Annotated in this window: 42 protein-coding genes, 1 tRNA gene and 1 pseudogene; 17 read left to right on the plus strand and 27 right to left on the minus strand. The window is 67.0% G+C overall.

Annotated features, from left to right (window positions below; genetic code table 11):
- Window positions 1–269: 269 nt before the first annotated feature.
- From ACM9NP_RS10920 to ACM9NP_RS10930, 3 genes are all read right to left on the minus strand, one after another.
- A complete protein-coding gene (locus tag ACM9NP_RS10920; protein ID WP_415646537.1) occupies window positions 270–452 on the minus strand; it encodes a DUF6104 family protein in 183 nt (60 codons plus the stop codon).
- A 250-nt stretch (window positions 453–702) separates the two neighbouring features.
- Window positions 703–4425 carry a multifunctional oxoglutarate decarboxylase/oxoglutarate dehydrogenase thiamine pyrophosphate-binding subunit/dihydrolipoyllysine-residue succinyltransferase subunit gene (locus tag ACM9NP_RS10925; protein WP_415646538.1) on the minus strand — a complete coding sequence of 1241 codons (3723 nt, stop codon included), beginning with the start codon at window positions 4423–4425 and terminating at the stop codon, window positions 703–705.
- Between the two features lie 311 nt (window positions 4426–4736).
- A complete protein-coding gene (locus ACM9NP_RS10930) occupies window positions 4737–5078 on the minus strand; it encodes an STAS domain-containing protein (RefSeq protein WP_415646539.1) in 342 nt (113 codons plus the stop codon).
- Window positions 5079–5388: 310 nt separating this feature from the next.
- Between ACM9NP_RS10930 and ACM9NP_RS10935 the strand changes: the two genes are divergently transcribed.
- The 4 genes from ACM9NP_RS10935 (at window position 5389) to ACM9NP_RS10950 (ending at window position 10117) form a co-directional block, all read left to right on the plus strand.
- Window positions 5389–6099, plus strand: coding sequence for a response regulator transcription factor (locus ACM9NP_RS10935; RefSeq protein WP_415646540.1), 711 nt, complete (start codon window positions 5389–5391; stop codon window positions 6097–6099).
- Complete coding sequence (locus tag ACM9NP_RS10940; protein ID WP_415646541.1) at window positions 6096–7601, plus strand: sensor histidine kinase; 1506 nt, start codon at window positions 6096–6098, stop codon at window positions 7599–7601. Before ACM9NP_RS10935 ends, ACM9NP_RS10940 begins: the two co-directional genes overlap by 4 nt.
- A 678-nt stretch (window positions 7602–8279) precedes the next feature.
- The gene (locus tag ACM9NP_RS10945) at window positions 8280–9290 is read left to right on the plus strand and encodes a S1C family serine protease (RefSeq protein WP_415646542.1); all 1011 of its coding nucleotides are present in this window, start codon (window positions 8280–8282) and stop codon (window positions 9288–9290) included.
- Between the two features lie 185 nt (window positions 9291–9475).
- Window positions 9476–10117, plus strand: coding sequence for a hypothetical protein (locus tag ACM9NP_RS10950; RefSeq protein WP_415646543.1), 642 nt, complete (start codon window positions 9476–9478; stop codon window positions 10115–10117).
- A gap of 15 nt (window positions 10118–10132) precedes the next feature.
- On the opposite strand, the gene ACM9NP_RS10955 is transcribed toward ACM9NP_RS10950, so the two are convergent.
- From ACM9NP_RS10955 to ACM9NP_RS10970, 4 genes are all read right to left on the minus strand, one after another.
- On the minus strand, window positions 10133–12100 hold the full coding sequence (locus ACM9NP_RS10955; RefSeq protein WP_415646544.1) for an MBL fold metallo-hydrolase: 1968 nt from the start codon (window positions 12098–12100) through the stop codon (window positions 10133–10135).
- Window positions 12097–14538: a hypothetical protein gene (locus ACM9NP_RS10960; RefSeq protein WP_415646545.1), complete on the minus strand. Its 2442-nt coding sequence runs from the start codon at window positions 14536–14538 to the stop codon at window positions 12097–12099. The genes ACM9NP_RS10955 and ACM9NP_RS10960 overlap by 4 nt, the downstream gene beginning before the upstream one ends.
- A gap of 93 nt (window positions 14539–14631) precedes the next feature.
- Window positions 14632–15252, minus strand: a complete 621-nt coding sequence (locus ACM9NP_RS10965; protein ID WP_415646546.1) for a hypothetical protein — start codon at window positions 15250–15252, stop codon at window positions 14632–14634.
- Between the two features lie 10 nt (window positions 15253–15262).
- The gene (locus ACM9NP_RS10970; RefSeq protein ID WP_415646547.1) at window positions 15263–16147 is read right to left on the minus strand and encodes a hypothetical protein; all 885 of its coding nucleotides are present in this window, start codon (window positions 16145–16147) and stop codon (window positions 15263–15265) included.
- A gap of 72 nt (window positions 16148–16219) precedes the next feature.
- Between ACM9NP_RS10970 and ACM9NP_RS10975 the strand changes: the two genes are divergently transcribed.
- Window positions 16220–16828: a GNAT family N-acetyltransferase gene (locus tag ACM9NP_RS10975; protein WP_415646548.1), complete on the plus strand. Its 609-nt coding sequence runs from the start codon at window positions 16220–16222 to the stop codon at window positions 16826–16828.
- 15 nt (window positions 16829–16843) lie between these two features.
- Window positions 16844–17546, plus strand: a pseudogene (locus tag ACM9NP_RS10980) (bleomycin resistance protein).
- Window positions 17547–17631: 85 nt separating this feature from the next.
- Here the strand turns inward: ACM9NP_RS10980 and ACM9NP_RS10985 are convergent.
- The 3 genes from ACM9NP_RS10985 to ACM9NP_RS10995 form a co-directional block, all read right to left on the minus strand.
- Complete coding sequence (locus ACM9NP_RS10985) at window positions 17632–18207, minus strand: hypothetical protein (protein ID WP_415646549.1); 576 nt, start codon at window positions 18205–18207, stop codon at window positions 17632–17634.
- A gap of 214 nt (window positions 18208–18421) precedes the next feature.
- Window positions 18422–19609 (minus strand): Gfo/Idh/MocA family protein, encoded by a 1188-nt coding sequence (locus tag ACM9NP_RS10990; protein ID WP_415646550.1) that lies wholly within the window; start codon window positions 19607–19609, stop codon window positions 18422–18424.
- Between the two features lie 34 nt (window positions 19610–19643).
- On the minus strand, window positions 19644–20347 hold a 704-nt coding region (locus tag ACM9NP_RS10995; RefSeq protein ID WP_415646551.1), incomplete at its 5' end, for a restriction endonuclease.
- 304 nt (window positions 20348–20651) lie between these two features.
- Between ACM9NP_RS10995 and rsmI the strand changes: the two genes are divergently transcribed.
- Window positions 20652–21515 carry a 16S rRNA (cytidine(1402)-2'-O)-methyltransferase gene (gene rsmI / locus ACM9NP_RS11000; RefSeq protein WP_415646552.1) on the plus strand — a complete coding sequence of 288 codons (864 nt, stop codon included), beginning with the start codon at window positions 20652–20654 and terminating at the stop codon, window positions 21513–21515.
- Window positions 21516–21575: 60 nt separating this feature from the next.
- Here the strand turns inward: rsmI and ACM9NP_RS11005 are convergent, their stop codons facing one another.
- Window positions 21576–22652: an ABC transporter permease gene (locus ACM9NP_RS11005; protein ID WP_415646553.1), complete on the minus strand. Its 1077-nt coding sequence runs from the start codon at window positions 22650–22652 to the stop codon at window positions 21576–21578.
- Window positions 22652–23557 (minus strand): ABC transporter ATP-binding protein, encoded by a 906-nt coding sequence (locus ACM9NP_RS11010; RefSeq protein WP_415646554.1) that lies wholly within the window; start codon window positions 23555–23557, stop codon window positions 22652–22654. The genes ACM9NP_RS11005 and ACM9NP_RS11010 overlap by 1 nt, the downstream gene beginning before the upstream one ends.
- A gap of 120 nt (window positions 23558–23677) precedes the next feature.
- On the opposite strand from ACM9NP_RS11010, the gene glpK reads away from it, so the two are divergent.
- Window positions 23678–25153: a glycerol kinase GlpK gene (gene glpK / locus ACM9NP_RS11015; protein WP_415646555.1), complete on the plus strand. Its 1476-nt coding sequence runs from the start codon at window positions 23678–23680 to the stop codon at window positions 25151–25153.
- 155 nt (window positions 25154–25308) lie between these two features.
- On the opposite strand, the gene ACM9NP_RS11020 is transcribed toward glpK, so the two are convergent.
- Both ACM9NP_RS11020 and ACM9NP_RS11025 read right to left on the minus strand, forming a co-directional pair.
- Window positions 25309–26838 carry a protein kinase domain-containing protein gene (locus tag ACM9NP_RS11020; RefSeq protein ID WP_415646556.1) on the minus strand — a complete coding sequence of 510 codons (1530 nt, stop codon included), beginning with the start codon at window positions 26836–26838 and terminating at the stop codon, window positions 25309–25311.
- Window positions 26839–27134: 296 nt separating this feature from the next.
- Window positions 27135–27464 carry a hypothetical protein gene (locus ACM9NP_RS11025; protein ID WP_415646557.1) on the minus strand — a complete coding sequence of 110 codons (330 nt, stop codon included), beginning with the start codon at window positions 27462–27464 and terminating at the stop codon, window positions 27135–27137.
- A gap of 314 nt (window positions 27465–27778) precedes the next feature.
- On the opposite strand from ACM9NP_RS11025, the gene ACM9NP_RS11030 reads away from it, so the two are divergent.
- The gene (locus ACM9NP_RS11030; protein WP_415646558.1) at window positions 27779–28648 is read left to right on the plus strand and encodes a helix-turn-helix domain-containing protein; all 870 of its coding nucleotides are present in this window, start codon (window positions 27779–27781) and stop codon (window positions 28646–28648) included.
- A 230-nt stretch (window positions 28649–28878) separates the two neighbouring features.
- Here the strand turns inward: ACM9NP_RS11030 and ACM9NP_RS11035 are convergent, their stop codons facing one another.
- Both ACM9NP_RS11035 and ACM9NP_RS11040 read right to left on the minus strand, forming a co-directional pair.
- Window positions 28879–29061, minus strand: a complete 183-nt coding sequence (locus ACM9NP_RS11035) for a DUF397 domain-containing protein (RefSeq protein ID WP_415646559.1) — start codon at window positions 29059–29061, stop codon at window positions 28879–28881.
- Between the two features lie 316 nt (window positions 29062–29377).
- Entirely contained in the window at window positions 29378–30283 is a 906-nt protein-coding gene (locus ACM9NP_RS11040) for a cation diffusion facilitator family transporter (RefSeq protein WP_415646560.1), read from the minus strand.
- Between the two features lie 397 nt (window positions 30284–30680).
- Here ACM9NP_RS11040 and ACM9NP_RS11045 point away from each other — a divergent pair, with 397 nt between their 5' ends.
- Window positions 30681–31199, plus strand: coding sequence for a hypothetical protein (locus ACM9NP_RS11045; protein ID WP_415646561.1), 519 nt, complete (start codon window positions 30681–30683; stop codon window positions 31197–31199).
- Window positions 31200–31455: 256 nt separating this feature from the next.
- On the opposite strand, the gene ACM9NP_RS11050 is transcribed toward ACM9NP_RS11045, so the two are convergent.
- From ACM9NP_RS11050 to phoU, 6 genes are all read right to left on the minus strand, one after another.
- Window positions 31456–31836 carry a phage holin family protein gene (locus ACM9NP_RS11050; protein ID WP_415646562.1) on the minus strand — a complete coding sequence of 127 codons (381 nt, stop codon included), beginning with the start codon at window positions 31834–31836 and terminating at the stop codon, window positions 31456–31458.
- Between the two features lie 248 nt (window positions 31837–32084).
- Window positions 32085–32903, minus strand: a complete 819-nt coding sequence (pstB, locus tag ACM9NP_RS11055; RefSeq protein ID WP_415646580.1) for a phosphate ABC transporter ATP-binding protein PstB — start codon at window positions 32901–32903, stop codon at window positions 32085–32087.
- A gap of 70 nt (window positions 32904–32973) precedes the next feature.
- A complete protein-coding gene (pstA, locus tag ACM9NP_RS11060) occupies window positions 32974–33882 on the minus strand; it encodes a phosphate ABC transporter permease PstA (protein ID WP_415646563.1) in 909 nt (302 codons plus the stop codon).
- 2 nt (window positions 33883–33884) lie between these two features.
- Entirely contained in the window at window positions 33885–34868 is a 984-nt protein-coding gene (pstC, locus tag ACM9NP_RS11065; RefSeq protein ID WP_415646564.1) for a phosphate ABC transporter permease subunit PstC, read from the minus strand.
- A gap of 74 nt (window positions 34869–34942) precedes the next feature.
- A complete protein-coding gene (gene pstS / locus ACM9NP_RS11070) occupies window positions 34943–36001 on the minus strand; it encodes a phosphate ABC transporter substrate-binding protein PstS (RefSeq protein ID WP_415646565.1) in 1059 nt (352 codons plus the stop codon).
- 805 nt (window positions 36002–36806) lie between these two features.
- Window positions 36807–37451 (minus strand): phosphate signaling complex protein PhoU, encoded by a 645-nt coding sequence (gene phoU, locus ACM9NP_RS11075; protein WP_415646566.1) that lies wholly within the window; start codon window positions 37449–37451, stop codon window positions 36807–36809.
- A gap of 168 nt (window positions 37452–37619) precedes the next feature.
- On the opposite strand from phoU, the gene ACM9NP_RS11080 reads away from it, so the two are divergent.
- Both ACM9NP_RS11080 and ACM9NP_RS11085 read left to right on the plus strand, forming a co-directional pair.
- A tRNA-Lys gene (locus tag ACM9NP_RS11080) sits at window positions 37620–37695 on the plus strand.
- 263 nt (window positions 37696–37958) lie between these two features.
- On the plus strand, window positions 37959–38516 hold the full coding sequence (locus tag ACM9NP_RS11085) for a TIGR03086 family metal-binding protein (protein ID WP_415646567.1): 558 nt from the start codon (window positions 37959–37961) through the stop codon (window positions 38514–38516).
- A 397-nt stretch (window positions 38517–38913) separates the two neighbouring features.
- Here ACM9NP_RS11085 and ACM9NP_RS11090 read toward each other — a convergent pair whose 3' ends face one another.
- Entirely contained in the window at window positions 38914–41688 is a 2775-nt protein-coding gene (locus ACM9NP_RS11090; protein ID WP_415646568.1) for an AfsR/SARP family transcriptional regulator, read from the minus strand.
- Between the two features lie 137 nt (window positions 41689–41825).
- Between ACM9NP_RS11090 and ACM9NP_RS11095 the strand changes: the two genes are divergently transcribed.
- Genes ACM9NP_RS11095 through ACM9NP_RS11105 form a run of 3 tightly spaced genes read left to right on the plus strand, consistent with a single transcriptional unit; the run spans window position 41826 to window position 43877 of the window.
- The gene (locus ACM9NP_RS11095; RefSeq protein WP_415646569.1) at window positions 41826–42344 is read left to right on the plus strand and encodes a hypothetical protein; all 519 of its coding nucleotides are present in this window, start codon (window positions 41826–41828) and stop codon (window positions 42342–42344) included.
- Entirely contained in the window at window positions 42337–42981 is a 645-nt protein-coding gene (locus ACM9NP_RS11100; protein ID WP_415646570.1) for a hypothetical protein, read from the plus strand. Before ACM9NP_RS11095 ends, ACM9NP_RS11100 begins: the two co-directional genes overlap by 8 nt.
- The gene (locus ACM9NP_RS11105) at window positions 42978–43877 is read left to right on the plus strand and encodes a hypothetical protein (protein ID WP_415646571.1); all 900 of its coding nucleotides are present in this window, start codon (window positions 42978–42980) and stop codon (window positions 43875–43877) included. The genes ACM9NP_RS11100 and ACM9NP_RS11105 overlap by 4 nt, the downstream gene beginning before the upstream one ends.
- Before the next feature lie 746 nt (window positions 43878–44623).
- Here ACM9NP_RS11105 and ACM9NP_RS11110 read toward each other — a convergent pair.
- A complete protein-coding gene (locus ACM9NP_RS11110) occupies window positions 44624–45826 on the minus strand; it encodes a cytochrome P450 (RefSeq protein ID WP_415646572.1) in 1203 nt (400 codons plus the stop codon).
- A 254-nt stretch (window positions 45827–46080) separates the two neighbouring features.
- On the opposite strand from ACM9NP_RS11110, the gene ACM9NP_RS11115 reads away from it, so the two are divergent.
- On the plus strand, window positions 46081–46788 hold the full coding sequence (locus tag ACM9NP_RS11115; RefSeq protein WP_415646573.1) for a helix-turn-helix domain-containing protein: 708 nt from the start codon (window positions 46081–46083) through the stop codon (window positions 46786–46788).
- Between the two features lie 290 nt (window positions 46789–47078).
- On the opposite strand, the gene ACM9NP_RS11120 is transcribed toward ACM9NP_RS11115, so the two are convergent.
- From ACM9NP_RS11120 to ACM9NP_RS11130, 3 genes are all read right to left on the minus strand, one after another.
- Window positions 47079–47690 (minus strand): LPXTG cell wall anchor domain-containing protein, encoded by a 612-nt coding sequence (locus ACM9NP_RS11120; protein WP_415646574.1) that lies wholly within the window; start codon window positions 47688–47690, stop codon window positions 47079–47081.
- 395 nt (window positions 47691–48085) lie between these two features.
- On the minus strand, window positions 48086–48256 hold the full coding sequence (locus ACM9NP_RS11125) for a DUF397 domain-containing protein (RefSeq protein ID WP_415646575.1): 171 nt from the start codon (window positions 48254–48256) through the stop codon (window positions 48086–48088).
- A complete protein-coding gene (locus ACM9NP_RS11130) occupies window positions 48243–49079 on the minus strand; it encodes a helix-turn-helix domain-containing protein (RefSeq protein ID WP_415646576.1) in 837 nt (278 codons plus the stop codon). The genes ACM9NP_RS11125 and ACM9NP_RS11130 overlap by 14 nt, the downstream gene beginning before the upstream one ends.
- Window positions 49080–49480: 401 nt before the next feature.
- Between ACM9NP_RS11130 and ACM9NP_RS11135 the strand changes: the two genes are divergently transcribed.
- Window positions 49481–49768, plus strand: a complete 288-nt coding sequence (locus ACM9NP_RS11135; protein WP_415646577.1) for a hypothetical protein — start codon at window positions 49481–49483, stop codon at window positions 49766–49768.
- Window positions 49769–50084: the final 316 nt, after the last annotated feature.

Below are 50084 nucleotides of genomic sequence, written 5' to 3' on the forward strand. Positions count from 1 at the left end.
AACCGACGCGAGTCGGTTCNNCCCGACAGTCGTGCTCGACGTCGGCCGGCTCGACTCAGGTTCGAGACCGGCCGGCTCGACTCAGGTTCGAGACGGGCCTGACCCGATCGCTCACGTTCGAGACCGGCCGGCTCGACTCAGGTTCGATACCAGCCCGCTAGATCACTCACATTCGAGACCAGCGGACCGGACCGGTCGCGGTCGACACCAACCTCACGTTCGAAACCGGATGACCTCGCCCAGCGGCGGGGTCATCCGTGTTGGTGCCGCTATTCGTCCTCGTCGTCATCGTCGAGGCGCGCCATCCAGGTCGCGAGGCGTTCGATCGCGGTCTCGAACTCGGGGTTGTCGTCGACGAACTCCCGCAGCCGGGCCGCGACCCATTCCAGGGTCACCTCCTCCTCGCCGCGCCGCTTCTCAAGCTCTTCGATCCCTCGATCGGTGTAGTACATCTCGTTCCGTTCCTCGTCGTACTGGACTTTGCCTCACCACCCACCCCACCGTCCATTCCGCTTGGTTGGTTAAACGTCTCGCTTGGTTGGGCAAATGTTCAAAACAGGCGTGTTTTCGCAATTTGGCCAACCAAGCGGAACTTTTGGCCAACCAAGCGGAGGCTTGGGAGCCGGTGTGGGTGGTGTGAGAACGGGGCTGTGCGGGGGAGAGTCCTCCCCGCACAGCCCCGCGTCGATCAGGTGTGGTCGGCTAGCCGCGCGGCGGCATCGCCACGTCGATCAGCGCCTGCTGCTCGACGTCGTGGATCTTCTGCGAACCGACCGACGGCGCGGCGGCGGCCGGGCGGGACAGACGACGCAGGCTCACGCCGTCCAGGTGCTCCAACAGGTTGAGCGCGATGTGCGACCAGGCGCCCTGGTTCGCGGGCTCCTCCTGAACCCAGGCGTACTCGTTCGCGCCCGGGAACTGCGCGAGCGTCGAGCGAATCTCCTCGACCGGCATCGGGTACAGCTCCTCGACGCGGATCAGGGCCGTGTCGGTGATGCCGTGCTTCTCCCGGGCCTTCGCCAAGTCGTAGTAGATCTTGCCCGAACACAGCAGGACCCGCTTGACCGACTTCGCGTCGAGCGTCGAACCGAGCGCCGGGTCGTTGAGGACCGGCTGGAACTGGGCGGAGGTGAAGTCCTCCACCGAGGAGACGCACTTCTTGTTGCGGATCAACGACTTCGGAGTGAAGACGATGAGCGGCTTCTTCTTCGGCGACAGCGCCTGTCGGCGCAGCAGGTGGAAGTAGTTCGCCGGTGTCGACGCGTTGGCGACGCGCATGTTGTCCTCGGCGCACAGTTGCAGGAAGCGCTCAAGCCGGCCCGAGGTGTGGTCGGGGCCCGCGCCCTCGTGACCGTGCGGCAGCAGCAGGACGACGCCGGAGCGCTGGCCCCACTTCGCCTCGCCGGACGAGATGAACTCGTCCACGATCGACTGGGCGCCGTTGACGAAGTCGCCGAACTGGGCCTCCCAGCACACGAGCGCGTCGGGGTTCTCGACGGAGTATCCGTACTCGAAGCCCATCGCCGCGAACTCGCTGAGCAGCGAGTCGTAGACCCAGAAGCGCGCGTCACCGGCCACCATGGACTGCACCGGCACGAACTCGGCGGCCGTGGCGTGGTCGACGATGACGGAGTGCCGCTGCACGAAGGTGCCCCGGCGCGAGTCCTGCCCGGCGAGCCGGACCGACACGCCCTGGTTGAGCAGCGAACCGAACGCGAGGATCTCCCCGAACGCCCAGTCGATGTCGCCCTCGGTCGCCATCTGGGCGCGACGTTGAAGGACCTGACCGACGCGCTTGTGCGGGGTGAACCCGGGCGGCTGGTCAACGTGCGCCTCGCCGATGGCGCGCACCGTCTCGGCGGAGATGGCCGTGTCGACCTTGACCTCCGGCTCGACGCTGCGGTTGCGCAACGGTTGGCTGACACCGGAGACCGTCTTCTTGGTCGCCTTGAAGACCGCCTCCAGCTGAGACTGGTAGTCCTTCAGGGCGTCCTCGGCGTCGGCGAGCGAGATGTCGCCGCGGCTGATGAGGGCCTCGGTGTACAGCTTGCGGACCGAGCGCTTCGCGTCGATGATCTGGTACATCAGCGGGTTCGTCATCGACGGGTCGTCGGACTCGTTGTGGCCGCGACGGCGGTAGCACACCATGTCGATGACGACGTCCTTGTTGAACGCCTGCCGGTACTCGAACGCGAGCTTCGCGACGCGGACGACGGCTTCCGGGTCGTCTCCGTTGACGTGGAAGATCGGCGCCTGGATCATCCGGGCGACGTCGGTGGAGTACAGCGATGAGCGCGAGTACTCGGGCGCCGTCGTGAACCCGACCTGGTTGTTGACGATGATGTGGACGGTGCCACCGGTGCGGTACCCGCGCAGCTGCGACAGGTTCAGCGTCTCGGCGACGACGCCCTGACCGGCGAACGCCGCGTCACCGTGGACGAGCACCGGCAGGACCGTGTACCCCTCCAGTCCGAGGTCGAGGCGGTCCTGCTTGGCCCGGACGATGCCTTCCAGCACCGGGTCGACCGCTTCGAGGTGGCTCGGGTTCGCCGCCACGGACACGGTGGTGGCGTATTCGCCGTCGGGCGTGGTGAACTTGCCGGTCATGCCGAGGTGGTACTTGACGTCGCCGGAGCCCTGGACGGTCTTCGGGTCCATCGAGCCCTCGAACTCGGAGAAGATCTTCTCCGGGGGCTTGCCGACGATGTTGGCGAGCACGTTCAACCGTCCACGGTGGGACATGCCGATGACGACTTCGTCGAGCGTGTTGCGCGCCGCCTCCGACAGGACCTCGTCGAGCAGTGGGATGAGCGTCTCGCCGCCTTCGAGGGAGAACCGCTTCTGGCCGACGAACTTCGTGCCGAGGAAGGTCTCGAAGGCCTCGGACACGTTGAGGCGACCGAGGATGTGCTTCTGCTGGTCGGTCTCGAGCTTCTCGTAGGGACGCTCGACGCGTTCCTGGATCCAGGCGCGCTCTTCGGGCTCCTGGATGTGCATGTACTCGATGCCGACGCGGCGACAGTAGGACTCGCGCAGCACGCCGAGGATGTCGCGCAGGCGCATCTTCGTCTTGCCCGCGAAACCGCCGACTGGGAAGACCCGGTCGAGGTCCCACAGCGTCAGACCGTGCTCGAGGATGTCGAGGTCGGGGTGGCGACGGATCTCGAACTCCAGCGGGTCGGTGTCGGCCATGAGGTGGCCGCGCACGCGGTAGGCGTGGATGAGTTCGATGACGCGGGCGGTCTTGTCGATCTGCCCTTCGGAGGTGTGCGCGACGTCGCGGACCCAGCGGACGGGCTCGTACGGGATCCGCAGCGAGCGGAAGATGCCGTCGTAGAAGCCGTCCTCGCCGAGCATCAGCTGGTGCATGCGCTTGAGGAACTCGCCGGACTGCGCGCCCTGGATGATCCGATGGTCGTAAGTGGACGTCACGGTGATCGTCTTCGAGACGCCGAGCTCGGTGATCGTCTCGTCCGAGGCGCCCGCGTACTGGGCGGGGTACTCCATCGCGCCGACACCGATGATGGTGCCCTGTCCGGCCATGAGTCGGGGGACGGAGTGGACGGTTCCGATTCCACCGGGGTTGGTGAGCGTGATCGTGGTGCCCGCGTAGTCGTCCATCGTCAGCTTGTTGTTGCGAGCCTTGCGAACGACGTCCTCATACGCTTGCCAGAACTCGCGGAAGTCCATGTCCTGGCAGTTCTTGATGCTCGGCACGACGAGGGTGCGGGTGCCGTCGTCCTTCTGGAGGTCGATCGCGAGACCGAGGTTGATGGACCCCGGGGTCACCAGGTTCGGCTTGCCGTCCACAATGGCGTAGGAGTTGTTCATCTCCGGTGTGGACAAAACGGCCTTGACGAGCGCGTACCCGATCAGGTGGGTGAAGCTGACCTTGCCGCCGTGACCACGCTTCAGGTGGTTGTTCATGACGATGCGGTTGTCCGACAGCAGCTTGGCCGGGACTTGGCGGACGCTCGTCGCGGTCGGGACCTCCAGCGAGATGTCCATGTTCTGGGCGACGCGCGCGGCGACGCCACGCAGCGGCTGGCGCTTGGCGTCCTTGGCGACAGGGGTGTCGGCCTTCGGCTCGGGCTTGGCGGCCTTCGGCGCCGGGGCGGGCTTCGAAGCGGCGGGCTTGGGCGCCGCCGGCTTCGACGCGGGGGCCGGGGCGGCGGTCTGCGTCGCCGACGGTTGCGGCGCGTTCTGCGAGGTTGCCGTCGAGATGGAACCGGACTTGGTGGAGCTCTCGGTGCCGTGCGACGGCTCGTAATCGGCGAAGAAGTCGTGCCAGGTCTCCTCGACACTGGACGGATCAGTCAGGTAGCGCTGATACATGTCCTCGACGATCCACTCGTTGGGACCGAATTCGGTCAGTGGATTCACGCCGGAATTGCTGTTTGACGTGGTGCGGTCTTGAGTCGACACGGCCTTTGATCGCCTCTTCTGATGGGACCTGATGGACGAAATTTTCCCGACCGCAAAGCCTACCCCACGGGTGGTTTCGACTACGCCTCTCACCGGCCGCGACGGCCTTCGTCACCGCCTCGCCGCGAGACCATCCACAACTGATCGACCGTGTTCGACGGCCAGCTCGTCCGCCGTCGCAACGACTGCGCCGGTCACGGTCCCGGCGGCGGGAGACGCCGTGTGGACCGTCACGTCCTTCGACTGTCGGACGAATCACGCATGACAATGGGCACCGGGGATCCGGTGCCCATTGTCGGAAGTGATTCGAATCAGTTGCCGGTCACGACGAAGGCGTTGGTTTGTTCCTCAAGCAGTTCTTGCGCCCCCACGACGGTGAACAACCTGGTGATGAACTTGGTCGGGTTTGTGACGGCGACGGGTACGCCCATCTCGCGGGCAATGCGATACGCCACCACGAGGGTGCCAATTCCGGTGGAATCGAGCACCGTGACCTTGGCGACGTCGACCTTGATGTACTTGAGGTCGGCATCGCGAAGGACCTGACTCACGGTCTCTCGGATTTTTGGTGCGGTGGCGTAATCCACCTCGCCGTTCAGGTCGAGGACAGTGCCTCCGTCAGCGGTCGTGCGAATTTCGATCGACAGCGTCATCTGCGCCCTCATTGAGGTCGGTAGTCGGTGCCCCTGGTCGGAGCCTGTGACCCGCGCATGAGCCTGGAACAGGACCCTGGGCGGGAGGTAATAGCCTATCCGATCGGTGTGTCACACCGGTAGTACGACAAACGTGGACTTTTTGCGAAACCGTTATCAACGCCACTGAACAGGCACGTTAGCGCCAGCCGAACGCCTGATCACGACCATCACGACCGGCTTATTCCGCCCCGTGGGCGTGTCAGGTATCCCAGCAACCTCTCAGCTGATGTTCAGTTGCGGCCCAGTGGTGCAGGAGCAAGATGGGATCATGACAGCAGTGGGAGAGCACCGGGAAGCCGAGGCGACGCTGCTCGTCGTCGAAGACGATCCGAACATCTGCGAGCTGCTCGCGACGAGCCTGCGGTACGCGGGCTTCACGGTTCACCAGGCGACCGGCGGCGAGGAGGCGGTCAAGTCCGTCGCCCGTCATCGCCCCGACCTCGTCGTCCTGGACGTCATGCTCCCGGACTTCGACGGGTTCGAGGTCGCCCGGCGCGTTCGTTCCGGCTCCGACCGCACTCCGATCCTGTACCTCACCGCCCGCGACGCGCTCGAGGACAAGGTGCGGGGTCTCACTCTCGGCGGCGACGACTACGTGACGAAGCCGTTCAGCCTGGAAGAGGTCATCGCGCGCATCCGTGCCGTGCTGCGCCGCAGTCGCGGCGACATTCCGCCGCCGCCCCGGCTCAAGTACGCCGACCTGGAGCTCGACGAGGAGACCCACGAGGTCTGGCGCGCCGGGACACCGGTCCAGCTGTCGCCGACGGAGTTCAAGCTGCTTCGATACTTCATGGTCAACGCGGGTCGCGTCCTGTCGAAGGCGCAGATCCTCGACCACGTGTGGCGCTACGACTTCAGGGGCGACGACGGCATCGTCGAGTCCTATGTGTCGTATCTACGGCGAAAGATCGACAAGACGGAACCGCGCCTCATCCAGACGTTGCGCGGCATCGGTTACGTGCTGCGGTCCCCATCGTGACCGGCACGCTCTCCGAACGACTGCGCCGACGCTGGGAGCGCACGCCACTGCGCGTCCGGCTCGTCACGAGCGTCCTCGTGCTCGTCACCGGCGCACTCGTGCTCACCAGCGTCGCCAACGTCAAATCGCTCGAGGAGTACCTCACCAACCGCGTCGACGAGGACCTGGGGGATCGCTTCGGAAGCTATGGCGAGCGCGAGATCCGGTCGATCTTCGCGCAAGGCCCCGGCGTCAGCGACTACGCGTTCTTCCTGCGCGAATCGGACGGCCACCTCACCTCGTGGACGACCGCCAACGTCGAGCAGCTGCCGAAGTTGACGCCCGAGTTGCTGCGCCAGCACTCCGGCGAACCGTTCACCGAGGAGTCGGTCGACGGCACGATCCGCTGGCGCATCCTGTCCCGCGTCACCGACGACGGATTCGGCAACGGCGAGGTCATCACCGCGCTCGCCACCCCGATGTCGCAGGTCGAGACGACGGTCGCCCGACTCATCTGGATCGATCTGCTCGTCGGCGCCGGCGTGCTCGCGGGACTCACCGCCATCGGTGTCGCCCTCGTGCGCGCGAGCCTGTCTCCGTTGAAGGAGATCGAACTCACCGCCGCCGCGATCGCTGCCGGCGATCTGTCGAAACGGGCGCCCCGGCGGGACACCCGAACCGAGGTGGGACGACTCGGCGAGGCGTTCAACACGATGCTCGGTCGGATCGAATCGGCCCTGGCCGCGCGCGCCGCCTCGGAGGTCCGCGCGCTGGCGTCGGAGGACCGCATGCGTCGCTTCGTCGCCGACGCCAGCCACGAACTGCGGACCCCGTTGACGACGGTGCGCGGTTTCGCCGAGCTGTACCGGCACCGGGGTGACGTCGCGCCCGACGAGGCCGCCACGATCATGCGCCGGATCGAGGACGAGGCCACCCGGATGGGGCTTCTCGTCGAGGACCTGTTGCTGCTGGCACGCCTCGATCAGGAGCGCCCGGTGGCCGATCGCCAGGTCGACCTGCTCAGCGTCGCCGTCGACACCGTGACGGCGACACTCGTGACGGCCGCCGATCACCACATCGATCTGCGCACCGAGGGCGGCCCGTTCCTGGTGCGCGGCGACGACCTGCGACTGCGTCAGGTTCTCAGCAACCTCATCGGCAACGCCGTCCAGCACACGCCCGCCGGGACGACGATCCAGGTCACCCTGCGCCGTCAAGGCTGTGACGTCGCGATGGTCGTCGCCGACAACGGTCCCGGGATGACCTCCGAACAGACCGAACGCGTCTTCGAGCGCTTCTACCGCGCCGACAAGGCCCGCTCGCGGGCCGCGGGCGGAACGGGTCTCGGCCTGGCGATCGTGTCGGCGCTCGTCGCCGCGCACAACGGCACCGTCGAGGTCTCCGCCGAACCGGGTCACGGCGCCGTGTTCACCGTGACGCTCGCCCTCGACCCGGACGTCCTCGTGGAGGACGGCGCCGACGACGAGGACGACGAGGACGATCGGGACGAGACGCCCGCCTGAGACGGCCCCGGCACAGCCTCCGGTCTCGCCGACACGACTCCAAGCGAGCTTGGAGGCGATTTCCAGCTGTGACGCAGTCACAACGGCCATGCTGTGATCATGGAACGACACGAAGAACCGGGCAGAGAAGCGGACGGGCCGGTGAAGCCGCCGCACTACACGAGCGCATCGACGGGCGGACGGTCCGAACCGACGGAGGGGAACGACCCCGCTGGGGATCCACAGGCCGTCATCCCCGGTTCGACCCCCGACGACGACACGACCCCACCCTCGACGACGCCACCGGGCCCGTTCCCGCCGCGCCCCGGTTACGCCGGTCCGAATCCGCCGGGACCGGGCGCCCCGCCACCGGGAATGCCGGGTCGATCGGGACATTCGGGGGCCTTCGGTCCATCGGAGACAGAGGGGCGGCCCGGCCCCGCGGGGCAAGCGGGCCAACCGGAGTCGCACGGCCGACCGAGCCACGCCGCACCGTACGGTCAACCCGGCTCGGCACCCGTCACCGGACCGTCGCACGCCGGGCCGCCGTACCCGCCTCCGACTGCGTCCGGTCCGCCCACGCGGATCGACCCGCACGGAGCCGCGGGCCCGCCGTCGTCAGGCCAGGTCCCACCGTTCGGGACCGCGCCACACGTGCCAGGCACGCCGACACCCTCACCGAGGTCCCGTTCCTGGCGGTTGCCGACGGCCATCGCGGGCGCCGGGCTCGTCGTCGCGCTCGCCGCGGGAGCCGCGGGCGGCATCGTCGGCTTCAACCTCGCGGACGGTGGAGGCGGGTCGTCGCAGCTCACCGAGAACGGTCAGACGCTGTCCGACGTCGCCGCCGCGGTTCGGCCGTCCGTCGTGTCGATCGCGACGGAGACGACAGAGGGCTCCGGCGTCGTGTACGACGACGAGGGGCACATCATCACGAACAACCACGTCGCCGCGTCGGCTCGCGGCGGCAGCCTTCAGGTGTCCTTCTCCGACGGGACGAGCGCGCGCGGCGAGGTCGTCGGCGCCGATCCGTCCGGTGACCTCGCCGTCATCAAGGTCGACGTGCCGGGTTTGACGCCGATCTCCATCGGCGATTCCAGCGACCTCGCGGTCGGCGACACTGTGCTGGCGATCGGTTCGCCGCTCGGGTTGGCCGGGTCCGTCAGTTCCGGCATCGTGTCCGCTTTGGACAGGACGATTCAGGCCGGTGACGGCAGTCCGTCCGGCCAGGTCACGACCTTGAACGGTCTCATTCAGACGGACGCCGCCATCAACCCCGGCAACTCGGGTGGCGCTCTTGTCAACGGCGGCGGCGAGTTGGTGGGCATCAACACGGCGGCGGCGACGGCCGACGGCTCGGAGGGGAGCGTTGGACTCGGGTTCGCCATTCCGTCATCGACGGTGTTGAGCACCGTGGACCAGCTGATCGGCGGAGGCGAGGTCGAGCGCGCCTTCTTCGGCGTGAGCGTGACCGACGTGTCGGGCGGCGAAGGCGCGCTCGTCACCGGCGTTCAGGAGGACAGCCCCGCCGATGAAGCGGGGATCGAGCAGGGCGACGTCATTCTGGAACTCGACGGTGAGCAGGTCGCGGCGGCGGCGGACCTGGTGTCGACCGTCCAATCGCATCGACCGGGCGAGACGATGGCGGTGACGTTCAGCCGCAACGGCGGCGAACCGACCACCGTCGACGTCGAGCTCGCCGCCACCGGCTGACGGCGGCGAGGAGGGTGGGCGGCGCGCCCCGTCCGCCCTCGATGGAGCGGACGTCGAACAGTCGACGGCGTGGACGGATCGACTGCATTCCGGTGACGGACGGTGAGGTCGACGGCTCCGCTTGTTACCGAACGGTTTGCCCTTCGGGTCTTGTTTGTGGCGTTGAATACACATAGGCTCACAATATGGATGTCTCCACTACATACCGTGACGCCGATGAGGCCGTCGACGCGATTCACGCCGCCTGTCCCGAGGTCGAGGAACTGACGGCGATGTGCGAGCTGTTCAACGTGCCGGTCTACTACGACTGGGTCGCCGATCGGGTCTTCATCGTCCGCGTCTACGACGCCGAACAGCCCGAGTCGGTGCGGATCGACGAGACCTCGGGCGTCGGGCTCGCCGAGGTTCCCGACGTCGTCGAGTTCATCGCGGAGGACCTCGACTACTGCGCCGACGACGACGGCGCGGACTCGACGCGGGTCCGTCGCTGGGTCGCCCAGCTGTCCGAAGTGTATTCGAACAGTGTGAACATCGACATGCGTCAGCAGCGCATGTGGGCGGACGGCGAGCTCAAGGAGGGCACGGTCGCCTTCGACGATCGCATCGCGAGCTTCATCGACTTCCGACTCACTCAGGAGATGAAGCACCTGCGGGACCGCATCGTCGTGATGGAGACCATGCGCGCCCGCAACATCCGCGCGCGCCTCGACGCCCGCGACAATCGCCCCGGAGCCAAGCTCGAAGTCGGGAAGCTGTTGCTGCTCAAGCAACGCGAGGTTCACGACGTGCTCGTCGCGGACGACCGCCGGTTCAATCTCCTCGACTGACGCCGACGCCGGGCGTCAGTTCGCCTGCCACACCTCGTCGGCTGTGACGGTGTGCTGGCCGCGTAGTTCGAGGCGGCGCGCGAACTGACGTTGTCCACTCGGTCTGCCGTGGACGAGCATGACGTTGTCGGGCCGTGCGGCGGCCGCGATCTCCACGAGTTCGTCCTCCGACGCGTGAGCGCCGAGCCGATACGAGGTCACGTCCGCCATGACGGTCACCGGATCCGGGTTGTCCGGCAGTTCGAAGACTCCACCGCCGTGCTCCGCGAGCGTCAGCAGCCGTGAGCCCGGTGTGTCGGGGTCCTGGTATCCGACCACCATCAGGCCCGACTCGGGCTCCGCGAGGATGTCCCGCGCCCACGACACCGCCGGTCCGGCCGTCAACATGCCGGAGGTGGCGATGACGACGCATGGTCGGCGGTCGGCGATCTCCTGCCGGGTCCGGCCCGGTTCGACGGCGCGGACGTTGCCGGCGAGGATGCTCAACCGGTCGCCGTCCGGACCGGGGTGACGTTGATACGCGTGGCTCAGGTCGCGAGCGAGCCCGTCGACGAGGACCTCCGCCTCGGGCAGGTACTGCTTGCAGATGAGCGCGAGTTCCTGGGCCCTGCCGAGCGCGAACGCGGGTATCAGGATGCGGCCGCCCCGGCCGAGAATCCGGTCGGCGTCGGCGACCAATTGATCCACTATGGTGGATCGAGGTGGTTGTTTGCCCGAACCCGCGTACGTCGATTCGAGCAGCATCAGTTCGGCTCCGACCCCGGACGGCGGCAGTTCGAAACCTCCCACGCTGTGCTGCCCGGACAGCGACACGTCACCGGAGATGACGATCCGATGCGGACCGGCCGTGATGATGACGCCGGTCGCGCCGACGATGTGGCCGGCCGGGAACAGTTCGATCTCCATCGCGCCGACCCGTCGTCGACGTCGTAGCGGCTGATCCGCGAGCGCGTTGACGGCCGCCCCGACGTCGGAGTGCCGGTACGGCGGCAAGGGTCCTCCCGCCCACGACTCGTCGGCGTCGGCGCGGCGGGCGAGGACCTTCGCCGAGTCCGCCCACATCGTCCCCAGTAGATCGCAGGTCGGCGGGGACGCGATGATCGGGATCCGCCCGAACCGGGCGATGAGCGCCGGAACCCAACCGGCGTGGTCGTTGTGGGCGTGCGTCACGATGATCGCGTCCGGCGCGGGGCCGTTGTGCAGACGGTCGATGTCGGACGGCGCGAGTGAGGCTTCATCCACACCGGAGGGACGGGTGCCGGCGTCCACGACGATTCGAGTGCCGCCCGCGCTGACGAGCACGCACGACCCCCCGATCTCGGTACCACCGCCGAGCACCTCGACCGTCGGCGTGAGATCCCGGGACAACGCGGGGGCGGGGGTCGTCGCCGGGGCGGGATGAACCGCCTGATCGCGCTCGTTCTGGACGCGTTCGAGCCGCGCGTACGCGACGTCCAGGTGCCGCCGCAACTGCGCCAGCTCCGCGTCGAGGTTCTCGATCGTCGCCTTCAGCTCAGTGTTCTCGGTGCGCAGCGTCGTCAACTGCTGTTCGTGCCGGTCCCGAATGGCGCGCAACTCCGCGATGCGTTGCTCGTACCGGTTGGTGCGCTTCTGGTCCGCGTCGGGTCGGTTGGCGCGGCGGCGCGCGCGATGCTGGCGCCGCTGGTGTTTGCGGAGCTGGTCGAGCTGCCGTCCGACGTCCGCCACCGCCGCGGCGGAGGCCTCCGGGGCGTCACCTATCAGGGCGCGCGCGGTCGCGTCGGTGAGGACGTCGCCGATACGGCGGCGCAGCAGCGCCCGCAGCCCCGTCGAACCGGACAGCAGGGGCAACAGGCTGCGCATGCCCTCGGTCGTGGACACGAGATGGTCCGTGTCGACGTCGTGATCGAGCCGACGGGCCGCGACGTCCGCCGCGTATCGCAGGACCGTCTCGATGTCGGCGGGAAGGCCCGGTTCCGACTCGTCGTCGCTCGTCGCGTTCATCGCGATGCCTTGGCGTGCAACTTGTTCCGGCGGAGGGCCACCTCGAGCGTCGGTTCGGGGCCGGTGTCCGCCTCCGCGAGCACCGCCATGTCGACCGCCCTGAGCACGGCCGTCGTCATCGCCGGGTGCGCGAGCCGGTCGGCCTCCGACCTCAGGTGCTCCGCCTCCGCGAGCGCGAACTCGCGAACCGCCGCCAGCTGACCGTGCAGCCAGGCGCTCGTCCGGTCGCCACGCGCCGTCTGCTCCACCGTGTCCGTCGCGTCCAGGTAGTCGTCGGCGAGATCGAGCACCTCGTCGAAGAAGTCGACGAGACTCTGCCGTGCCTTCGCGACGATCTTCGTCCGCGAACCGAGTTGATCGGTGGCGGTGTCGTCGACGGCGCGACCGGCGCCGACCCGTCGACACTCCTCCGCGAGGAGCCGCACCCGTTCGGTGTCACCGTGTTCGGCGACGGAACGCAGCAAGGGGTACAGGCGACCCTCCGGCCCGAGCCAGTGCCGGTAGACCTTCGTCGCCTTGTCGTACTTGAAGGTGCGGGTCGGGGCCGCGTCGAGGATGTCGCCCGCGTGCAGGACGACGTCGTCGAGCCGACGGCGGTGGGCGTCGATCTGGCGCAGGCCGCCGTCGTACATGGACGTGTTGTGCTGGGCCCATTCCTGGAGCAGCCCGGAGAACCGGCGCAGGGCCTGACCGGGAAGTCGATCGTGATCGAGATCCAAAATGGATGAAGCGCCGTTGGTCGGGTCGAGGAGCGCCATCGGCAGCGCGGCGCATACGACGGGCAGCGACCGCTCGTCCGATTCCGCCGTCAGGTCCGCGAACGCCCGGGCCAGTGTCCCGTCGGCGACGCGGGCGTAGCGGGCTGCGGCGAGCATCGAGCGTTCCCGCGACGACAGGCCGTCCTCCACTCTCGGCTCGGGGGCGTGCGTCGGTTGCGGATCCGCCTCGGTCTCGGAATCACCCACCGGGTGCGGTTCGGACGTCGCCGACCGTTGCGGACGCTGGCGGGGGCCGGCGATCGCGGTGATCTGCGCTCCCGTCTCGCCGCGCAGCATCGCGTCCAAATCAGACAGATCGAGTTCGGCGGTCGTCGCCTCGCGCTGAGACGGGACCGACGGCGCCGTCGGTCCGGCCGACGCGAGCCGGGGTGTCACCGTCGACGCCGGTCGCGTCCGCGATTCGCGGCGGAGCTCGGCGAGGCGGTCCGCGGCGTCGCCGCACGTCACCGGGACGCCCCCGAGACGTTTCGTCAGCGTCGGGTCCGCCAGGGCCAGCGTCAGAGCCTGATCGATGTCGGCGCGGGTGGCCGCGACGGGCCGGTTCACCACGATCGACAGCAGCTCGCTCATGACCCGCATCTGTTGGGTCAGAATGCCGAGCTCGCGGAGTTCCTCGGGGCCGGGGGCGATGCCGGCGACCAGGTTCTCGTTGAGCTGTCGGGTCACGGCGATGGCGGCCGCCCAGGTGGCGACGTCGGGTGAGGCGGGAGCCGTTCGAGCCGTGGACGACCACGCCTCCCCGTTCGTCGATGCCCCGGCGCGTCGTTCACCGGCCTTCCCGAAGACAACTGGTCGGATCGGGGCGGTGCGCTCGACCGTCGTCGGCTCCGTCGTCGGCGGGTCGCGTCGAATGCTGACACGCTCGCGATCCCGGCGAGTGTGGTTGAGCTCGGCGAGGCGGACTTTCGAATCCTCCGCGAGCAGGCCGCGCACCTCCACTGCCGTCACGGGGAGTTTGCGATCCGCCCTGGCCGCCGCGTAGCGGGCGACCGCGTTGGTGGAAGTGAGTCGCCCGATCGCGATCTCCGGCAGTGCCGGGAACCTCTCGCGTAGCGCGGCGTACCGTTCGGCGACGTCCGGCCGGATCGCGGCCAGGTACGACGCGGCCAGCGGCGCGTGCGTGTACTGGGCGCCGACGCAGGCGATGAGGGCGAGCTCCTCGTACTCCTCGTCACCCCAGCGATACCAGGCGTACAACCCCCGGTAGACACCCGCGCTGTGCGTGATCAGCTGCATGGCCAGGTCGGCCTGCGTCAGGCGCAACGCCGTCAGCTGAGCCTTGTGGACGATCGTTTCGTCGAAGAGCTCGGCCGCCGGACGGCACAGCGCGCGTAGGAGCGCGCTCTCGGCGGGCTTCTTGTCGGCGCTCATCAGCGCCAGCACCTGGTCGGCCGCCCGCAGGCTCACCTTCGCCGACGGGATGTTGTGCGCGTTCAGCACCTGCCGTCGGGCTTGGCCCTCCATGCGGGTCAACAGCGTTCGGACGGTCTCCGGTTTCGTCTCCGCGAGTAGCGCCGTCGCCACGGCGTTGGCGTCGAGCGCGTTGATGAGGGTCTGCCCGTCCGGCCAACCCGGGGGTGGCGTGATCGGAGCGGTGTTGCGTACCCGGCCCGAATGGCGCCGCGCAGCGCGGTTGGCGCGCGATTCTGGCGGACGCATCGCTGGACTTCCTTCCGGGGACGAATGGGTTGCGCCAGTCTATGCAACCGGAGGCCCGGACGCCATCGCGTGAGCGCGCCGACCGCCGAGCCGTCAGAGCAGGCTCAGCCAGGCCGCTCCGCACGCGAGCCCGATCACTCCGCAGATCACCGCTCCGAGCTTCGCGTCCCTCCGTAGCGGGAGACGACGCCCCGACCGGGACGGCCGCAGGCGCGCGGTGCCCGCCGGGCCGACGAGGATCAGTCCCGACAGGAAGGCCAGGACGGGAATCAGGACGAAGACGGGCGCGGTGGCGGTCGGCATCCCCATCCGCGTCAGGACGATCCCCTGCGGCAGGGCGGCGGCCACCGCGCACAGCGCGTAGACGGCGCCGTTTCGAACGCGCGGTCGGGAATCCGGGAGCAGCGCCGGTCTGCGTGCGCGGTGGTCGGCGCGCACGAGGGCGTTGTCGGCGTCGTCGGCGGCGACTCCAGCCGCGCGCAGTTCGTCGGCCGGGTCGGCGGGCTCCGATTCGTCGGTCGCGTCGGCTCCGAGTCGCGGCGCGGGCAACTTCAGCCGGCTCGCCGCGTGCATGAGGTCCGCCTGTTGCTGCAACAACCTCGCCTCCATCTCGGCGACGGCGATCGCGTGCTCGTCTTGACGAGAGGTCGCGTCGGGGCCGGATATGGCCTCGTCCAGCCTCGCCAGCAGGCGCTCGTAATCAGCGATCCCCATCGTCACATCCTTAAGGGATAGTCCATTGGGCTGCGTCCGCGATCAGTCGTTCGCAAACGCGGGAGATCACCGCCGGATCGGTGGGGGCGTCCAGCGTCACCGGTAGTGGGACACCCGCGACGCGGGTGGTGCGGCCGACCGTGACGTAGGTCGTCTGCGGCAGTGGCGAAGCCGGGCCATGGTCCCGCCATCCCGCCAGAACCAGGTGCAGTCTCGCGGCGGCGGCACGCGGCGCCAGCCGCGCGATCCGGTACCGCACCGCCTCATCCGTCTTCCCGAAGGCGCCGATGAGCACGCGCTCGGGAAGGTCCGCGGCGCGTCGACCGGACCGTTCCGCTTGCGCCACATGTGATTCGGCCTCATCGAGAACGTCGCCGACCTCGGCCGACGCGCGTGCGGTCGGTCCCAGGATCCCGGCGTCGACGAGCGGCGCCAAGGAGGACAGGGCCGCGCTCCCGTCGGTGACGATCGACCAGACGCCGAGCGTTTGGGACGGCCGCGCGGCGAGCAGCCGGATCAGCACGTCGGCGATCAAACCTTGGACCGCGGGATGATCGGCGCCGCGATCCACGGCCAGATGGCCGGTTCCCAGCAGATTGACCACGACCGGGAACGAGAGATCCTGGGCGGCGACGCATTCCCCGATGCGAACCGCCACCGCGGCCCCCGTGTCGGCTTCGCCGAGCGGGGTTTCATCGACAGCGCGTGAGAGCGCCTGTCCTAACCAGCCGGGGGTCACCACCGTGCCCGCCTGTGCGAGTTGGCTGATGAGCGCCCGATGCCGGTCGATGACGCCGTGACCGGGCCCGTCGCCGAGGACGCGGGCGCGTTCGAGGCGCCGCAACGCCTCTCGATGCGCCGTCACGGCCGCCTGGAACAGTTTGCGTACCCCCATGGCGGTTCCCTTCGCCGTCACCGTCAATGCCGTCGTGCCGCGACGATATCGGATCTCCTATTGTGAGGCGCTATGCGGTACGTCCCCTACGATCCCGCGCCCGCCTCCCGCCCACCCCGTGCGGCGATGGCCGTTCGGGTCGCGACGGAACTGTCCGAACTGGTCGCGTGCGCCAAGCTGGCGGCCGAGTACAACGACGAGGACCACCGAACGTCGCTGGTCAACTTGCAACGGCACGTCGGCCGACCCCGCAACGCCGTCCACATCGCCGTCAACATGGACGACGAGGTCCTCGGATACGGGCGCACGACCTGGATCTTCGTCCCTTCCGGCGCGCCCGCGAACGTCTCCCCGATGGGCTACTACCTGGGGGGACTCATCGTCGCGTCGCAACACCGTCGTCGCGGGGTGGGGGCTCGGCTGACCGCCGAGCGAATGCGGTTCATCGCTCGCCACAGTGCCGACGCCTGGTATCTGGTCAACCAGCACAACTCCGCCTCGATCGCGCTGCACGACGCGTACGGCTTCCACGAGACCACACGAGACTTCGTGTTCCCCGGCGTCGTGCTCGACGAACCGGGGGGCATCCTCGGTCACGCCCGCCTGCGTGACGACGCGGCCCACTGCCAGGGCTGCCCCGACCGAACGTCGGCATCCGACCGATTGACCGCTAGAACTTGAGTGCGCTCGCCCCGCATGGTCGAGAACACGATCCCGATCCTGCCGTGCCGCGACCTCGCGTCCGTATTGGACTTCTATACGGCGCTCGGATTCACCGTCACCTTCCAACAGCGCAGCCCGAATCCGTATGGAGTGGTGGAACGAGGCGGCATCCACCTGCACTTCTTCGGCATGAAGGGTTACGACCCGAAGAGCTCGTACAGCACCTGTTACGTCCAGACGACCGACGTCGACGGACTGCACACCGAGTTTCGGGCGGCGCTGCGAGCCGCGTACGGCCGGATTCCGTTGCGGGGACTGCCACGAATCGGTCCATTGAAGACGACGTCGCACGGGACGCGGCAGTTCCTCATGTCGGATCCGGGAGGCAACTGCGTCCGTGTCGGTCAACGCGTCTCGGAGGTTGTGGGGCATCGCCGCGCCCCAACGGCATTGTCGCGCGAGCGCTGCATCACGCCGAGCTCTTCGCCGACTCCCGGGACGATCCGACGTCGGCCGCGGCCGTTCTCGACCGGGCGCTGCGATCGAGCGACGAGCTCGCCCGGCGGACCTCCTGCGCCTGCTCGCGTTGCGGGCCGACGTCGCGTTCCGCCTCGAGGACGACGCGACGGCGAGAAGCCTTCTCGGCGAGGCGGACGCGATCCGGTTGAACTCCGAGGAGCGTGCGATCGTCCATATGGATCTAGATCGGCTCGCGGAGCTGCGTGACCGACTGTGATGCCCGCACACGATGATGGCGCCCGCGGAAGGCGGGCGCCATCGTTCGATCGTGGCCGGCCATGGCAGGAAGCCGGCCGCAGTCGTTACTGGGTCGCGTAGGGGTTGCCACCAGACAGGTCCGTGCCGAGGCCGGGGGTGTTGCCGACGGCGTCGTCGCCGTACTCGATGGTCTCGAAGACGCCGTCGCCGTCGGTGTCGGTGAGGATCGAGTCGGGGTTGCCGTCTTCGTCGGCGTCGGTGACGAGGGTGTCGACGAGTCCGTCGGCGTTGGTGTCGGCGGCGAAGGTGTCGAATTCGCCGTCTCCGTCGACGTCGGTGGCGACCGCGTCGACGATTCCGTCGGCGTTGGTGTCTTCGAGGACCTGGTCGACGTCCCCGTCGCCGTCCAGGTCGCTTTCGATGAGGTCGATGTATCCGTCGCCGTCGGTGTCGGTGAGTTCGGAGTCAAGGACGCCGTCGCCGTCGGAGTCGGCGTAGATCTCGGCCACGCCGTCGCCGTCGGTGTCGGTGACGATCGCGTCGGCGTTTCCGTCGTGGTCGGTGTCGACGAGGGTGTCGTCACCGGCCGACATCGTCGCGTCGTCGATGCCATCACCATTCAGGTCGTACGTCGTGTCGTCGTCGTACGTGGTGTCGGTCGGGTCGTCGAAATCGCTCACAGCGTTCGCCTTTCTCATGGTGACCGGCCCGGCCGGTCGTCTTCTTTACATTTATGAATCTATGGGCCCCGTGGCGCGCATAAATCCCCGGTTCGTGCCACCTGTACGGCGGGGGCTGGTGCCGTGTCGGTTGACGCGGCCAGGACGGTGGGAGTCGTCCCGCCGCGTCGGCGGCGTCGTAGCTTGAGGCTATTGCCTCCGTTGTCGGAGCCTGTCACCGGCTGCCGGGTTGGCCGTCCTCGAAATACGCCGCCAACTGCGGATCGACCGGAGCCACGGAGCGCGGGGCGCCGTCCGCGCGCAGCGACTCGGTCGCGGCCACGCCCGCCGCGACGGCCTCCCGTGCCGCGACGGGGGAGGTGTCGGTGCGGCCACCGTCGCGGACGAACCGGACGAACTCGTCGATGAGCGCGCTGTCGGCGCCACCGTGCCCACCCGTCGCGGGCGGGATCTCGACGGTGAGGTCGGCCGTCGCGTCGTAGCCGCGCCGCCCCGAGTTCCACACCTTCACGGCCGCGTCGCCCCCGGTGTCGCCGAAGTTCTCGATCCGGCCAGCCGTCCCGATGACGGTGTAATTGCGCCAGTAGTCCGGCGTGTAGTGGCATTGCTGGTAGCTGGCCTGGACGCCGTTGTCGAGTCGCATCAACATCATCGACAGGTCCTCGACGTCGACGACCGGGTGCAGCCCGGTCTGCTCCAGCGGCGGCCAGTTGTGCTGGGGGTCGTACCAGTTGTCGAGCCGTTCGCCCTCGGCGTTCTGCCGATCGGTCACTCTGTTGTAGACGCTCAGTTTGCCCATCGCGGTGATCTGCCGCGACGCCCCGCCGGCCAGCCAGTGGATGACGTCGATGTCGTGCGCGCCCTTCTGCAGGAGCAGACCCATGGTGTTGCGGCGATCGGCGTGCCAGTCCTTGTAGTAGAAGTCGCCGCCGTGGCCGACGAAGTGTCGACACCACACGGCTTCGATCTCTCCGATCGCGCCGTCGGCGATGAGTTCGCGCATCGTTCGGATCACCGGCATGTGCCGCATGTTGTGGCCGACGTACAACCGTGCGCGATGCTCTCTGGCGGCGTCCAGCAGGGCGTCCGAGTCCGATGTGGAGATAGCGAGCGGCTTCTCCATGAACGTGGGCACCCCCGCGGACAGGGCGGCCAGCCCCAACTCCAGGTGGGTGTGGTCGGGCGTCAGGATCAGCACCGCGTCGATGTCGGACGCGAGCAGTTCGCCGACGTCGGTGAACGTCGCCACCGACGTCCCGAACCGTTCGGCCGCCCAAGCGAACACGCCTGGGTCGAGATCGCACACGGCCGTCACGATCGAGCCGCGCCCGGGCCGATGTGCTTCCACCGCGAGGGATTTCCGCAGGCCAAGGCCTACGACACCGATTCGAAGATCACTCATCGGCGAAGCGTAGCGACCCCGGCCGGGGAAAGCGTTATCCCACCTCGGCGGGAGTGGCGGTCAACTCTGCCGGAGGCTTCTGATCGGTCGACCACAACGCGAGCTCGCGGCGGTCGACGAGCACGACGCCCAGTTGCGCCGCCAGCGCGTCATGCCGGGCGGCGGTCTTGACCCGGTGCAGGTCGGCGTTCGTCACGAGCATCGCGGCGTCCGCCTTGAATCGCGCGTGCGCGTGCGCGCCGAGCGCCTGGATGTGCCGGGCGCCCCGCTTGCTCAGGGTGCCGTCGTCGGACTTGGCGCGGATCATGACGCGGCGGTCGTCGGGCGTGGTCGCGATGAAGTCGCCGCCGAGATCGGCCACGCGGCCGACGAAGCGGATCTTGCGAAAACCGTCGCGCCGCAACAGTTGGCTGATCCACTCCTCGAACTCGGGGACGTCCATGCCGTCGATGGCGGCGAGGTGCCGCTCGAGTTCCGCGTACTCGGCGCGGAGGGCGGCCGTCTGGTGGCGCCGGAACAGGAACACACCGACGGCCAACACGAGCGCCAGGCCGGTAACGGTGACGATGGTGACCCAGTAGGTCGCGACCCAGCTGACCAGCGCGCGCAGCGCCGTGTACGCGAGGAACGCTCCGACGGCGGCGATGATGACTTTGACCGAAGTGGACATAGAACGCATCGCGGGCTCCATGATCGAGATGGACAGTAAGGCGCTCGCGACGGTGGGGCACCGTCGCGNNTCCCCAGTATGACCAGGTGGAGACCCCTGCCCCAAGCGAGTGTCGGATTGTTGACGCGAGCTGGTCTTACTGTCCCCCAGGCTGTTATTCTGGAGGGCCGCCCTCCCGCGTTGTTCGTCCATATCGGGGTATCACTCGACCGACGCCGCCCTTCGCCCTGGTCGCTCGTTCGTCGACCAGGGCTCCACCGTCCATAGAGTCATCCACATGCACCATTGGCATTCGCGCCGTGTGGCGTTCGCGGTTCGTCGGCGGAACCCGCGGCCGCTCTCGCCACGGTGGGAGCGGGATAATGCTGGACGATGGCACACGACACGAACACGGGACGACTCACTCTCCTCGGCGCGCCCCTGGGCAATCGGGACGACGCCTCGCCACGGCTGGCCGCCGCGCTCGCGAGCGCCGACGTCATCGCGGCCGAGGACACCCGACGCCTGCGCCGCCTCGCCGACGAGCTCGGTGTCGAACTGCCGGACCGAATAGTGTCCTATTTCGAGGGTAACGAGCAGCGGCGCACACCGGCGCTCCTCGACGAGCTGACGGCGGGAGCGTCCGTCGCACTGATCACCGACGGCGGAATGCCGAGCGTGTCCGACCCCGGTTATCGCCTGGTGCGGGCGGCCATCGACACGGGCGTGCCGGTGACGGCCGTGCCCGGACCGAGCGCGGTGACGACGGCGCTCGCCCTCTCGGGTCTGCCGTGCGACCGGTTCTGTTTCGAGGGTTTTCTGCCGAGGAAGGCGGGTGAGCGCCGGGCTCGACTCTCCGAACTCGCCGACGAACCGCGGACTCTCGTCTTCTTCGAAGCGCCGCACCGGATCGCGGCGACGGTGACGGCGATGGCGGAGGTGTTCGGTGCGGACCGGCAGGCCGCGCTCTGCCGTGAGCTGACGAAGACCTACGAGGAGGTTCGGCGCGGCGGACTGGGGGAGTTGTCGGCCGGGATCGCCCAGGACGCACCACGCGGGGAGATCACGTTCGTCGTCGCTGGCGCGCCACCGGCGGTCGCTCCCGAGGCGACCCCTGAGGCGATGGCGGCCGAGGTGGAACGCCTCATGGAGACCGGCATGGACAACAAGGCCGCGATGCGGCGCGCGGCCGAGCTCTTCGACGTTCCCAAGCGGGTCGTCTACGACGCGGTCGTCGCCGCGCGCACCGAAGATTAGTCCATAACGGACGAAGGTGCCCGGCGGCAGAACCACCGGGCACCCGTAAGGCCGACGCTCCTACAGATCGTCCCATTTGAACAGTTTCCACGCGATCACGCTGACCACCAGCGTGAACGCCGCGAGGATGCCGAGCTCGGGCAGGACCGACGCCGGTCCTTCGCCCCGCACCATCACGTCGAGCAGCGCCTCGTTGATGTACCTCAACGGGGAGAACCACGACAGCGTCTGCATCCAGCCCGGGGCCATCTCGAGCGGGAAGAACGAGCCCGACACGAACGCCATCGGCATGACGATCAGGTTGCCCAGACCACTGGCCCCCTCGGCCGTCTTGGCTATCGCGCCGACCACCATCCCCACAGCGAGGAACGCGAGCGTCCCGACCAGGAGCACCGGGATCGCCATCCACCAGAAGCCCGACAGCTGCAACCCGAAGAACGGCAGTGACGCGACCGCGATGAAGATCGCCAACTGGATGATCGACGTCGCGATGCTGACGCCGACACGGGCGCCGATCACCGACGGGATCGGCGTCGGGGACAACCGCAGTCGCCGCAGGATCTTGTTCTTGCGCCAGTCGACGAGCGTCGCCGCCGCGCCGAACACGCCGGAGATGGACACGGCCCAACCGAGCAGACCCGGCATCAGATACTGGATCGTCGACAGGGACTCGTCCTCGACCTGCTTGGCCTCCGTCGTCGTGATCGGCACGTCCGGGGCCGCGACCGTCAGGCGTTGGATGTTCGACTGGTTGACGATGCCCTCGAACGCCGACACGATCATGCTGGCCCTCGTCTGATCGGCGGCCGAGTAGTAGACCAGCAGCTCGTTGCCGTCCTGCGTGATGGCCGCGTCCACTTCGCCGTCCTTGATGGAGGCGATGGCGGCGTCCAGGTCGTCGGACTCGGTGACGTCGAACAGGTCCTCGTAGATCTCCGGGGCGTTCTCCTTCAACTGGTCCATCACCTCGACGTCGCCGACGGTGATCACCGTGCTCTGCGACGTGCCCGAGTCCTGGAACAGGGCGCCGAAGATGACGAGGAACATCAGGGGGAACACGATCGTGAAGAAGATCGAGACCTTGTCTCGAAGGAAGCCCAGCATGAGGGCCTTGGAGAGGCTGATGAAGCTTTTCATTACGCCCGGTACTCCCGTCCGGTCAGGTCGAGGAACACGTCTTCGAGCGTCGCGCCGCTGACGCGCAGGCCGTCCAGCGCCGACCGAGCCGCGAGTGTCGTCAGGATGGTCGCCGGGTCATGCGTCGTGAACGTCAACTCCACTCCGTCGTCGTCTGTCTGCGCCACGTCCCCCGCGACCTCCCGAACCTCATCGGTCGACAGGAAACCGCTCGAGATGGAGATGCGCGTGGCCGCCGCCAAGCCCTTCACGAGCGCGGCAGGGGTGTCGATCTTCAAGATCTTGCCTTTGTCCATGATGGCCACACGATCGCACAGCGACTCGGCCTCGTCCATGTAATGCGTCGTCAAGACGACGGTCCGCCCGTCTGCGTTGACCTTTCTCAGCAGATCCCACAGATTGCGACGCGCCTGCGGGTCGAGAGCCGCCGTCGGTTCGTCCAGGAACACGAGCTCCGGCTCATGGATCAACGCGCACGCGATCGACAACCGCTGCGCCTGGCCCCCGGACAGCTTCTCCATCGGCGTGTTGGCCTTCTCGGTCAACCCCACCGTCTCCAACATCTCGTCGGCGTGCGCGCGGGGAACGCCGTACAGGTCCGCGAAAGTCCGCGCCTGTTCCCTCGCCGTCAACCGATCGAAGAACGCCGACGCCTGAAGCTGCACACCGATCCGCTGCCCCAGCTTCTTGTTGCGCGGCCACGGAGCCTCGCCGAGCAGCGAGACCGTGCCGGAGTCGGGCTTCCGCAGACCCTCCACAATCTCCAATGTGGTGGTCTTCCCCGCTCCGTTCGGACCGAGGATTCCGAAGAACTCACCCCGCTTCACCTCGAACGACACCCCGTCGACGGCACGAAGGTCCCCGTACCGTTTAGCCAAATCCGTCACTCTGATCGCTGCGTCCATGGCGTCAGAATATGGGGCGTTGCAGGCACGCCCCTCGGCCCAGGGGACCGTTACCTCTCCTTCTGAAGAACGAGAGGACTGTCAGACTGGCACGAACCGCCCGATAGCAAAGGAGCCACCGTGACGGGACACATCGCGGCAGTCGACCAAGGCACCACATCATCCCGGTGCCTCATCTTCGACACGGACACCGGCGCGCTCGTCGCCGCGGCGCAACAGGAGTTCCCGCAACACTTCCCGCGCCCCGGCTGGGTCGAGCACGACCCGAGCGAGATCTGGACCAGCGTCACCGACGTCATGCGCAAGGCCCTCGCCGCCGCCGACCTCGAACCGACCGACCTCGACGCGCTCGGCATCACCAACCAGCGCGAGACCGTCGTCCTGTGGGACCGCCGCACCGGCGAACCGGTCGCCCCGGCCGTCGTCTGGCAGGACACCCGCAGCGACGCGATCGTCGCCCGCCTCACCGCCGACGGCGGCCAGGACCGCTTCCGCGACCGCTGCGGCCTCCCACTGTCCACATACTTCTCCGGGCCGAAGATCCGCTGGCTGCTCGACGCCGACCCCGAACTCGCCCGCCGCGCCGAGAACGGTGAGATCTGCTTCGGCACCATCGATTCCTGGCTCATCTACCGGCTCACCGGCGAGCACCTCACCGACGTCACCAACGCGTCGCGCACCATGCTCATGAACCTGCGCACCCTCGACTGGGACGAGGAACTGTGCGCCGCGATCGGCGTCCCCACCGCGATGCTGCCGACCATCCGGCCGTCCTCCGACGTCTACGGCACCGCCCGCGGCGAGTTCGCCGGCCTCACCGTCGCAGGCGCGCTCGGCGACCAGCACGCCGCACTGTTCGGACAGGGCTGCTTCGACCCCGGCGACGTCAAGAACACCTACGGAACCGGCAGCTTCCTGCTCCTCAACACGGGAACCGACATCGTCGCCTCCGAAGCAGGGCTCATCACCACCGTCGGCTACCAACTCGGCGACGCCGCGCCCGTGTACGCGCTCGAAGGCTCCATCGCCATCACCGGAGCGCTCGTCCAATGGCTGCGGGACAACCTCGGACTCATCAAGGACGCCGCCGAGATAGAGACACTCGCGGGCACCGTAGACGACAACGGCGGCTGCTACTTCGTTCCCGCCTTCTCCGGCCTGTACGCGCCACACTGGCGCGCCGACGCGCGCGGAGTCATCGCCGGACTCACCCGATTCGTCAACAAGGGACACCTCGCGCGCGCGGTGCTGGAGGCGACCGCCTGGCAGACCCGCGAAGTCGTCGAGGCCATGCGCTCCGACGCGAACCTCGACATCGCTGCACTTCGCGTCGACGGCGGAATGACCGCCAACGACCTGCTCATGCAGATGCAGGCCGACATCCTCGACACCGTCGTCATCCGCCCCGCGATCGCCGAGACGACCGCGCTCGGAGCGGCCTACGCCGCGGGGCTCGCCGTCGGGACGTGGAACGGCGTCGACGAACTGCGTTCCCTCTGGGCGGAGGACCGCCGCTGGGAACCCCGGAAATCGCGCGACGACGACTACTCCCAATGGCGCAAGGCCGTCGAGCGGGCGAAGGGTTGGGTCGACTAGAACTGGTTCGTCGCCCGCGTCTCACGCGCGGGCGACACCTTCGTTCGACGCCGGACGATGCGCACGTTGTCGCGCCGCCCTCGCCCGGACCGACACACCGTCGGGAATCGCTTGGGTCGCGATCGGATCGATGACATGGCGCCGCGGATCGTCGCTCACATCGCGCAGGTCTCGCCCTTATGGACGATCACGGTGACCGTGCTTCCCGCTGGAGCCTGGGCGCCCGACTGAGGGTCCTGGCCCGTCACCTGACATGGTTGCGGCCCCTCTCCGACATAGGAGACCTCGGGTACGAGCCCCCGTTCCTCCAAGCGTTGCCGCGCCGCCTCCTCGGACATGCCGATCACGTCGGGCACCGCCACCAAGGACGGTGACGGTGACGGCGTCGCGGTCGAAGCGCTGGATGACGGCTTGGGACTCGGTGATGCCGTCGACTCGGCGTCACCGGCGCTCGGCGCCGGCAGGGTGCCGTCCAAACCGGCCGATTGACCCACCGCGACACTCGAACCGGACACGGGCGTGCTCGTGTCGTCGTTGAACTTCTCCGCCAGTTCTCCCGTCCGCCATGGCGCCATCATCGTCACCGATGTGCCGATGAGGACGATCGCGAAACCGAGCAGCGCCAACACCAGGAAGTTCAGGCGCGGTCCGCGTCGTTCCGCCGCGTGGCGACGGCGCCGCGGGCCCATGCGGTTCGGCGGTTCCGGTGGTGAGACTCCGCCAGGGGCGGACGCGACTGCTCGGATCTGCGGTGGCCCCGTCGGCGTCGGGGTGTCCACCCGTTGGGCCGGGACCATCGGCGCCCGCGACGCGGGAGTCGCCCGGCGCAGGCGTCCACTCAGGATCAGGGAGGCCCCCGGGTTCAGCGCGGTCTGACGGCAGGCGGCGGCGAAGTCGGCCGCCGAGGCGTACCGATGATCGGCGTCGCTCGCCATCGCCTTCGCCAGCAGCGCCCGCATGGCTTCGGACGTCTCCGCGGGCAGCGGCGTGGCGGTGTCGCTCATGTGAGCCGACAGCACCCCGAGGGGTGTGTTGATCTTGAACGGCGGCGTGCCCGCGAGGCACTGGTACGCCACCACACCCAATGAGTACACATCGGATGGAGGGCCGAGTTTGTCCCCGGTCGCCTGTTCCGGCGACATGTACGTCACGGTGCCGAGCACGACACCGGTGTGCGTCATCGTCAGGTTCGTCGCGACGCGTGAGATCCCGAAGTCGACGAGCATGACGCGCCCGTCCTCGGCGAGAATGATGTTGCCGGGCTTGACATCCCGATGGATGATGCCCGCCTGGTGCGCGATGTGGAGGGCCTCGGCCACCGCCCCGACGACCCGTAGCGTCTCGGCCGTCGAAAGTCTCCCGTCGAGGGCGAGTCGCCGGGCGAGCGAGTCGCCGTCGACGTACTGCATGACGAGGAACGCGAGATCCCTGCCGCTGTCGTGGATCTCGCCGTAGTCGTAGACCTCGGCGATGCCGGGACCGTCGAGGGCGGCCAACGCCCGCGCCTCGCGGCGAAAGCGTTCGCGGAAGTCGGGGTCGCCGTTCAGGCTGGAGCGCAGGATCTTGACGGCCACGATGCGGCCGAGGACCTCGTCCTCCCCGCGCCACACATCGCCCATGCCACCACCACCGACCCGACTGATCAGTCGATATCGCCCCGCCAGCACATCGTCCGGGTGCAGCACGGTACCCCCCACCGTCGGCTGACGCCGATGTCGTCGTTTACATGGCCCCTGCGATACACCGTCCGAAGTGGCCTTGACCCCCTGGATGTGGCCGCCGGATGGGGTACCTCATAAGAGAACAACGACGCGGCGCCGCTTTCGGTGTGCGACACCGTCAAAATGTCAAAGGCCGCGATGCGTCGACACCGTCGTTCGGACACCGGAATCGTTGTGCTGCAGTGGTTGTGGTGGAAATGACGCCGGACATGAAAAACGGTGCTCGCGTGGGTCCGCGAGCACCGTCCAGTGATGCGTTGCTAGATCCGCTGGGAGGACGCGGATTCGGTCGGGTGCTCGGGGCGGGGTGAGGGGATCGCCGCGTCACCGTTGGAGAGTTTGGCCGCGCGTCGCTTGCGGCGCTCGAGCTGGTGCTGTTCGGCCGCGGCGACGGCGTCGCCGATCTGGCCGTCCCAGCATGCCCACGAGTGACACGGCCAGCCCTGGCCGCAAACGGCGCACGTGCGGGCCTTGTCCTTCGGTGTGTGCCGACGCCACCAGCGCACCTGCACCGGCCACAGGCTCGGACACAGCACGCCGGGCGGAGGTTCGCTCGGCGGCGGTTTATCCAATGAGTACGGACTTCTCAACTTCCCCACCCTTTCGTTTGACACCTGGGTTCGCCCAGGTCATTTCGGGGTTCCCACCTGCAAATCGTTCGATGCGCGATTAATCCATTGTGTCGATTCCTGGCTTGGGTCCGGCACGTGGGGTAATCTCTGTGGTATAGAATTGCACATGCATGTTGAGGCTGCAAGGGGATCCACCGTTTCGGGTGATTTTTCGGTGGGTTGCCCGGCTCGCAGGCGGTGTATGCGGTGAGGGGCGTGATATGGGACAGTCAAAGGTAAAGCGGCACGATGGCGCGCCAGTCCGCGTCGACAATGCAATAGGGAGCACACCAGTGTCCAATGGGAGTCCGACCGTTCGTCGTCGGCGACTGGGAGCGCAGCTCCGCGACCTCCGCAAGACCAGCGGGTCCAACGTGGAAGAGATCGCGGAGGCCTTCGGCGTCACACCGTCCACGATCTACCGGATGGAACTCGGCCGTGTCGGTGTCAAGGCGCGCGACGTCGGGTTGTTCGCCAAGCTGTACAACGTCCAGGACGAGGACCTCATCAAGGAACTGACGAGCCTGGCCCGGGACGGCAACAAGCGCGGCTGGTGGGCCAAGTACTCGGACACGATCTCGCCTCCGTACGCCACGTACATCGGCCTGGAGGAGGAGACGACCCGCCTGCACATCTACGACGGACTGATCATCAACGGTCTACTTCAGACGAAGGACTACGCGCGGGCGACCTTCGACTTCGCGTCGGTTCGGAACCGTGAACAGGCCGAACGTCGCATCGAGCTGCGCATGGAACGTCAGAACCGGGTCAAGGGCAAGCAACTCCAACTGTGGAACATCCTCGACGAGGCGGCGATCCGTCGGGTCATCGGGGGCCCGACCGTCATGCGTCAGCAGTTGGAGCACCTGTTGAATCTCGCCGCGTTGCAGAACACGACGATTCAGATCCTCCCGTTCGGCGCCGGTGTGTACCCGGGAATGCTCGGTTCGTTCACGATCATGGAGTTCGGCCCGAGCGGGGACCCGGACGAACCGGAGTACAAACACCCCGATGTCGTGTACATCGAGGGCCACACCGCCGACGTGTACGAGGAGGAGAACGTCACTCCATTCCGGAGAGTTCTCGAGGACCTCCAGAAGGCCGCGCTCAGCGCGGAGGAGACGATGACGATGATTCGCGGGGCGATCGACAACCTGTCGTGACCGTCGACCGCCCCACGGGTGTTGCTCCGTTGCTCGGTGATTCGGTTGCGACGCCGCCATCGTCGTGGCGAGCCGCAGAGCGGTCCGGTGGGCGGCATCGGCCGGGATTTGAAGCGGCGGACCGTGTCCCGACACGCCGTGAGCGTGGAACACCGGTGCGCGGGAGCCTCTCCGCCTAGTCCTGACGCCCTCACCTGCGTCGCGAATCGACCTGGGAAACGTGATGACCGTTAGCGGTGGTCCGCCGCCGCGATGGCGATGAGGCCGAGCCACTCGTCGGACGCCGCGCTCAATGTCGGGCCCTGAAGGTCCTTCGAGTCGCGAACCTCGACTCCACTCGCCTGCAGGCGTGCTTCCACGCATGCCCCCTCATGTCCGGAGTACGAGCTCTTCTTCCATTCTTCGCTCAACATAAATACCCACCTATGCTGTTCAGGGTGTGTTGCGGGTCCACACCGGGTTGGAGCGCATCTGCCAATGCGCTACGCACACGGTAATCCGTTCTGCGCCTCAACTGAGCTGGTTTGTCACTCTGTCGGGCGTTTGACAGAAAATGCCGTACATCGTGTGCGACACAGGTGAAGTCGCCATTCAGTGAATAGACGCGCCGCGCATGTCGTCAATCGGGCTCCGGTTTATCCGATGGGACGCAACGGGGGCAGGGCCCGAGGAACTTCGCGGGACCGCCGATTCGCACCATATATCCGATATGGATATTGCCGGTTTCCGTTACCAGGACGGCGTATGGCAGGTGTTGGCTGCGGTCGGCTCGACCTGAAGCGTCGCGTGGTCGATGCCGTATTGATCGTGCAGCTTCGTTCTGGCGTCGGTCAGGACGGAGGCGAGGCGACCGTCCGAGTCGATCGACAGATGCGCCGACACGACGTCCATTCCGGATGTCAAGGTCCAGATGTGCAGGTCGTGGACGTCGACCACTCCGGGGATCTCTCGAAGGGTCGCGTCGACGTCGGGGATGTCGATGCCCGCCGGCGCGGACTGCAGGAGGATGCGCAGCGCGTCCCGGCCGAGCCGTGCGGCCCTCGGCAGGATGAACAGTCCGACGGCGGTGGCGAGGATCGGGTCGGCGTACCACCAACCGGTCGTCGCGATGAGGATCGCCGCGACGATGACGGCGAGCGACCCGAGCATGTCCCCGAGCACCTCGAAGTAGGCGCCTCGGACGTTGAGGCTCTCCTTGGCTCCCGACCGGAGGATCATCAGCGAGACGACGTTGGTGAGCAGGCCGATGACGGCGATGATGAGCATCGGCGTCGACTTGACCTCCGGCGGCTCGTCGAACCGGCTGATCGACTCGACGAGCACCCAGATCGCGACCCCGAATAGGAGGACGGTGTTGGCCAGCGCGGCGAGGACCTCGAGCCGGTAGAGGCCGAAGGTCTGTCGTGGCCTGGCTCCCGCTCGCCGCACGGCGATGATCGCCGCCAGCGCCATGGCGATGCCGAGCGCGTCGGTCGCCATGTGCCCCGCGTCGGAGAACAGCGCCAGCGAGTTGGCGTACCAGCCGCCCGCGACCTCGACGAGCATGAAACCGGTCGTGAGGATCAGTGCGATCCACAATCTGCCCCGGTGGCGCTCGCCGAGGCTGCTCGCGCCGTGGTCGTGTCCGGCTCCCATGGTGCTCCTGAGTCGTGTTCGTCGGTACGGAATGATGCTAGCATGCGCATGTTCGCATATGATGGTGTGCAGCCGTCGGGTGCGGCAGACTGTGGCGAGTCGGAGGTGCCGACCGGGGTGGCGGTCGGTGATTCGTTCGGGTCGGGCGTGTCCGTCGCATGAGGTAATTCGTTAATGGATTGATGACCCTGAATGCATGTCCTCAAGGGACAATTGCTATTCTGGCAGCGGCTGTCGGCCACGTCGCCTCACTGTTCGAAAGCGGCGAATTACAACGGGCGAATTATAGATTATTCCTGGTCGCGGGGGCGGCATTCGATGGCCAAAAACGGCAATAACTGGCACCATTGGGGGCAACTCCGGCGAAAAGGGTGTGCTGGATGGCGGAGGTCCTGGGATGGAATCGGCAATCGTAGTAGGAGCATGGTCACTGGTATCGGTCATCGGTTTGGTCGTCCTCACGGCCACGGTGATGGGTTTCCGGGCGAGACGGCGGCGGCGCGCGGAGACGATCGCGGAGGCGCGATCGGACGCGCGGCGCTGGTATGAACTGCTGGGCGGGCAACTGTCCACTTTGACGGCAGGTGGCGACGAGGCCGCCGCAAGTGCTTTGACGGACGCGGCCGGCTGCCACGAACTGGCGGCTCGCCAGCTCGAGGCCGCCACGACCGTCGACGAGTATCAGTACGTTCGGCGTACTGCCACGGAAGGCTTGCGGCATATCGGAACGGCGCGTACGAGGCTCGGTCTCGTAGCCGGTCCGCAGGGGCCGCCACCGGTCGATCGTGACGGGCGTCCGATGTACGAGGAGGCGTATCACGCCACCCCGGCGTCGGCGAAGGCCCGCGGCGGTGACGACCGGTACGAACAGCCTCGCGGTGGTATCGCCGCACCGGGTGTTGTCTCGCCTGGCTGAGCGCCAGACGAACGAACGGGCGCCGCTCATCAGTGTCGATGAGCGGCGCCCGTTCTCGTGTAGGGACTGTGTCGTCGGATGATCCGGCGTGACGGTGTCAGAGTGTGTGCGGGAATGCCGTTTCCCGCCGCGCGACTCCGGTCGGTGCCCCGCGGCGTTCCGGTCCGCACTGGGCATCGAACATCGGTCTGCCGCCTCGCCTCGCGAAGACGTCCGCTTGGAGTCGCACGACGAAAGAGAGTTCCCGCACATGTCCTTAGTCGTCGACGCCGTCCGGGATGAGCAGGCCGAGCAGCCACGACACGATGGCCATGACGATCGCTCCCCAGAACGCGGGCCAGAAGCCGGTCACCTCGAACGGCAGGTTGAACACGTCCGCCAACCATCCGGTGAGCCAGAACATCAGCGCGTTGACGACGAGCGCGAAGAGCCCGAGCGTCAACACGTAGAACGCGCAGCCGAACACCTGCACGATTGGTTTCACGAATGCGTTGACGATGCCGAAGATCAACGCCACGACCAGCAGCGTGAGTACATCGGACAGTGTCGAGCCGCCCGTGACCTCGATTCCGGAGACGATCAGCGTCGTCACCCACAGCGCGACGGCGCTGACGATGAGCCTGATGATGAATTGCATTCCGTGAGCATGTCAGAACCTAATGCTCCACGGTGGTATTCATCGCGTGAAGGCTCGTCACCCAGTCGTGCCGTCGTCGGGTGCTCGGTGACGGCGGTTCGCGAACGCGCCAGTGAATCGGTCGTGATCCGGTTCGTCTCACGGCCGGCGGACGAGCCGCGGCACGACGTCGGGTGAGCACGCCGACGGCCCGCGCCGGCGGATCGGTCGCGGGTCGGTGGGGCCGGGTGGGCGCGTTCTCGCGCGGCTCAGCCGAAACGGCCGGTGATGTAGTCCTCGGTGCGCTGTTCGGACGGGTTCGTGAAGATCTTGCTGGTGTCGTCGAACTCGACGAGGCGACCATGACGCACGCCCGCGTCGTCCACCTCGGCCGTGAAGAACGACGTGTAGTGGCTGACGCGCGCCGCCTGCTGCATGTTGTGGGTGACGATGACGATCGTGTAGTCCGCCGCCAGCTGGTACATGAGCTCTTCGATCTTGCTCGTGGCGATCGGGTCGAGCGCGGAACACGGCTCGTCCATGAGGATCACCTCGGGCTTGACGGCGATCGTGCGGGCGATGCACAGTCGCTGCTGTTGTCCACCCGACAGGGCCAGGCCTGACGTCTTGAGCTTGTCCTTCACCTCGTCCCACAGCGCCGCACCGGTCAGTGCCTCTTCGACGATGTCGTCGAGTCCGCGCTTGACGCCGTTCAACCGGGGCCCGTACGCGACGTTGTCGTAGATCGACTTGGGGAACGGGTTCGCCTTCTGGAACACCATGCCGATGTGCCGACGCACCTGGATCGGGTCCACGTTGGGCGCGTAGATGTCCTGGTCGTGGTAGGTGATGGTGCCCGTGACCCTGGCTCCGGCGATGAGGTCGTTCATCCGGTTCAGCGATCGCAGCACCGTCGACTTGCCGCAGCCGGACGGGCCGATCATCGCGGTGATCTGGTTGTGCCGGATCGGCATCGACACGTTGCGGACGGCCTCGACGTCGCCGTAGTAGACGCTGACGTCGTCGAGCGCCATGACCGGCTCGGCCGCCGGGGACGCGCCGGAGGCGTTCGCTCCGACCGTCGTCATGGCCGAGGCCGGAGTGACGGACGCGGTCTTGGCGGCGACGGTGGGGGAGGTGCGATCGATTGAGGACATGTCAGTGCTCCTTGATGGCGAATCGGCTGGCGATGACGCGCGCGACGATGGTGAACAGCAGGACGATGGCGACGAGCGTCAACGCCGCGCCCCACGCACGGTCGATGGAACCGGCGAACGGTTGGCTGGCGTTGCGGAAGATCTGCGCCGCGAGGGAGGTGTTGCCTCCGTCGAAGACGTTCGTGTTGGTGGTGAAGGCGATGCCGACGGTCACGACGATCGGCGCGGTCTCGCCTGCCGCACGAGCGACGGCGAGCAGCGCGCCGCTGGTGATGCCGGAGATCGCCGACGGGATGACGACGGTCAACGTCGTGCGCCACTTGCGGGCGCCCAGGGCGGCGCTGGCCTGACGGAGCTCGTCGGGAACGAGTCGCAGCATCTCCTCGCTCGACCGGATCACGATCGGGAGCATCAGACACGCGAGCGCGAGCGCGCCGCCGAAGGCGGTCTTCTCCTCGACGGTGAGGACCCACACGACGTAGATGAACAGGCCCATCATGATCGACGGGACGCCGGTCATGACGTCCGCCATCGTGCGGATGAACCGGGCGGTCGTCGACTGGCGGCCATATTCGTTGAGGTAGATGGCTCCCGCGACGCCGAGGGGGATCGCCATGAGCGCGGCGAGGCCCGTCGTCAGGAGGGTGCCGACGATCGCCGGCCCCATCCCGGGGCCCTCCCGGCGGTAGTTGCGGGGGATGTCCGCGGTGAGGAAGTCGAGGCTGATCGCTCCCGAGCCCTTGCTGATGACCTCGTAGACGACGAGACCGAGCGGAACGATCGCGACGAACAGGGCGGCCCAGATGGCGTAGGCGGCGATCTTGTCGGTGACGCGGCGGCGCAACGACAGGTTGCGGCGGCTCAGATCGGGCACGGTGTCGACGCGGGACGAACTGATGGTGGCGGTCATGGCTACGCCGCTCCCTTCATTCGGATTTCGGCGCGGCGCACGATGACCCGCGCGGCGTAGTTGACGACGATGGTCATCGCGAACAGCAGCACACCGATGGCGATGAGGGCGGCGGTGTGAACGCCGGAGGATTCGCCCCACTGCTGGACGATGACCGACGCCATGGTGTTGCCCGGCGCGAACAGGTTCGCGGTCACCTGGGTGGCCGAGCCGATCACCAGGGACACGGCGATCGTCTCGCCCATGGCGCGGCCGAGGCCGAGCATGGTGCCTCCGACGAGCCCGCCGAAGCTGTGCGGGAAGACCGCGCCCCGGATCATCTCCCAGCGGGTGGCGCCGAGGGCGTACGCGGCCTGCTTGTCGGCCGTCGGGACGGTGTCGAAGACCTCGCGGGCGATGGAGGTGATGATCGGGATGACCATGACGGCGAGGATGATGCCGGCCGTCATGAAGCCGCGGCCGTTTCCGGGCTCTCCGAACAGGGAACCGATGACCGGGATGCCGCCGAGCGCGTCGTGGAGGAAGCCGTAGAACCCGGCGATGCTCGGTGCGATGACGAGGACGCCGACCAGACCGAAAACGACCGACGGGATCGCGGCGAGCAGGTCGATGACGGTGACGGCGGGGGTCCGAAGCCAGCGCGGGGCGAGTTCCGTCAGGAACAGGGCGATTCCGACCGAGACGGGTACGGCGATGATGAGCGCGATCACCGATGTGACCACTGTGCCGTACACGAAGGACAGTCCGCCGAAGATGGCGCCTTCGGGGTTGTTGGGCGCCCACCGGTCTTCGAGGATCAGGTCGCTTCCGGCCTGACTCAGCGCCGGCCACGCCTGGACTGTCGTGGTGATGAGGATGAGGCCGAGGATGACGAGCACGATCAGCCCGGAACCGGAGACGAGCCAACGGAAAGCGGAATCGGCCCGCACCCCGCCGCCGGTCGCGGACAGGTCGGGTTTGTCGTCGGAACGATCGAGGGTAGTCACTGTCTCTTCCGTGGTTGGACCGGTGCCCCGGTGGGGAGAGTCCCCACCGGGGCGTTCCGGCGATCGTCGGGTGGTCAGCTCTTGACCTTGTCGAGCTGCGCGAGGGCCTTCTCCCGCAGCGACTCCGGCAGCGGAGCGAAGTCCACTTCGGCGGCGAGGTCCTGGCCGTCGGTGAGCAGGTACTCGATGAACGCGGTCACTGCCTTGGCGGTGTTGGCGTCGTCGTAGCTCGCGCGGACCAACAGGTACGTCGGAGCGGAGATCGGGTAGGCCTCGTCGCCGTCCGCGTTGAGCGGGTTGTACGACAGGTCGTCGTTGATCTCGGCGCCTTCGAGAGCTGCGGTGGTGCCCTCGATCGACGGCTCGATGTAGTTGCCCGCGCTGTTCTTCACGGAGGCGAATGCCAGGTCGGACGCCTTGGCGTCGGCGAGGTCGACGTAACCGATCGCGCCTTCGGTCTGCTGGATGATCTGCGCGACACCGGTGTTCTTCTCGCCGCCCTGGGTCGAGGCGGGCCATTCGACGGTGTCACCGGCGCCGAGCTTCCAGTCTTCGGAGGCGTCGTCGAGGTACGTGGTGAAGTTCGTGGTGGTGCCGGAACCGTCGGAGCGGTGCGCGACGGTGATCGCGGTCGACGGCAGTTCGGCGTCCGGGTTGTCCTCCGCGATAGCCGGGTCGTCCCAGGTCGTGATCTCGGCCTGGAAGATGCCGGCGATCGTGTCGGCCGACAGCTGGAGGGCTTCGACGTCGGGCAGGTTGTACGACACGGTGATCGGCGCGGCGACCGTCGGGACGTAGAAGAAGGAGTCCGCCTTGACGCCGTCGTCGTCACCGACGAGGCTGTCCGTTCCGGCGAAGTCGGTCAGGTTCTGGGAGAACTGCTCCTTGCCCGTGCCGGAGCCGGTCGCCTCGTAGTTGACGACGACGCCCGGGGCGACGTCGGCGAACTTCTCGATGACGACCTGGTAGTAAGCGTCGGGGAAACTCGCGCCGGAGGCGGTGAGTTCGGCCTCCAGGTCAAGCGTCGACTCGGAGTTGTCGGTGGGGTCTTCCCCGCCACCGCAGGCCGCGAGCCCACCGATGGCGATCGCGCTGGCGGCCATGAGAGGCAGAACGCGGCCTCGCAGTTTCATCGTCACTTCTCGTCTCTACTTCGTTTCGTTCCGGCACTGAACCGGACGGCTTCTTGACTCACTGGCCATGTAAACCGTCGGCGGTGTGCGGGTAGAGACACTCAGGTGAACGATGGATGAACGACGCGACGCGGTTGGGACACCACGCGTGTTCGCCGTCACGATCGTTGCGGTGGAGGTGATGCCGGTTACGGAACGTGCCGTGTCGGATCGTCGGAGGTCGATGTCGTTGCGCCACCCCGACGCCCTCGCACCGTGCTGGAGCCACGTCGTCCCGTCCGGCGCGTGAGCTGGGCGGATGGGAAGTGGGCGCCTCTCGGGTGGCTCCCGCGCTGGCGGTCCGTCTCGCCGACGACCTCTTCAGCCGGGCGCTGGGCCGACCGGACCGGGGCCGCTCAACCGGAGGCCACCGTGTCGCGGGCACCCGATGGGCGCCGGCGATCTGTTCACCTGACGGACACCGTGCCCGTCGGTCCGGCTGATCGGACGGTTCGGCCGCCTTCCTTTGAAGCGCGACTTGATGATCAGTGCGAGACCTTCGAACAGGTTCGTCCGGCGGACAACGACCTGAGACGCCGATCTTCAGGGGTGTTCCGCTAGAAGGGCCGTGGGGCCACCACGCGGGGAGACCCCCGACCCGTCGACGCATGACGGCGACGGACTCTCCGTACAGGAGGATCGCCGGGGAACGCTCGCCTGCCGTCGGGGCTCGAACGGGCGGGGCGCCGAGCCGAGAGGCGTCCGATGTGGTCGAGCCGGACGGACGTCGCGATCCACCGGCCCGACACCTCCGTCGAACGGGCCGTCACGGACGACGGTCGAGGTGGACTTCGCCGGTGACCTGGTAGACGATCTGCTGGGCGATGCGGACGGCGTGGTCGGCGAAGCGCTCGTACGACCGGCCGAGCATCGCGACGTCGACGGCGGTCTCCGTTCCATGCCGCCAGCCGTCGCCGAGCAGGGCCATGAGCCGCGCGAAGAGGGCGTCCATCTCGTCGTCGTCCAAATCGAGTTGGGCGGCGTCGAGCCGGTCGCGGGTGCGCAGGATCGCGGTCGTCTTGTCGGCGATGCGGTTCGCGACGTCGGCCATCCCGGCGAACACGTCCCGGACACCCGGCATTCGGCAGCCGGTGCGCGCGCCGATCTTCGCGACGTGCTTCGCCATGTCGCCCATGCGTTCCAGGTCGATGGCGACGCGCATGCTGCCGAGGATGAATCGCAGGTCGGACGCCATCGGCTGATGTTGTGTCATCAACTCGACGACGCGATCGTCGATCGAGTACTGGAACGCGTTGATGTCGGTGTCGGCGGCGACGACCCGCCTCGCCTGATCCTCGTCGCTGCGCAGCAGCGACTCGCTCGCGGACCGGATCGCGGCGGCGACCGATCGCGACATCTCCACCAAGTCATCGCTCAGGGTGTCCAGATCGGTGTGAAACGCGTCGCGCATGAGAGCTCCCAGTATCGGTTCGGCGGTTCCTACGAGTGTGCCCGATCCGTCCCGCTCGGCTACCGTCCCAGCGCTGACGTGCCGTTTTCGTCTCGCCAATACCCGCTTTCGGGGAGCGCCCGCACCATGCTAATGTTTCTCCTCGTGACCGGCTCTACAAAGCCACACGCGCCGTTAGCTCAATTGGCAGAGCAGCTGGCTCTTAACCAGCGGGTTCGGGGTTCGAGTCCCTGACGGCGCACCATCACCATTTCAGAGTTACTTAACCTCTGACCAGCGGAAACGCCAGGTCAGAGGTTTTCTCTTCTTCTGAAGGAACCTCGAAACCGATCTTCGGACATGAGACGGCCGAGCCACGTCAGTTCGTAATGGGCGCACGCGGCGCCATCGATGAACGAGGCCCCGACCAGTTCCGGGTCCGAGTCCATGCCGGCAAGGACCCGGTGACCGGCAAGCCCGTCTATCTCTGGCCCCGTCGGCGTTGCATGCCGGTGCGACGATGGTCGGATGAGCGTCCTCACCGATTACGACCGCGCGGCAACGGTAGTGCAGGAGCTACTGGGCGACTTGACATCCCGGCAGTACGAGGCGCCCACACCGTGCACCGGGTGGAATGTGCGCCAATTGCTCGACCACCTGGTCCGCGGGCAACTGTGGACCAACGCCGTGCTGAACGGCCGGCCCCTGCCCGACCGGTCCGTCGACAGGCTCGGCGCCGATCCAGCCGCCGCATTCGCCGCCGCGGTCGCGACCACCCGCACGGTATTCGCCGCCCCGGGAATGCTCGAACGCATCACGTCGACACCGTACGGCGATCTCCCGGGCACCACAATCGTCCAGATGCGAATCCATGAGTTCCTGGTGCACGGCTGGGATCTCGCCCGCGCCACCGGCCGGTCAACCGATCTGGAGCCCGAGCTGGCCTCAGCCGCACTCCAGCAGCTCCAGACCCGGATGGTCGGCAAGCCCCGCGATCCCAGCGCCTTCGCCGCCGAACAACCGGCACCACCGACCGCCACCGCCGCCGATCGACTGGCCGCCTATCTCGGCAGACAAGTCACGTAGCCAGGCAACCGACAACTTCGACACGCAAGAGCCAATGGAAGGCTTTCGACACCAAGCCAATGGCACCACGCAACGGTCTCCCTCACCGGCCACTCGGGCTCGGAGTTCAGCGACCACCACGGACGGTGGACCAGTTCGCGGCAGTTGTCGACAAGTTCGACAAGATTCTCGTCGCATGCCGGAGCACTGAGCCAAGAGGCCGGTCCTGACGGCGCATCACAATTGACCGAAACAGGCCCCTGAGTCGAGGCTCGGGGGTTTCGTCGTGGTCCGAGCCGCCACCGTTGTCTGCACCCGTCCACATGGTCCATCATGGAATTCAAGCTGGGTAGGCCGAGGCGACGGGTCGACGAAACCGGCGCCGTACCGCTTCCGCCTCCGTTGCCAGGAGGGATGGTCACGGCGACGGGGTCGGGTCTCCCCAGATCGACAGCTTGGTTTCGAGGCTTTCAGCGCGCTCGTCCCGCTGTTGGGCGCGGAGCACCTCCAGTGCCTGAAGCCAGTGATCGCGGGCTTCGGCCATCCTTCCCAGGTCGCGCAGCACGTCACCGATCGATTCGACGACGCCGACACGATCGAGCTCCTCGGTCGCCGCGAAATGCCGCAGCGACAACCGGTACTGCTCCAAGGCGGTCTCGTGTCGTCCACGAGATTGCGCGATGTCACCGAGGGTGGAGTGAATGTATCCGAGAAGACTCGTGTCATTCCGTCTCCGCGAGATGTCCAGGGCCGATTCGGCGTATTCCTGGGCGCGCTCATGGTGACCGAGTTTGAGGTGGCTGAAGCTCAGGTTGTTGAGCGCGGCCGCCTCGATCCTGACGGGCCCGATCTCGCGGTACAGAGCCAACGCCCGCTCGCCGTGATCGACCGCCTTGGCGAACTCGGACCATTTGATGTGCAGGATGGTCAGTCCACGGTGAATGTGGCCCTGCTGTTCCCGATCACCGATCGTCTCGCACAGTTCGAGGGCTCGAAGGTAATGCCTTGTGGCCTCCTCAGCGGGTTGCCCGAAGGCCAGTCCACCGGCGAGCCTGCGATGACACAGGATCTCGATCGCGGGATCGGAGAGATGGGTTGCGCCGTCCACCGCGATGCGCCAGAAGTCGACCGACAGGTGCACCAACGCCCGTGAGTACAGGTAAGTGTCCATGGACCAGGCGAGGCGCCAGGTCACCGCGTCCCAGCGGTTCTCGGCCGCGCGCTGTTGGACGGCGATCAGGTTCGACAACTCGGTGTCGAACCAGCGATGCGCGTCGTCATCGTCGTCCAGTTCCGGTCGAACCGAACCAGGCAGCGGCGCGTCGAGCTCGATCGGGGTCCGGTATGGACTGAGGACGCGCTCGCCGAGGAACGCGGTGTGCAGGTAGTGGTCGATCAGGCGCCGCAGGCCATCCTCGCGCTCTACGCGCGGAATGTCCTCAATGGCACGTTCGACGGCGTACAACTTGGTCAGGTCGTGCATCCGATAGCGCCCGGGCGTCGGCTGTTCGATGAGGTGCGCGGATTCCAGTTCCCGCAACAGGTTCAGGGCGACCGTCACCGGGACGGCGGCGACGCTGGCGACCGCGTGCGAGGCTATGTCGTCTCCCGGTGCGGTGCCGAGCAGGAGCAACAGCCTCGCCGCCTCAGGGCTCAGCACCGCAATCGAACCGGCCAGCACCGCGCGCACGCTGGCCGACAGCTCACCGGTGTCCAGTGTGTCCAATCTGGCGCGTCTCAGTTCGGCGGTCAGGGTCTTCAACGGCAGTTCGGGCCACAGCGCGGCGCGCACCCCCAGGATCCCCAGCGCCAGGGGCAGCCCGGCGCAGTGCGCGAGGAGCTCGTCCGCGGCCTCGGGTTCGGCGGTGATGCGAGCCCGGCCCACCCGCCGAGTCAGGGTCTCGTAGGCGTCGCGGTCGTTGAACGGTCGCAGGTTCAGGTGGCGGGCACCGTGAGCGGTCACCAGTCCGGTCAGGTCGGAGCGACTGGTGACGATGGTCATTGTCCGGGTGCCGCCCGGCAGCAGCGGCAGTACCTGTCTGGTGTCCCTGGCATTGTCCAGGACGACGAGCGCTCGTTTGTCGGCCAACAGACTACGGAAGAGTCCGGACTGGGCGTCGAGCCCCGTCGGCATGGACCGTGAGTGGATTCCCATGGCGGCCAGGAGGTCGCGTATCGCGAGCTCCGGGTCCATGGGTTGTTCGGAGGGGTCGAAGCCGCGCAGATTCACGTACAACTGGCCATCGGGGAAGCGGTCGAGCCGGGACTGTCCCCAGTGCATGGTTAGCCAGGTCTTTCCCATTCCGCCCGCCCCGGCGAGTACCGCCAGCCGACAGTCCTCGTCCAGGACGGCGTCCAGGAACTCCAGCTCGGTGTCGCGACCCACGAAACCGCCGGGCCGGGCGGGCAGTTGGCGCGGTATCGGTGTCCGCGGCCGCGTCGGCTCCACGACGGGCGTGGTGAGCTCTAGTGCGGTGTCCCGGTTGAGGATCCGGCGATGCAGCCGGGACAGCTCGGGTCCCGGTTCGCCGCCGAGTTCGCGCACCAGGAGGCTTCGCAGATCGCGGAAGCGCTCCAGGGCCTCGGATTGCCGTCCGGACCGATACAGCGCCGTCATGAGCTGTCCGGCGAGGCGTTCGTCCAGCGGGTGGTCGTCGGCGCGTTCGCGCAGCGCGGCCAGCAGTCGACTGTGCTGTCCGCGCCGGAGCTGCACGTCGTTGCGATCGAGTTCGGCGGCCAGGCGTTCCGCGGCAAGTCCATTGGCGACGGCGTGGAGCCACGGCACGTCCAGGTCCTCGAAAGGCTCGCCGCGCCACAGTTCCAGGGCGGACTCGAACAGTTCGGCGGACTCGTCATCGTGTGTGGACTGTCGTGCCTGGATCACGAGATTTCGAAACCGGTGCATGTCTACCCGCATGGGGTCGACCGTGAGAACGTATCCACCCGATCGTCTGTCCACGATGCCGTCTCCCAGTACCGCTCGCAGGCGCGACAGGTAGCTGTACAGGTTCTCGCGGGCCCTGCGGGGAGGCGACTCCGTCCATAGCCGATTGATCAACTGGTCGACCGAGACGACCCGTCCTGCCTCCACGAGCAGAACCGCCAGCAGCGCGCGGCGAGAGGCTGGGCCGATGTCGACCGGGATCCCGTCGGCTTCGACCGCCACGGTTCCCAGGACGCGAAACCTCGCCACAGCCAGCAGCCTTCCATTCCAGGGGAACCGTTACGACGACAGGTTTTCGGCAAGGTTCCGACACGCCGGGCCTCGCATAGTAATGGCGAACGGGTCGAACCTCCGAACCGAAGTCCCCATTACCACGAGGCGGGAACATGACACTGACAGTAGATCTGAAACGGATAAGCGTGCAGGCCGTGTCGCCGTGCCGCACGGTGCGCGCCAAGGCGACCGGCACCTCGGGAATCACCGTCGAGTTCGGACTGACCGGTCTGAACGGACACGACGAGCAGACTCTGGAGACCGCGGTCAGGACCGCCGTTAACGGGGCCATCACCGGCTATCGCAAGGCGAACGCGGTCGTCATGGAGCGGAACGAGGTCACCGTGTCCGCACGAGACGACAAGGATCAGATCCTGAAGCGGCGGAACCGGATCAGCGAGGCCGTCGCGGAACTGACGGTCAGGGAGTCGTCCCGGTTCGGCCACGTCGACGCCAAAATGAGCGGTCGCGACGGATTCGCGGTCCGGATCCGCCCCGGCACGCTCAACCTGCTCCGTCGAGACGAGGCGTCGATGTCAGCCGAGATCAACTCGGCCGTGACGGCTGTGATGCGCGGCTATAGCAAGCAGCTGCTGTCCCTGCGGGAGAACGGGGCCCGCGACCATGGCTAAGCCGAATGAGGCCTTCGTCGTCGAACTGGCGGACCTGTACTGGGCAGGCGCCAACCAGTTTCCGCTGATCGCGGCGCATTACGCCCAGGCGACCCGGCATCTGCACAACTCCAGTTGGAAGGAGGACGAGGCTTTCAACCGCTGGGAGGACAGGCTCGTGCCGACCACCGACAAGGACGAGATGACCGACAAGACCGACACCCGCACCACCCAGGTGCCCGACAAGTTGACCAAGCCGTTCAAGCCCGGCTGGGATGTCGATCGGGACGCGCCGACCGGGGTCAAATGGGAGAGCTTCGCGACGAAGAGCCGGGTGTACCCGCACCTGCAGGCGCTACGGGACCGCCTTCAGGAAATCCTGGGGGAGACCTCCTGGAACCTCCAGCTCACCGGCACGGCACTCGTCCAGGTCGCCGAGTCCTACGCCGCGCAGGACGACGCCAACGCCGAAGCCCTGCGACAAACGGTGGCCGGATTCCACGACGACCCCGTTCGCGTCAAGGCGCCCGTGGACATGCCGGTCATCAAGATGCCGGGCGCGGAGTACGACACGCACGTGGAAGTCAAGGAGTCGCGTCTGCCATTCGGCATGGGCGACAAGGAAACCGAAGTACTCGACGAGGAGCCCAAGCCATGAGTCACAGCGACGAGATCATGTCCAAGGCGCTCGAGATCCAGGAACTCCTCATGAAGATCGTCGAGTCCGACTTGATCGTCACCGCCGCGTTCGACGTTCCCGACAAGGACTTCTCTCGCAGACTGATCGAGCCCTACGAGGACGTGATAGACCGCTTTCGATGGGCTGCGGATCTCGATCCCGAGCAATACGATCCCATGATCGAGAACATCGAGAACACGAAGCTCACACTGGCCTCCACCGAGATCGAAGGCATCATGCCGAAACTCGCCGCCCGGCTGTTTCCGTGGACCGGCGACGCCGCCGACAGTTTCGACGAGAACTTCCTGACACCCTTCGATGCGATCAGGGCCCACCAGGTGGATCTCGCCGAGAACATCCGTCGGGCCGTGCAGGCGACCAGGGACATCGAGGAGACCACCCAAAGGGACATGGTCGAGCTTCAGAACGGGATCATCGAAGTCCTCAAGAAGATCAAGAAGGAGGAGAAGGGCTTCTTCGACAAGGCTTTGGCGGTCGCGAAGGTCGTCGGAACCATCGCGGGCACTGCGGCGGCCATGACACTGCCCGGCGCGGGCATCGCGGGTGTGCTCGGCCTGATCGCCATCACCGGCGAGGCCACCGCCATGCAGGAGACCTTCAATGTCCAGGTCGAAGGGGAGAGCCCCTCCGAGGTCCTGGAATCGATGGACAAGGCGATCAATCAACTGCGCGAAGCCATGCTGGGCGAAGAGGACAAGTTGATCGAGTTGCTGTCCGAGGACCTCAAGATGATCGACGAGCAGATCGCCGATCCCAACGAGCGGATTCCCACCTACATTCCCCGGAAGCCCGAGATCGCGGACGGGGTCACCGACCTGGATCGGTTCAAGCCTCCCGCCTATATCGCCGACTGATCGGAGAACGGGCCGTTCACCGGCTCTGCGGCCACGGGTGAGCGGCTCCGGCACGACTATTCCAACGCCTCGTCCGATGCTCGCCATGTCCACAAGTGAGGCCGATCGATCCGTGCGCGCCCTTCCCGGGCGTTCGAGTCCGGGCCGAAAGCCCCTGAGCGGCGGCTCGGGGGCTTTCTCGCTGGGCGGCTTCACATCGCGGTTGTCGTTCGCATTGGCGTGACCGTTCGGAGGCCGCCGCAGCCATTGTCGGACGCGGACGAGGCCGCGGTGTCCCCGTCGGACGCTGATAATCCATCATGGTTGGACGGGCGACGTCGACCGCGAGTGCGACATCGCGACGAGTGGACACCGGCGTGTGATTCGCGGAGTCGGGTCAGGCTCTGGCCAGGCAGAAGGAATGCCGGGCGGGGCACGTCAGAACTCGCCGCCTGTCTCTACGGTGGGTGGCTTGGCGATCAGCCCGGGAACGCCGTCTTCGTATCGGTGAGTACCCGTCGAGCGTGGATTGTGGTCAAGCCTCCGGCTGAATCGGCTGTGCCGCGCCAAGTGTTCAACCGGAGGCGTAGTCGGTCAATGGAAGGACCGCGTCGGTGATCCTGATCGTCGTCGGGAGCGGGCCCGCACTCGGCGCAGTGCCGCGTGGTCGCCATCGCGACACTCGTCGACCGAACGTCGCCCCGATTCCGTCCGGCCCCACTCCACACACGACTCGGCCGTCGCGGTGCGGCGTGGGCGGCCGTGGGTCACACGTCCCAGGTGACCGGGAGGCTCCTCACCCCGTAGATGTCCGCGGTCTCGGGGCGCAGGTCGACGTCCTCGGCCGCGACGTCCAGACGCAGCGTGGGGAACCGTTGGACCAGCGCCGGAAAGGCGACCCGCATCTCGATGCGGGCCAGTTGCTGGCCAAGGCACTGGTGGATGCCGTGCCCGAAGGCCAGATGGCCGGTGGCCTTCCGTCGAATGTCGAGGGTGTCGGGGTCGGCGAAGCGTTCGGGGTCACGGTTCGCGGTGTGGTACGACAGGATGACCGTCGTGCCCGCCTTGATGGTCTGGCCGCCCAGTTCGACGTCCTCCAGCGCCGTTCGCTGGAAGGTCTTGGCGACGGACAGATACCGCAGCAGTTCCTCGGCGGCCTTGTCCGCGAGTTCGGGTTCGGCGCGTAGCGCGGCCCACTGCGCCGGATTGCTCAACAGGGCGAAGGTCCCCAGCGCCAGCATGTTCGCGGTGGTGTCGAGCCCGGCCGCCAGCAGTAGGAGGCCGACCCCCATCAGCTCCTCGTCGGTCAGGTCGGTGTCGAGGAGGTCGCTGAGCACATCGTCGGTGGGGTCGACTCGCTTGGCCGCCACCAGTCGCGCGATGTATTGCTGGGTCGCGAGGTAGCCGGCCAACTGCTCCTCGTCGCTCCCTCCGGCGGTGATCGCGTCGACCTGTTCCTGAAAGGAGCCCCGGTCTTCGTACGGCACCCCGAGCAGTTCGCAGATCATGATCGTGGGGATCGGCTTGGCGAACGCGGCCACCAGGTCCACCGACGGCCCCGCCTGTTCCATGGCGTCCAGGTGTTCGGTGGTGATCTGTTCGACCCGCTCGGTCAGCAGTCGCATTCGCCGGACGGTGAACTTGCCCGTCAGCAGCTTCCGGTAGCGGCCGTGCTCCGGCTCGTCCATCAGGAGGAACTCACCGGGTGGCGCCGGGGGAATCCGCATGTCGCCCAGGTCGATCAGCGGGTGGCGCATGAGCTCCCTGCGGGAGCTGAATCGCGGGTCGGCCAGCACCGCCCGCACCAGGTCGTAGCCGGTGATGAGCCAGCCCTCAAATCCGCCTGGGAAGGGGTATCGGCTGATGGGGCCGTGCTCGCGCGCCTGGCGCAGCTCCTTGGGCGGGTCGAAGGGACAACCGGACTCGCGTGCCGACGGTAGCAGGCCGACGGTGTGAACGGACTCCGTCATGTTGGTTCCTCTCCTCTTGACCGAAGTGCTCCGTCCGTAAAGGACGTGAAGCGTTCGGGCTGGATTGAAAGCTACGTTGCATTTGTTTAATCATCAAGATGAGAAGCGCAGATTCTCTTGAAATGCAAGGTAAATAGCGTGAAGAGTTGCAATGAACTTGTCGGTGAATGCAACGTGGACCGTCCCGAGGTTGCAATGGCCTGGCAACGAACGCATACTTTTCAACGATTCGTTGCCATTGAGGAGGCCCCACCGTGCCAGGAGACAGGCTCACCCGGGAGGATCGTCGCCGCATCGCCGCGTGGTTGGGCGACGGTCTGACGTTCAGCGAGATCGCCCGACGGTTGAACCGTTCCAAGTCGACCGTCACCCGGGAGGTCGCGCGAAACGGCGGTCCCGACAACTACCGGGCCGACTACGCGCACCACCTGACCCGGCTGCGGGCCCGTCGCCCCAAACCGAGACCGCTGCCCGCGGTTCCGATCGCCTCGGACGCATACGGACGCGACCCGAAGACGGTGTACGCGTTCCAGGAGCGGCTCGCCGAAGTGGTGATCGCGACCGGGAGTCCGCGCATGGTGGCGAGGGTTCTGTCGTGCCTGTGCACCACCGACGCGGGTAGTCTCACCTCCGCCGAGCTCGTGCGGCGACTCCAGGTCAGCCCGGCCGCCGTCTCCACCGCCGTTCGTTGGGCCGAGAATCAGGGCCTCATCGTCCGCGAACACGAGGCCAGAGGCAGGCAAAGGTATACAGTGGATAGAAATATCGGACACCGTTCGATTCTCGTCAGCGTCCGCTCCAATGAGCTGCTGGCCGAGCTGAGCCGCGAGGGAGCGGCGATTCTCGGACCTGACACGCCCGCCGGCATCCGGCTGGACAAATTGGGCACATTCCTGGCGCTGATCTCGCGGGATCTGGAGGAATCGCTCGAACGTCGGGTGCGCGAGGTCTTCGGCGACTAGGTCGCGTGTGTTTCGGCCGACGCAGTCTCCGCGACGGGCGCCGCACAGTCGGATCCACCGGGCTTTCCGACCCCAAGGCGCTGACGTCCGGGCCGTCGGGCCCGCCCGCACGGGGCCTGACCGTTTTCTGTGCTTAGTCCGTCGTCGCCGCGACTTCGACGGTTCGCTGCGAGCGTCCCTGGCGGCGGTGTTTATTGGGCGCCAACGGGTTCGAAGCCGACCACGTCACGTCGACGCGAACGGGCCGCACCCTCGATCCAAGGATGCGGCCCGGGTGGGTGCTGATGGAGCTACTTGGCTTCCTGGCGGCGACGCAGCGCGGCCATGCCGATCACACCAACGGCGGCGGTGCCGGCGCCCACGAGCGCGATGGTCGTCGTGTTGGAATCACCGGTGATCGGCAGCGTCGGTGCCTTTGACGGAGCGACCGCGGGTTTGCTCGGTGGCTCGCTCGTCGGTGGCTCGCTCGTCGGCGGAGGCGACGATGGCTTGTCCGGGAGGTAGCCGACCTTGACGGACGCCTCCGCGTGCGTGTGGAAGTGTTCGCTCGGCGCGTTCTTGATGCTGAAGGTGTACAGCTTCTCCAGCGCCTCCCCCTTGGGCGGCAGAATACCCTCGCATTCGACGACGAAGCTCTCGTCCGGCTTGAGCGTTCCGACCTCGACTCCACAATCGGCGAACAACGGCGGTGCCTGAATCGGGAGGTACGTGAGGTTGCGGTTGTGCGTGTTCGTGACGGTGACCGTGGCCGTGATGACGTCCCCCGGGTGGCCCTTCATCGGGGAAGCGGTCGCGGTCATCGAGGTCAACTCGTCCGCCGAGGCGCTACCGGTCGACGTGGCGATGGCGGTCAGTCCGGCGACGAGTGCCGTTCCAGACAGGATGAGGAACTTTCTGATCATGAGAGTGCTCCCAACGGGCAGTTCGACCGACGGCGGGCGGTTCCCATGGAGTGCCGGTCACGTGGATGCCCGACAGTATTCACCTATATGGGTGATTTTTTCCGATAAGGGTGGTGTGTCCCGTTCGTGGCGCTTTTGTGCCATCGGTGGCCAGTTGCGCTGGGAGTGGTCCGGATGCGGCAACGACCGTCCATTATCGTCACTCAGGTGGGCGGAGGAGGGCGGCGATCGTGGATGCCGATTCTGCGGAGCGCGCACAAGTGCGGAGTGTTCGCGTAATGCCGATGAGTGCTCGGCGATTCCGTGGGGGAGTGAAGAAACGACCCACTGCGTTGGTTGCAGTGGGTCGCTATCGTTGCGCTTACAGCCCGTTCGGTAGCGGGGGTGCTGCCCCGCTACCGAGCTGCATTGAGTAGGGCTCCAAAGTCCTCGGCGGACATAGACAGGATTGGCGACGCGTCTCCAAGCTTCGAATCGCGAACCTCCACCAGGCTCGCAATGCGAGCTTCGACGCAGTTGCCCCCATTCCCAGAACGGCTGGGCTTACGCCACTTACCGGGTGTCATTCAGATACTCCTCTACGGGTACAGCCATCTGCCATGTGGCATCGAAGAATCTACGGCAGGCGGTCAGAGAGCTTTCGGTCGTGTCGTATCGGGCACCGGTGATGAACTCGGTGTACACGGCGTCGCTGATCGCGGGAATGCCTGACGTCAGAATCATGTAGGCGCCGAGCATCGAGGGATGGAGTCCTCGGTTCGGGACGACCCGTACGGTGAGATTGTCGAGGCGCGCCATCTTCGCAATGTGCTCACGTTGCTCGGCGTCCTCTTTGGGGCCGCTCATTCGCCTGGTGATGACCGACTCGTGCATCGCGATGCGAACCGTCGGGGCGGGTGACCGGCCCCAGAAGCGCTCTTGCCGCAGAGTCTGGAGCTTGACGCGTTGATTCACCTCGTCCGAGGTCAAGGACGGTGCGACGGCGTTCTGAGCGCGTACATAGGACTCGACTTGAAGCAGTCCCGGAACGAGTTCGGACTCGTAGATGTCGATCCGGGCGGCGACCGATTCCAGTTCTAGGCACATCGAGAACTCGCGCAGCATATAGGTGCTGTAGTCCTCCCACCAGCCTGGATTCAGGGCCTCCTCGGCCATGCGGCGCAGATGGGTCGTGTGTTCCGGGGTCGCCTTGTAGATGCCGCACAGTCCGGCGACGTCGAACGCGCTGACGGGGCGTTTCGCGTTCTCTATCGCGGACAGCTTCGCGACGGACAGGGAACCTTGGGCTTTGGCGATGACTTGTCGCGTGGACAGTCCGGCTTCTTCTCGGAGCTGCCTCAGCGCCATGCCGAGCATCATCATCGGCAACTGTTTCGCCTGCTTCGCCATATCGTCACCGTATCGTGTCTTGTTGGCGTGGACGGATAAGCCGCTCCGAAACGTAGCGCGCGTGTCCTCTTCTCAGTACCTTGTCAAAGGCCTACGGTATTAGCAGTGAGGTGGACGAACGGCCCACAAAGAAGCAGGTCCGTGCTTGCACCACGGACCTGCCGAAAACCATCCACAGTAGATTTGGAGATCGCCATGGATGGCACGATCAGCGTACCTGTCGAAGGGCCGATACAACAAAGTACGACGGTTCCGGAGGTTCACCCGCTGGCCGCCGAATTGCATCGGCCGTATGGGGAGTCGGACGGCCGCCGCGACACGTGCCGTGCCTGCAGTCGCTACTACGGAGTCGGTCGATCGTGGCCGTGTGTCTATGCGACGCAGGAGAACGGGCGCTCTCAGTGAACGGCTACGTGGAACGGGAGCTCGGTCAATTCAGGCTGCTCGACCATCCGTATTCCGTGGCCACATCGGCGGCCCCGGACACGATTCGCGTCTACGACCTCGGCGTCGGTCCGTTGTCCATCGAGGATTCCCCGATGGTGTGCACCATCGCGGGAGTCTGGCGAGGCGTTCCGGTTCCGTCCTGGGCGTCGGAGTACATCGGACAATCGGACGGGGCGATGGCGGCGATCGTCCGTTCCGCCGTCGATCTCGCCCAACACCGGGTGCCGGGGGTGTGGAGATGACGAACCCGCTGTATCGCGATGACGGTTCGATTCCAGGCAACGTCGCCACCGCGATCTGTGTTCGCTGCGCGGCGACGGGGGAAGTGTGGGTGGAACGCGAGGACGGTCGTGCCCCCGCCGATTGCCCGCGCTGCAACGGTCGTGGATATGTGCCGTTCGCTGAGGCCGCCCGCGATCGTTCGCTGCGCGACGCCCCCGGGGCTTCGAGGCCCGCACCTCGGAGCCGGGACTAGGCCAACCGCCTCCTCATCGGTGGGCCGGGTGTGACGACTCGGTCCGCTCCGATGGCTACGGACGGCCTCACCCGTCCGTAGCC

The sequence above is a fragment of the Stackebrandtia soli genome, assembly GCF_965137155.1.
GTDB classification, from domain to species: domain Bacteria; phylum Actinomycetota; class Actinomycetes; order Mycobacteriales; family Micromonosporaceae; genus Stackebrandtia; species Stackebrandtia soli.

Coding starts and splice junctions, on each gene's coding strand:
- ACM9NP_RS10920 (WP_415646537.1), bottom strand. CDS start 452: ATGTACTACACCGATCGAGGGATCGAAGAGCTTGAGAAGCGGCGCGGC.
- ACM9NP_RS10930 (WP_415646539.1), bottom strand. CDS start 5,078: ATGACGCTGTCGATCGAAATTCGCACGACCGCTGACGGAGGCACTGTC.
- ACM9NP_RS10935 (WP_415646540.1), top strand. CDS start 5,389: ATGACAGCAGTGGGAGAGCACCGGGAAGCCGAGGCGACGCTGCTCGTC.
- ACM9NP_RS10950 (WP_415646543.1), top strand. CDS start 9,476: ATGGATGTCTCCACTACATACCGTGACGCCGATGAGGCCGTCGACGCG.
- ACM9NP_RS10955 (WP_415646544.1), bottom strand. CDS start 12,100: ATGAACGCGACGAGCGACGACGAGTCGGAACCGGGCCTTCCCGCCGAC.
- ACM9NP_RS10960 (WP_415646545.1), bottom strand. CDS start 14,538: ATGCGTCCGCCAGAATCGCGCGCCAACCGCGCTGCGCGGCGCCATTCG.
- ACM9NP_RS10965 (WP_415646546.1), bottom strand. CDS start 15,252: ATGGGGATCGCTGATTACGAGCGCCTGCTGGCGAGGCTGGACGAGGCC.
- ACM9NP_RS10970 (WP_415646547.1), bottom strand. CDS start 16,147: ATGGGGGTACGCAAACTGTTCCAGGCGGCCGTGACGGCGCATCGAGAG.
- ACM9NP_RS10975 (WP_415646548.1), top strand. CDS start 16,220: ATGCGGTACGTCCCCTACGATCCCGCGCCCGCCTCCCGCCCACCCCGT.
- ACM9NP_RS10990 (WP_415646550.1), bottom strand. CDS start 19,609: ATGAGTGATCTTCGAATCGGTGTCGTAGGCCTTGGCCTGCGGAAATCC.
- rsmI (WP_415646552.1), top strand. CDS start 20,652: ATGGCACACGACACGAACACGGGACGACTCACTCTCCTCGGCGCGCCC.
- ACM9NP_RS11005 (WP_415646553.1), bottom strand. CDS start 22,652: ATGAAAAGCTTCATCAGCCTCTCCAAGGCCCTCATGCTGGGCTTCCTT.
- ACM9NP_RS11010 (WP_415646554.1), bottom strand. CDS start 23,557: ATGGACGCAGCGATCAGAGTGACGGATTTGGCTAAACGGTACGGGGAC.
- ACM9NP_RS11035 (WP_415646559.1), bottom strand. CDS start 29,061: ATGTTGAGCGAAGAATGGAAGAAGAGCTCGTACTCCGGACATGAGGGG.
- ACM9NP_RS11040 (WP_415646560.1), bottom strand. CDS start 30,283: ATGGGAGCCGGACACGACCACGGCGCGAGCAGCCTCGGCGAGCGCCAC.
- ACM9NP_RS11045 (WP_415646561.1), top strand. CDS start 30,681: ATGGAATCGGCAATCGTAGTAGGAGCATGGTCACTGGTATCGGTCATC.
- ACM9NP_RS11050 (WP_415646562.1), bottom strand. CDS start 31,836: ATGCAATTCATCATCAGGCTCATCGTCAGCGCCGTCGCGCTGTGGGTG.
- pstB (WP_415646580.1), bottom strand. CDS start 32,903: ATGACGACGGTCGGAGCGAACGCCTCCGGCGCGTCCCCGGCGGCCGAG.
- pstA (WP_415646563.1), bottom strand. CDS start 33,882: ATGACCGCCACCATCAGTTCGTCCCGCGTCGACACCGTGCCCGATCTG.
- pstS (WP_415646565.1), bottom strand. CDS start 36,001: ATGAAACTGCGAGGCCGCGTTCTGCCTCTCATGGCCGCCAGCGCGATC.
- phoU (WP_415646566.1), bottom strand. CDS start 37,451: ATGCGCGACGCGTTTCACACCGATCTGGACACCCTGAGCGATGACTTG.
- ACM9NP_RS11085 (WP_415646567.1), top strand. CDS start 37,959: ATGAGCGTCCTCACCGATTACGACCGCGCGGCAACGGTAGTGCAGGAG.
- ACM9NP_RS11095 (WP_415646569.1), top strand. CDS start 41,826: ATGACACTGACAGTAGATCTGAAACGGATAAGCGTGCAGGCCGTGTCG.
- ACM9NP_RS11100 (WP_415646570.1), top strand. CDS start 42,337: ATGGCTAAGCCGAATGAGGCCTTCGTCGTCGAACTGGCGGACCTGTAC.
- ACM9NP_RS11105 (WP_415646571.1), top strand. CDS start 42,978: ATGAGTCACAGCGACGAGATCATGTCCAAGGCGCTCGAGATCCAGGAA.
- ACM9NP_RS11110 (WP_415646572.1), bottom strand. CDS start 45,826: ATGACGGAGTCCGTTCACACCGTCGGCCTGCTACCGTCGGCACGCGAG.
- ACM9NP_RS11120 (WP_415646574.1), bottom strand. CDS start 47,690: ATGATCAGAAAGTTCCTCATCCTGTCTGGAACGGCACTCGTCGCCGGA.
- ACM9NP_RS11125 (WP_415646575.1), bottom strand. CDS start 48,256: ATGACACCCGGTAAGTGGCGTAAGCCCAGCCGTTCTGGGAATGGGGGC.
- ACM9NP_RS11130 (WP_415646576.1), bottom strand. CDS start 49,079: ATGGCGAAGCAGGCGAAACAGTTGCCGATGATGATGCTCGGCATGGCG.